The 57,671-nt window shown below is 55.0% G+C and carries 54 protein-coding genes (2 of these 54 cut by a window edge); 23 read left to right on the top strand and 31 right to left on the bottom strand.

Annotation, left to right across the window (positions count from 1 at the left end; genetic code table 11):
• Positions 1-608: the 5' portion of a response regulator transcription factor gene (locus tag Q4501_RS12445; protein ID WP_303596565.1), read on the bottom strand. It extends 64 nt beyond the left edge of the window; 608 of the gene's 672 nt are visible here — the first part of the coding sequence; the start codon lies at positions 606-608; the stop codon falls past the left edge of the window.
• Positions 605-973, bottom strand: coding sequence for a PepSY domain-containing protein (locus Q4501_RS12450; RefSeq protein WP_303596566.1), 369 nt, complete (start codon positions 971-973; stop codon positions 605-607). Before Q4501_RS12450 ends, Q4501_RS12445 begins: the two co-directional genes overlap by 4 nt.
• A gap of 192 nt (positions 974-1,165) precedes the next feature.
• Between Q4501_RS12450 and Q4501_RS12455 the strand changes: the two genes are divergently transcribed.
• Positions 1,166-1,642, top strand: a complete 477-nt coding sequence (locus Q4501_RS12455) for a hypothetical protein (RefSeq protein ID WP_303596567.1) — start codon at positions 1,166-1,168, stop codon at positions 1,640-1,642.
• A 57-nt stretch (positions 1,643-1,699) separates the two neighbouring features.
• On the opposite strand, the gene Q4501_RS12460 is transcribed toward Q4501_RS12455, so the two are convergent.
• From Q4501_RS12460 to Q4501_RS12470, 3 genes are read right to left on the bottom strand one after another with little or no spacing between them, the layout of a single operon-like run.
• Positions 1,700-2,431: an LrgB family protein gene (locus tag Q4501_RS12460; protein WP_303596568.1), complete on the bottom strand. Its 732-nt coding sequence runs from the start codon at positions 2,429-2,431 to the stop codon at positions 1,700-1,702.
• Positions 2,424-2,804, bottom strand: coding sequence for a CidA/LrgA family protein (locus Q4501_RS12465; RefSeq protein ID WP_303596569.1), 381 nt, complete (start codon positions 2,802-2,804; stop codon positions 2,424-2,426). The genes Q4501_RS12460 and Q4501_RS12465 overlap by 8 nt, the downstream gene beginning before the upstream one ends.
• A 15-nt stretch (positions 2,805-2,819) precedes the next feature.
• Positions 2,820-3,704: a bile acid:sodium symporter family protein gene (locus Q4501_RS12470; protein WP_303596570.1), complete on the bottom strand. Its 885-nt coding sequence runs from the start codon at positions 3,702-3,704 to the stop codon at positions 2,820-2,822.
• Between the two features lie 227 nt (positions 3,705-3,931).
• Between Q4501_RS12470 and Q4501_RS12475 the strand changes: the two genes are divergently transcribed.
• On the top strand, positions 3,932-5,368 hold the full coding sequence (locus Q4501_RS12475; protein WP_303596571.1) for a wax ester/triacylglycerol synthase family O-acyltransferase: 1,437 nt from the start codon (positions 3,932-3,934) through the stop codon (positions 5,366-5,368).
• A gap of 53 nt (positions 5,369-5,421) precedes the next feature.
• On the opposite strand, the gene Q4501_RS12480 is transcribed toward Q4501_RS12475, so the two are convergent.
• Positions 5,422-5,859, bottom strand: a complete 438-nt coding sequence (locus tag Q4501_RS12480) for an Rrf2 family transcriptional regulator (protein WP_303596572.1) — start codon at positions 5,857-5,859, stop codon at positions 5,422-5,424.
• Between the two features lie 29 nt (positions 5,860-5,888).
• Entirely contained in the window at positions 5,889-6,257 is a 369-nt protein-coding gene (locus Q4501_RS12485) for a YbaN family protein (RefSeq protein ID WP_303596573.1), read from the bottom strand.
• A 189-nt stretch (positions 6,258-6,446) separates the two neighbouring features.
• Here Q4501_RS12485 and moaA point away from each other — a divergent pair, with 189 nt between their 5' ends.
• Positions 6,447-7,439, top strand: a complete 993-nt coding sequence (gene moaA / locus Q4501_RS12490) for a GTP 3',8-cyclase MoaA (protein WP_303596574.1) — start codon at positions 6,447-6,449, stop codon at positions 7,437-7,439.
• Between the two features lie 32 nt (positions 7,440-7,471).
• Here moaA and Q4501_RS12495 read toward each other — a convergent pair whose 3' ends face one another.
• From Q4501_RS12495 to Q4501_RS12565, 15 genes are all read right to left on the bottom strand, one after another.
• Positions 7,472-8,062 carry a nitrous oxide reductase accessory protein NosL gene (locus Q4501_RS12495; protein ID WP_303596575.1) on the bottom strand — a complete coding sequence of 197 codons (591 nt, stop codon included), beginning with the start codon at positions 8,060-8,062 and terminating at the stop codon, positions 7,472-7,474.
• Between the two features lie 17 nt (positions 8,063-8,079).
• On the bottom strand, positions 8,080-8,910 hold the full coding sequence (locus tag Q4501_RS12500; RefSeq protein ID WP_303596577.1) for an ABC transporter permease: 831 nt from the start codon (positions 8,908-8,910) through the stop codon (positions 8,080-8,082).
• Entirely contained in the window at positions 8,907-9,839 is a 933-nt protein-coding gene (locus Q4501_RS12505; RefSeq protein ID WP_303596578.1) for an ABC transporter ATP-binding protein, read from the bottom strand. Before Q4501_RS12505 ends, Q4501_RS12500 begins: the two co-directional genes overlap by 4 nt.
• On the bottom strand, positions 9,839-11,104 hold the full coding sequence (locus Q4501_RS12510; RefSeq protein ID WP_303596579.1) for a nitrous oxide reductase family maturation protein NosD: 1,266 nt from the start codon (positions 11,102-11,104) through the stop codon (positions 9,839-9,841). The genes Q4501_RS12505 and Q4501_RS12510 overlap by 1 nt, the downstream gene beginning before the upstream one ends.
• A 220-nt stretch (positions 11,105-11,324) precedes the next feature.
• Complete coding sequence (gene nosZ, locus Q4501_RS12515) at positions 11,325-13,220, bottom strand: TAT-dependent nitrous-oxide reductase (RefSeq protein ID WP_303596580.1); 1,896 nt, start codon at positions 13,218-13,220, stop codon at positions 11,325-11,327.
• Positions 13,221-13,298: 78 nt separating this feature from the next.
• Positions 13,299-15,404 (bottom strand): transcriptional regulator NosR, encoded by a 2,106-nt coding sequence (gene nosR, locus Q4501_RS12520; RefSeq protein WP_303596831.1) that lies wholly within the window; start codon positions 15,402-15,404, stop codon positions 13,299-13,301.
• A gap of 169 nt (positions 15,405-15,573) precedes the next feature.
• A complete protein-coding gene (locus Q4501_RS12525; RefSeq protein WP_303596581.1) occupies positions 15,574-15,975 on the bottom strand; it encodes a ribonucleotide reductase subunit alpha in 402 nt (133 codons plus the stop codon).
• A gap of 37 nt (positions 15,976-16,012) precedes the next feature.
• Positions 16,013-16,399 (bottom strand): putative zinc-binding protein, encoded by a 387-nt coding sequence (locus Q4501_RS12530; RefSeq protein ID WP_303596582.1) that lies wholly within the window; start codon positions 16,397-16,399, stop codon positions 16,013-16,015.
• Between the two features lie 59 nt (positions 16,400-16,458).
• Complete coding sequence (locus Q4501_RS12535) at positions 16,459-17,208, bottom strand: Crp/Fnr family transcriptional regulator (protein ID WP_303596832.1); 750 nt, start codon at positions 17,206-17,208, stop codon at positions 16,459-16,461.
• A 182-nt stretch (positions 17,209-17,390) separates the two neighbouring features.
• Positions 17,391-18,197 carry a peptidylprolyl isomerase gene (locus tag Q4501_RS12540; RefSeq protein WP_303596583.1) on the bottom strand — a complete coding sequence of 269 codons (807 nt, stop codon included), beginning with the start codon at positions 18,195-18,197 and terminating at the stop codon, positions 17,391-17,393.
• Positions 18,198-18,263: 66 nt separating this feature from the next.
• Positions 18,264-18,941, bottom strand: coding sequence for a respiratory nitrate reductase subunit gamma (gene narI / locus Q4501_RS12545; RefSeq protein ID WP_303596833.1), 678 nt, complete (start codon positions 18,939-18,941; stop codon positions 18,264-18,266).
• A 23-nt stretch (positions 18,942-18,964) separates the two neighbouring features.
• Positions 18,965-19,717 (bottom strand): nitrate reductase molybdenum cofactor assembly chaperone, encoded by a 753-nt coding sequence (gene narJ, locus Q4501_RS12550; RefSeq protein ID WP_303596584.1) that lies wholly within the window; start codon positions 19,715-19,717, stop codon positions 18,965-18,967.
• Between the two features lie 10 nt (positions 19,718-19,727).
• Positions 19,728-21,296 carry a nitrate reductase subunit beta gene (narH, locus tag Q4501_RS12555; protein ID WP_303596585.1) on the bottom strand — a complete coding sequence of 523 codons (1,569 nt, stop codon included), beginning with the start codon at positions 21,294-21,296 and terminating at the stop codon, positions 19,728-19,730.
• Positions 21,293-25,036, bottom strand: a complete 3,744-nt coding sequence (locus Q4501_RS12560) for a nitrate reductase subunit alpha (protein WP_303596586.1) — start codon at positions 25,034-25,036, stop codon at positions 21,293-21,295. Before Q4501_RS12560 ends, narH begins: the two co-directional genes overlap by 4 nt.
• A 129-nt stretch (positions 25,037-25,165) precedes the next feature.
• On the bottom strand, positions 25,166-26,434 hold the full coding sequence (locus Q4501_RS12565; protein WP_303596587.1) for a nitrate/nitrite transporter: 1,269 nt from the start codon (positions 26,432-26,434) through the stop codon (positions 25,166-25,168).
• A gap of 155 nt (positions 26,435-26,589) precedes the next feature.
• Between Q4501_RS12565 and Q4501_RS12570 the strand changes: the two genes are divergently transcribed.
• The 4 genes from Q4501_RS12570 (at position 26,590) to Q4501_RS12585 (ending at position 30,461) form a co-directional block, all read left to right on the top strand.
• Positions 26,590-28,449 (top strand): histidine kinase, encoded by a 1,860-nt coding sequence (locus tag Q4501_RS12570; RefSeq protein ID WP_303596588.1) that lies wholly within the window; start codon positions 26,590-26,592, stop codon positions 28,447-28,449.
• Positions 28,450-28,468: 19 nt separating this feature from the next.
• Positions 28,469-29,140 carry a two-component system response regulator NarL gene (gene narL / locus Q4501_RS12575; RefSeq protein ID WP_303596589.1) on the top strand — a complete coding sequence of 224 codons (672 nt, stop codon included), beginning with the start codon at positions 28,469-28,471 and terminating at the stop codon, positions 29,138-29,140.
• A gap of 70 nt (positions 29,141-29,210) precedes the next feature.
• Positions 29,211-29,705 carry an SCP2 domain-containing protein gene (locus Q4501_RS12580; RefSeq protein ID WP_303596590.1) on the top strand — a complete coding sequence of 165 codons (495 nt, stop codon included), beginning with the start codon at positions 29,211-29,213 and terminating at the stop codon, positions 29,703-29,705.
• A gap of 36 nt (positions 29,706-29,741) precedes the next feature.
• A complete protein-coding gene (locus Q4501_RS12585; RefSeq protein ID WP_303596591.1) occupies positions 29,742-30,461 on the top strand; it encodes an MOSC domain-containing protein in 720 nt (239 codons plus the stop codon).
• Here the strand turns inward: Q4501_RS12585 and Q4501_RS12590 are convergent.
• On the bottom strand, positions 30,371-31,312 hold the full coding sequence (locus tag Q4501_RS12590) for a U32 family peptidase (protein ID WP_303596593.1): 942 nt from the start codon (positions 31,310-31,312) through the stop codon (positions 30,371-30,373). The genes Q4501_RS12585 and Q4501_RS12590 overlap by 91 nt on opposite strands.
• 13 nt (positions 31,313-31,325) lie before the next feature.
• The gene (locus tag Q4501_RS12595; RefSeq protein WP_303596594.1) at positions 31,326-32,321 is read right to left on the bottom strand and encodes a peptidase U32 family protein; all 996 of its coding nucleotides are present in this window, start codon (positions 32,319-32,321) and stop codon (positions 31,326-31,328) included.
• A gap of 226 nt (positions 32,322-32,547) precedes the next feature.
• Between Q4501_RS12595 and Q4501_RS12600 the strand changes: the two genes are divergently transcribed.
• Positions 32,548-34,575: a methyl-accepting chemotaxis protein gene (locus Q4501_RS12600; protein WP_303596595.1), complete on the top strand. Its 2,028-nt coding sequence runs from the start codon at positions 32,548-32,550 to the stop codon at positions 34,573-34,575.
• 71 nt (positions 34,576-34,646) lie between these two features.
• Here Q4501_RS12600 and Q4501_RS12605 read toward each other — a convergent pair whose 3' ends face one another.
• The 3 genes from Q4501_RS12605 to hemN form a co-directional block, all read right to left on the bottom strand.
• Positions 34,647-34,778 (bottom strand): putative transporter small subunit, encoded by a 132-nt coding sequence (locus Q4501_RS12605; RefSeq protein WP_303596596.1) that lies wholly within the window; start codon positions 34,776-34,778, stop codon positions 34,647-34,649.
• Entirely contained in the window at positions 34,775-36,454 is a 1,680-nt protein-coding gene (locus Q4501_RS12610; protein ID WP_303596597.1) for a sodium:solute symporter family protein, read from the bottom strand. Before Q4501_RS12610 ends, Q4501_RS12605 begins: the two co-directional genes overlap by 4 nt.
• A gap of 468 nt (positions 36,455-36,922) precedes the next feature.
• On the bottom strand, positions 36,923-38,341 hold the full coding sequence (hemN, locus tag Q4501_RS12615) for an oxygen-independent coproporphyrinogen III oxidase (protein WP_303596598.1): 1,419 nt from the start codon (positions 38,339-38,341) through the stop codon (positions 36,923-36,925).
• Between the two features lie 240 nt (positions 38,342-38,581).
• Here hemN and Q4501_RS12620 point away from each other — a divergent pair, with 240 nt between their 5' ends.
• Positions 38,582-40,114: a cryptochrome/photolyase family protein gene (locus tag Q4501_RS12620; protein ID WP_303596599.1), complete on the top strand. Its 1,533-nt coding sequence runs from the start codon at positions 38,582-38,584 to the stop codon at positions 40,112-40,114.
• 8 nt (positions 40,115-40,122) lie between these two features.
• Here the strand turns inward: Q4501_RS12620 and Q4501_RS12625 are convergent, their stop codons facing one another.
• Positions 40,123-41,811: an HAD family hydrolase gene (locus Q4501_RS12625; protein ID WP_303596600.1), complete on the bottom strand. Its 1,689-nt coding sequence runs from the start codon at positions 41,809-41,811 to the stop codon at positions 40,123-40,125.
• A gap of 69 nt (positions 41,812-41,880) precedes the next feature.
• On the opposite strand from Q4501_RS12625, the gene Q4501_RS12630 reads away from it, so the two are divergent.
• The 14 genes from Q4501_RS12630 (at position 41,881) to apbC (ending at position 54,578) form a co-directional block, all read left to right on the top strand.
• A complete protein-coding gene (locus tag Q4501_RS12630) occupies positions 41,881-42,024 on the top strand; it encodes a DUF2256 domain-containing protein (RefSeq protein ID WP_303596602.1) in 144 nt (47 codons plus the stop codon).
• Positions 42,021-43,568, top strand: a complete 1,548-nt coding sequence (locus Q4501_RS12635) for an FAD-binding domain-containing protein (RefSeq protein ID WP_303596603.1) — start codon at positions 42,021-42,023, stop codon at positions 43,566-43,568. The genes Q4501_RS12630 and Q4501_RS12635 overlap by 4 nt, the downstream gene beginning before the upstream one ends.
• A gap of 366 nt (positions 43,569-43,934) precedes the next feature.
• Entirely contained in the window at positions 43,935-45,296 is a 1,362-nt protein-coding gene (locus tag Q4501_RS12640) for an ABC transporter substrate-binding protein (protein WP_303596605.1), read from the top strand.
• Positions 45,297-45,508: 212 nt separating this feature from the next.
• Complete coding sequence (locus Q4501_RS12645; RefSeq protein WP_303596834.1) at positions 45,509-46,288, top strand: ABC transporter permease; 780 nt, start codon at positions 45,509-45,511, stop codon at positions 46,286-46,288.
• Entirely contained in the window at positions 46,285-47,163 is an 879-nt protein-coding gene (locus Q4501_RS12650) for an ABC transporter ATP-binding protein (protein WP_303596606.1), read from the top strand. Before Q4501_RS12645 ends, Q4501_RS12650 begins: the two co-directional genes overlap by 4 nt.
• Before the next feature lie 71 nt (positions 47,164-47,234).
• Positions 47,235-47,978, top strand: a complete 744-nt coding sequence (locus Q4501_RS12655) for a GntR family transcriptional regulator (RefSeq protein WP_303596607.1) — start codon at positions 47,235-47,237, stop codon at positions 47,976-47,978.
• A gap of 9 nt (positions 47,979-47,987) precedes the next feature.
• A complete protein-coding gene (locus Q4501_RS12660) occupies positions 47,988-49,721 on the top strand; it encodes a fumarate reductase/succinate dehydrogenase flavoprotein subunit (protein ID WP_303596609.1) in 1,734 nt (577 codons plus the stop codon).
• Between the two features lie 70 nt (positions 49,722-49,791).
• On the top strand, positions 49,792-50,025 hold the full coding sequence (locus Q4501_RS12665) for a ferredoxin family protein (RefSeq protein ID WP_023012262.1): 234 nt from the start codon (positions 49,792-49,794) through the stop codon (positions 50,023-50,025).
• An 8-nt stretch (positions 50,026-50,033) separates the two neighbouring features.
• Positions 50,034-50,993, top strand: a complete 960-nt coding sequence (locus tag Q4501_RS12670; RefSeq protein WP_303596611.1) for a HEAT repeat domain-containing protein — start codon at positions 50,034-50,036, stop codon at positions 50,991-50,993.
• 66 nt (positions 50,994-51,059) lie between these two features.
• Positions 51,060-51,383: a ferredoxin FdxA gene (fdxA, locus tag Q4501_RS12675; protein ID WP_303596612.1), complete on the top strand. Its 324-nt coding sequence runs from the start codon at positions 51,060-51,062 to the stop codon at positions 51,381-51,383.
• 172 nt (positions 51,384-51,555) lie between these two features.
• Positions 51,556-51,867, top strand: coding sequence for a DUF971 domain-containing protein (locus tag Q4501_RS12680; protein WP_303596613.1), 312 nt, complete (start codon positions 51,556-51,558; stop codon positions 51,865-51,867).
• Entirely contained in the window at positions 51,864-52,871 is a 1,008-nt protein-coding gene (locus tag Q4501_RS12685; protein WP_303596614.1) for a YeiH family protein, read from the top strand. The genes Q4501_RS12680 and Q4501_RS12685 overlap by 4 nt, the downstream gene beginning before the upstream one ends.
• Positions 52,872-52,905: 34 nt before the next feature.
• Positions 52,906-53,682 carry a ferredoxin--NADP reductase gene (locus Q4501_RS12690; RefSeq protein ID WP_303596615.1) on the top strand — a complete coding sequence of 259 codons (777 nt, stop codon included), beginning with the start codon at positions 52,906-52,908 and terminating at the stop codon, positions 53,680-53,682.
• Between the two features lie 14 nt (positions 53,683-53,696).
• Positions 53,697-54,578: an iron-sulfur cluster carrier protein ApbC gene (gene apbC, locus Q4501_RS12695; RefSeq protein WP_303596616.1), complete on the top strand. Its 882-nt coding sequence runs from the start codon at positions 53,697-53,699 to the stop codon at positions 54,576-54,578.
• A gap of 47 nt (positions 54,579-54,625) precedes the next feature.
• On the opposite strand, the gene Q4501_RS12700 is transcribed toward apbC, so the two are convergent.
• The 3 genes in view from Q4501_RS12700 to Q4501_RS12710 are tightly spaced (each overlapping or abutting the next) and all read right to left on the bottom strand, a layout consistent with a single transcriptional unit that may run on beyond the window.
• Complete coding sequence (locus Q4501_RS12700) at positions 54,626-56,125, bottom strand: complex I subunit 5 family protein (RefSeq protein ID WP_303596617.1); 1,500 nt, start codon at positions 56,123-56,125, stop codon at positions 54,626-54,628.
• On the bottom strand, positions 56,122-57,618 hold the full coding sequence (locus Q4501_RS12705) for a complex I subunit 5 family protein (RefSeq protein ID WP_303596618.1): 1,497 nt from the start codon (positions 57,616-57,618) through the stop codon (positions 56,122-56,124). The genes Q4501_RS12700 and Q4501_RS12705 overlap by 4 nt, the downstream gene beginning before the upstream one ends.
• On the bottom strand, positions 57,615-57,671 hold the 3' portion of the coding sequence (locus Q4501_RS12710) for a complex I subunit 5 family protein (RefSeq protein WP_303596619.1). 1,413 nt of this gene lie beyond the right edge of the window; the window shows 57 of its 1,470 coding nt (coding positions 1,414-1,470); the start codon falls outside the window, past its right edge — the gene reads right to left on this strand; its stop codon occupies positions 57,615-57,617. The genes Q4501_RS12705 and Q4501_RS12710 overlap by 4 nt, the downstream gene beginning before the upstream one ends.

Below are 57,671 nucleotides of genomic sequence, written 5' to 3' on the forward strand. Positions count from 1 at the left end.
CTACCGAGTTTCCGCCGCAAGCGGCTCACCTGAACATCAATCACATTGGAATCCGGCTCTGTATCACCGTCATAAACGTGCTCTGCTAACTCGGTGCGGCTAACCACCCGGGGCGCGGCATGAACAAGGTGGGAAAGCAGCCGGAATTCCTGGGCCGTCAGAGATACTGGCATGCCTGCCCGGCTTACCTGGGCACTGTGCGTATCCAGGGAAATATCCCCGACCCGAATAACCGGGTGGGCATGACCGTGAGCTCTGCGCACCAACGCTCTTAAACGAAACAGAATTTCAGCAGTTTCGAAAGGCTTGGTAACGTAATCGTCGGCACCAGCGGAAAAGCCCGCGGCTTTATCAGACCAGCGCTCTCTTGCGGTCAGAATCAGAACCGGTAATTCGATGCCCTGCTCACGCCACTGGGACAACCACTGAGCACCATTACCATCGGGCAGCCCAAGATCCAGAATAACCGCATCGTAGCACTCGGTACTGACCAGGAAATCTGCAGTGCGGCCATCGCCTGCGATTTCCACCAGAAGGCCCGCATCTTCAAGCGAAGCTGCAAGCCCCCTGGCCAGCGGCTGATCATCCTCTACCAGCAAGATTTTCATTGGCGCTTCATTCCGTTGATGTTGGTGCCCTCAATGCCGATAAGCTCCCCGGTTACCGCATCCACTTCGAACTCGACCACTTGGCCTTCAGGGCCCAGAAGTTCGATTTCATATAGCTTTTTACCATCCTCCTGCTCAAACTCCACATCAATTACCTGCCCGTTCCAGTCGCGCAACAGGGTATCCAGAATTTCACCAAGAGATTTTATTTTGCCCGCCTGCACGTCTTCATGCAGCTTGCGCCAATCCTCATCGGCAGAGACCGGCGCTGGTCCGGCCAGGAACAATAAAACGGCAAACGCCGCAGCAATGAGCGCCGTGGTGGGGATGATCAGTTTCAGCATGTAGAAGGGCAAATGTTTCATGATTTCATTTTGTCAGAGTCAACATGAATGAACCATGAACAAAATACTCACTCTCCTGCAAGCAGCCTTTACCTAAGATACCCCCAACGTTCAGGAAGACCTCCCTCAGGAGGCGCTACCAGAACACATTCAGATAAACACTGTATGCACTATTAACAGATACATTGTGACCAACGAGTCAGGAGAAACAGCATGAAGACACTGATCGCAACCGCACTCGCCGCCAGCCTTGTTGCAGCACCCCAGGCTTTCGCATCCGGAACCATTGATGATGCCAAGCGAGCTGTCCAGATCGGCTCAGACTATGGCATTTCGCACTTCCACAGCATTGAACTGGAAGATGACCGCGACGACGATGGCAGCATGGAAATCGAAGGCTGGGTTGATAACGAATGGTTCGTAGAGATTGATGTAAACAATGACGGCTCGATCAAAAAAGAAGAGCGCCGCAAGCGCGCGGATGGTCCCTGGGGCTTATCCGCTGCCGAAGTTGCAGACTACATTGATGCCAGCGTAAAACAGGGCATGAGCCGGATTGAGGAAATCCAAATCAATTCCCGAGGCGAAATTGAAGTGGAAGGTGATAACGCCGACGGGCAGGAGCTGGAAATTGATTACCGCAGCGGGAACATGGAACCTACCCGAGTGGGTAGAGACGACCGCTCTTAAGCACGAACGGCTACCGGCAAAGGACTGCCGGAGTGCCCGGCTACATGGCCAGCTGGTTTAGAACAAACCCTGAATCCAGTCCACCATCCAGGGCACCAAAATCGCCGTGGCGAAAGCAGATAGCGCCATTGCCAACCCTGAAAACGCCCCCATTCGACTACTCACCTGGAACGCCCTTGCAGTCCCGATACCATGGGCCGCAACGCCCATGGCAATGCCTTTTGCCGTATCATCTTTTACGCCAATCCACTCGAACAGCTTGGTGCCTAATACGGCCCCGATAATGCCGGTAATCACCACCAAGACCGCTGTCAGTGAAGGCAATCCCCCGATGTTCTCGGATATACCCATCGCCACAGGGGCGGTAGCGGATTTGGGCGCAAGAGACATCTGGACTTCCAGCGATCCGCCCAGAAGCCGTGCCAGCAAAACAGAGCTACCCGCCGCTATTCCAACGCCGCAGATCAGCGATATGAGTACCGGCAACCACAGTTGGCGCAACCTCGAAAACTGCTGATAAAGCGGCACAGCCAAAGCTACTGTGGCGGGCCCCAACAGAAAGTGCACAAACTGTCCGCCGGCAAAATAATCGTTGTAGGAGATGCCCGAAACAAGCAACAAAGTAATCAGCATGGCCACCGACGTAACCACCGGATTCGCCAGCGGACTACCATTGGTTTTCAGATAAAACCGGTATGCCAGCCCATAGGCCACAAGAGTGACCGTCAGCCCCAACAAAGGAGTCGCGGAAAGATAAACCCAGATATCCGACAGCCCGGGATTATTCATCGTTCTGCCCTTGCATCTGCCCCGTTTTTGTAAACCAGCGACTGGTCTGTTGCATGATCAACGCCGTGGCTACCATGGTGATAACCGTGCTAAGAAGCAAAGCGAGCGTAATTGGCAACCATTCATCTGCAATCCGGCCAAAGTGCGTGATCATGCCTACGCCTGCAGGAACAAACAGCAATGAAAGATGACTGAGTAGTCCGGTAGAAGCCTGCTCAACGGACTCGGGCGCCCGCCCACGGATCATCATGGTGACGAACAGCATGACCATACCGAGAACAGGCCCCGGAATCGACACGCCGAGCAGACGCACGATTATTTCTCCTGCCAGCTGATAGACCAGCAGTAATGTAATACCATTGAGGAACTGCACGACCTTGCCCTCCGATTACCTAACAACACCCGAACTGACTTTAGGAATAATACTCCGGCCATATACAGCGAGCAGAAACCCGATCGGAAACATCAACACTCCATATACTGCAGCCGGTATGGACATCGCGCTGGATTCCAGCAGCGTGAGTGTGACCATCAGGGCAATGGTTCCGTTTTTGACGCCCAGTTCGACGGCCACCGCCAGGGATTCTCTCTGGGTCAACCCGGTGACACGGCCGGCGAGCAGGCCGATAAAAATACCCACCACATTCAACAGAATCGTTGCTGGCCCTGCCTGCTTAAGCAGCTCCCAGATCTGGTCTCGCACTCCGTAAACGAGCACCACAATCAACAAGGCGAGCACAACACCGCCGAACACGCTTACAATGCTCTCCGCTTTACGCGCAACATCAGGCTTACGGGCCCGCACCAGCATGCCAATGGCTACAGGAAAGAGCACGATGCCAACCAGCATGCCGATGGTTTTCCATACCGGCAGTACAATATTTTCTTCCGTGCCCATGTAGAACTGGAGCGCCACATTGGCAAACAACGGCAGTGTGAGGATGGTGATCAAACTGGCACTGACCGTCAGCACAATGGATAGTGCAATATTACCCCGCGCGAGCAGAACGAAAAGGTTTGAGGTTGTTCCACCGGGACACGCCGCTATTATCACCAGGCCAACCGCAATAGCCGGAGGTACTGCCAGCGCAGATGCCAAAGCAAAAGCCACGAGAGGCATCAACAGAATCTGGGCGACAGTGCCTACTATTATACCTTTTGGATAAACCGCGACCTGCCGGAAATCCTGAAAGGTCAGTGTCATGCCTATACCAATCATGATGATGAACAGCGCGATTGGCAGTCCTGCCGAGATAAGTGGGCTTGATTCCACAGTGCCTCCGGATGTCGTTGTTTTTATTAATTCATTGTTTAGAAAGTAACACAACTCATCAGATTTCGGGAGCTTGCCAATAGCAGCTCACGAAACCGCCGGTATCTGCAGTGCTGACACTTTTTTTCACCTCGGAGATCGTCTCCAAAGACACTAACCCGTATACTCATAATCAACAATTATAAAGACCCACTTTCACGCCCGAACAGGGCAGAGGTGCACAAGGAATGAAACGTCTGGGAACTCTTGATGCTTCATGGCTGGCTGTAGAATCAGAAGACACGCCAATGCATGTGGGTAACATGCAGATTTTTTCATTGCCGGAAGGCGCGACCGATACTTTCCTGCGTGACATGGTCACCAGCATGAAAGAAACGGGGGATATCGCCCCGCCGTGGAGCTACAAACTCGCATGGTCCGGTTTTCTGGGCCGGCTGCTGGCACCATCCTGGAAAGTCGATAAAGATATCGATCTGGATTACCACGTGCGTCACTCCGCACTTCCGAAGCCCGGTGGTGAACGGGAGCTCGGCATCCTGGTCTCGCGCCTGCATTCCAACCCGCTGGATTTTGCTCGCCCGCTCTGGGAATGCCACGTTATTGAGGGGCTGGAGAACAACCGCTTCGCCCTATATACCAAGATGCACCACTCGATGATTGATGGCATCAGTGGCGTGCGCCTGTTGCAACGGGTCCTTAGTACCAACCCGAAAGAGCGGGATATGTTGCCGCCCTGGTCGGTGAAGCCAGAGCGCCGACGGGGCAATAAGAGCGATTCAGAAGCAAGCATTCCTGCGGCATTTTCTCAGGCCCTGGACGCTCTAAAGCTGCAGGCCGATATGGCGCCGACACTCTGGCGGGCGGGCACCAGACTCGTGCACTCAGCGCGACACCCCGAAGACGGTCTGACTCCACCATTCAAAGGACCGGTTTCAAAGATTAATCACCGCGTAACCGGGCAGCGTCGATTTGCCACGCAGCATTACCAGCTTGATCGCATCAAAAAACTCGCCCACTCATCTGGCTCTTCACTGAATGATATTGTGCTTTACCTTTGTGGTACGGCACTGCGGCGTTTCCTGCTCGAGCAGGATGACCTTCCGGATACCCCGCTGACCGCTGGCATCCCGGTAAATATCCGACCGGCGGATGACCAGGGCACGGGCACCCAGATCAGCTTCATGATTGCTTCGCTTGCCACCAACGAGGCGGATCCACTTACACGTTTACAGAACATCAAATCATCCAGTCGCCGGGCCAAAGAACACTTGCAGAAACTCCCGAAAAGCGCACTGAATCAGTACACCATGCTGCTGATGTCGCCGTATATCCTGCAATTAATGTCAGGCCTCGGCGGGCGCATGCGCCCTGTTTTCAACGTGACCATCTCAAATGTTCCTGGCCCACAGGAAAGTCTGTACTACGAAGGCGCAAAACTCGAAGCCATGTACCCGGTTTCGCTGATTGCCCATGGCGGCGCTTTGAACATTACCTGCCTGAGCTATGCCGGGTCACTGAATTTCGGATTTACCGGCTGCCGTGACACCTTGCCAAGTATGCAAAAGCTGGCAGTGTTTACCGGAGAAGCGCTGGACGATCTGGAAAAGCTGATTCTTCCGCCCAAGCCCAAAAGAGCGCGGGTGAATAAAGACGGGAAGGCCTGAACCTGCCTGGCGCCCCGGTTTCAGGGGCGCCAGGCTCACCGCACAATCGAAGATCAGGCGATCTGCAGCAGCCTTAGCAATTGCGGTTTGTAGTGATCCTTCATAACGTCTTTAAGGGTGTACTTATCAAGTACTGAGAGAAACGCCTGCAAGGCTTCACCAAACATGGGCTTCAGACCACAAGCCGGCGTGATTTTGCAGGCATTCTTGGAGGAGTAACATTCAACAACACTGAGATCGTGCTCGGTTTCGCGCACCAGCACACCCACATTAATATCTTCTGGCGCCATATGAAGCCTCATACCGCCCTTTTTCCCCCTGACCGTCTCTATATACCCTTTCCTGTTGAGCTGATGCACCACCTTCATCAAGTGGTTCTTGGATATATCGTAGCTATCTGCGATTTCCTGAATTGTAGTAAGGCGATCACCCTGTGCAGCCAGGTAAATCAGCACTCGCAGTGAGTAGTCAGTGTAGCGGGTAATGTGCATTCAACACTCCGGTTGTTCGGTGAAGGCTGTCAATAAGAAGGCCTGGTCAGTAAATAACTTGCTACGCCGGCCATAAAAATTCCCGAGATCGCAAGTATTGTCCCGGCGGCTCCCATGAAAACAAGTGAACCCCAGCTCAACAGCATCATGCTGCATGCCAACACCTTCGCCTTTAACGGTATGACCCGGTTTCTGCGCCAGTCGCTGATGGCAGGCCCGAACGAAGGGTGTTCCTCAATCCAGCTGGCAAAGGCCGGAGAGCCCTTGCTGGCGAAAAATGCCGCAAGCAACACAAACGGTGTGGTAGGTAGTAGGGGCAAAACAACACCGATAGCGGCAAACGCTACCGATATATACGCAAGAATTCTAAAACTGGTTTTACCGGATCGCGCTGCCATGGCCGACACCTCTGAACTTTTCAATCCTCTATTCAGTATACATCTAATCAATAATCAGGTCTCCCTGGACGATTAAAAACGCCAACCGACTTACCCCGCGAGGGGTATCGGATTCCCATAATGATTCTGCGATACTTGGTCTATACTCAATTCAAAAACGTGCGACCAGCAGTTACAGGAAAGAAACAGATGTCCCAGAGCAAGCTGAGAGACCGTTTTGGCAGGACCGTTAATTATGTGCGCCTGTCCGTTACCGACCGCTGCGATTTCCGTTGCGTATATTGCATGGCGGAAGAGATGACTTTTCTGCCCCGGCAACAGGTTCTGACGCTTGAAGAAATCGCCCGAGTGGCAAGAACGTTTGTTTCCCTGGGCACGGAAAAAATCCGCCTTACTGGCGGTGAGCCCCTGGTTCGCAAGGATATCCTCGAACTTGTTCGCGAGATTGGCACCTACGGCTTGCGCGACTTTGCCATGACCACCAATGGCAGCCAATTACCCACAATGGCGGAGCCTCTTCGTAAGGCGGGCCTTGCGCGGCTAAACATTAGCCTGGATTCGCTCGATCCCGAAAAATTCGCGAGCATTACCCGTACCGGAAAGCTGTCACGGGTACTCGATGGCATAGACGCCGCCAAAGAAGCCCAGTTCAAAGGCATCAAACTGAACACGGTGGTAATGAAAGGCGGGAATGATCACGAGGTTCCGGACCTGATCGAGTTTGCCCGAAAGAAGAATGTCGACATTACCTTCATTGAAGAAATGCCTCTGGGCGATATTTCCGAGCACGATCGCGGACAAGCTCTGTGTACAAGTGATGAAGTACGCGACATTGTCCGCCAGCATCATGATCTGATTCCCACACCGGAGGACTCCGGTGGGCCAGCCCGTTACTACCGTATGTCGGACAGCCCCATCAAGGTTGGCTTTATTTCGCCCCACTCCCACAACTTCTGTTCCACCTGCAATCGCGTCAGGGTAACGGTTGAGGGCAGATTACTACTCTGCTTGGGGAACGAACATTCGGTTGACCTGCGCCGGGTTCTTCGCGGTCATCCGGTAACCAATGACAAACTCCGGCAAACCATTATCGACTCCATGGATCTCAAGCCGGAGCGCCACCATTTCTCCGCCAATGGTGACGTCCAGATTCTGCGCTTCATGAATATGACAGGGGGCTGAGGCAACTCGGCCCCCTCAAGAAAACACCGGCCTTAGTGTTCGTGGCCGTGCTGCATGCCTGAGTGCATTTCTCCATGTTGCTCTCCAGACATATCTTCATGCATACCACCCATGGGCATCCCGGTATTCAGGTGATCCAGAGTGATTGCGTCATAGGTCACTACTTCACCGCCGTACTCCATCATAAAATCATGGGCAGCCGATTCTGTGGCGAATGACGCCAGGGTTGGCCCCATGGCGCCTTCGCGCCCGGAGCCTGCCACGTAAAAGGCTTCACGGGCATCGATCAGTGCGGTGTCGTTCGGGTTATCCCATTCTTCCTGGCTCATGTCGTGCACATAGAGGGTGTGCTTGCGGTTCACGTTCTCTGGCTGCAACACCCAGGCAAACATGTCCTTGGTGGAGCAGAATTTATGAACGGCTTGCTCTTTTTCGGTAATTACTTCGCCTTTGGGGCCGGGGAATCGGGTGATGGCCATACCGCAAACGTGACACTCGTCGCCGTCTTCCATATGGACCGGTGCCGGTTTTTCAGCAATTTTTTCGGCGTCACCGGAACAGCCGACCAGGAATACCCCTGACATCAGCAATGCGAACAGCAATTTCAAACGAACAGATTTCATCGGTAAATATCTCCAGATCAGATACGACGGCTACGAAACAGTGCCAGGGCACCGGCCAGGGGAACAACAAACCAGAGCACCAGTGCCAGCCATAGCCCGCCAGGGCCAATGGGCAGATCTGCACCAAGGCTGAGAACGCCGCTGAGCTGCGCACCATCGCTGAACGTAACAATGTTCAGCAAGCGGTATATATCTGTGGGGTTAAGCAACAGGAGCCAGGGCAGCAAGTCCGGATTGAACTCACCCTGGCTGGCAACCAGTGTGCCCAGCAACATCAAATCAAAAATCAGAACGAAAAAGAACCAGATGGCCAGGGCCAGACCTGCGGCGACCGGCTTCTCACTCACCCGCACACTCACCACATAAGCCAGAGCAATAAACCCCCAGCCGAGTAGCGTGGTTGAAACAATAAAGCGCAACATGGCGAGGGCCAATGCGCCAACCGCAACATCCTGAACCAGCACTGCAATCGCCACGCCGGCCACGCCAAAACCAATCAGTGTCGCCAGTGCCAACGTGAGCCCGTGACCTAAAAACTTGCCAAACAACAGCTGCCCTCGGCTCAACGGATAGGTCATCAGCAGCAACAATGTGCCACCCTCTTCCTCGCCCACAATGGCGTCATAAGCCAACAACAACGCAATAAGCGGTATCAGGAAAATGCCCAAACTGGCGAGACTGGCGATGGTCGCCGGGGTAGACGCATAACCAACCTGCCCGGACGCGGCGGCGCCAAACCAGGCAATGCCCAGAGCCAGAGTGGCGAAAACGAGAGCAATAGCGATCAGCCAGCGGTTACGCAGACTGTCGCTGAGCTCCTTGCGGGCGATGGTCCAGATACTGTTCATTGGGAACCTCCGCGATGGGAAAGGCCGCCGGAACCAATAAAGTGCACATACACATCCTCCAGCGTCGGCTGATAGATGCCCAGGTCACGAACTTCACCAGACGCCATCAGGGTCTTGACCAGGGCCATTTTTTCCGAAGAACGGACATCCACATGCAAGTGCCCGTTATCGCGCCTTACCATCAGCCCTGCAGACGCCTGCGCGCCATTGATGACAGCTTCCAGTTCTGCCACACCGTTCTCCGGTTCAAGGGAAAGGGTTACCGGCATGTTGGCTTGCCGACGCAGTGAACCGAGATCACCAACAGCCTTCAGGGACCCATCAGTCAGAATCGCCGCCCGGTCTATGTAAGGCTCCACACCAGGAAGCACATGGGAGCAAAGAACAATGCCAGTGCCTTCATCGCGCAGCTTGCGAAGCAAACGATAGAGGTCAGCCGTGGCTACCGGGTCCAGCCCCACGGTGGGCTCATCCAGCATCAACAAGCGCGGTTTTCCAAGCAAAGCCTGAGCAAGCCCCAGACGCTGCCGCATGCCTTTGGAGTAGGTCTTAACGCGAGCATCCATGGCATCTTCCAACCCCACCTGCCCCAGTAGTTCCGGCACCTGTCGCAGGTTCGCGCCTTTCAGACGGGCAAAGTGGGCAAGGATTTCACGGCCGGTTAGCTGCGGGTAAAACATCACGTTTTCCGGCAAATAGCCGATATACTGGCTTACTCGGGGGTCCCCCGCCTCGCCATCCAGCACTGAGACCTTGCCCTGAGAGGCTGTCATAAGGCCAAGAATCAGTTTAATACTGGTGGTTTTGCCGGCGCCGTTGTGGCCAAACAACCCGAGGATTTCTCCCGGCTCAAGGCGCAAGTCAACACCATTTAACACAAGCGCCTTATCGTACCGGTAGCTCACATTCTCAAGACGAAAACAGCTCATCAGGACTCCGGTTGTAACATTTTGGGAGGGCTCATCAGCGGGTGTGAATCGCTGACACCCGCGGCCTTGACCACTGGAAAAGCTTCCTGAACCCAGCGCAGAGTATCCACCGCCGGGCTGAACATCAGGATTTTGGCCTCGGGGTAGGTCCATAGCAGGCGATCAACATTATCGTTAGGCTCGTAAGGCACATCGCCGATACCATCCTGATTGCGATCCCAGCCCAAGTAATCACTCCAGAAATTGCCCTCACTGCCCTTCGACCACTCCTGGGTGCGGATTGCCACATACTTCACCTGGCGCTGATTATTGATAAACGCATTGTGGAATACCTCGTTATCTTCCGAGCCGGCAGTCAGATGAATGCCTACGCCGCTATCCCGGAACACATTGTTCTCAAATGTGTTGTATAGAGAGTTGTAGATAAACACGGCCTTGCCTTCCGCGCCGGAAACCGACACACCCGCGGTCTGGCCTTGCGACACCCCGGAAACTACATTTCCCCGAAGCACCGACTGGGTAATAAAGTTCATCAGAATGCCGTAATTCTCATCATTCTCAGACCGGTTATTGAGCACCTTGAGCCGCTTGCTCTGCATCAACGCATAACCGGTGCGAGTTCCCCGGGTCACATTGCCTTCCAGAAGGTTATCCATGGAGTACATATAGTGAATGCCATACCTGAGATCCGTCATCGTGTTATTGATAATCTCGTTACCGTTAGCGGTCTCGATATAAATCGCATCCCGGGTCTCGCGGATATCATTCCCCTCGATCAAGGCCCCGGTCGTGTTGAACAGATGAATACCATTCCCTCGATCATTCGAACGCACCGAAGCATCGCCCCGAATGACATTGTTCCTGACCGTCACATCCGGCGTCGCATCCAGCCAGATACCAAACGCCGAGCCTTGCAGGTCGTTATTCTCCACCGTCGCATTGCTGGCCTCCCGGTTAACAAAAACCCCGGCATCCAGCTCATTCAGATCCGTACCCCAATTCCGGATACGACAACCAGAAAGCGTTACACCCTCCGCCTGAATCTCAACAGCATTCCCTGAACCACCGCCATCTATAAGGGTTTCCGAAGCACAAGCCACAGTCACCCCTGGCACCCTGATAGCAAACGGCGAAAGGTTTTCAGAGGGAAGCTCAAACATAGCGCCTGGCTCAAGGTCATCCAGCTGCTGCTGAATATCCGCCTGTGCGGTCAGTGATAGCAAAGCGACTGTCAGGGCCGCCCCTAAACGCAAAATGGGGTGCATTACCGATCACTCAATAGATTCAAAACTTGCTGGAAACTCTGGCAAATCAAGGGAAGAGGGTCTTTCAAAACTGTGCGGAGCCATGGATGGCGGAGCCCAAGCGCCACATGGATGTGCCGCAAGGAGCGTGTTTTGAAAGACCCTCTTCCCTTGATTTGCTTCTCCAAAGTACGACTAAAAAACCGGAGCCCAACAAAGGACCCCGGCCATATCTACTAAATCAGGCCTTCTCTACCAACATCCGACCCGTCATCTCCATGTGCAGAGCGTGACAGAACCAGTTGCAGTAATACCAATGAACGCCCGGCTTATCCGCAACGAAGGTAACCGAAGACGTCTGCTGCGGGCTGATCTCCATACTCACGCCATGGTTCACCATAGAGAAACCATGAGTCACATCTTCGATGGTATCCTGGTTGGTAACATACACAGTCACCTCATCACCCTGCTTCACCTTGAACTCAGTCATGCCATACATGGGTGCAACCGACGTCATGTATACGCGAACCTTGTTACCGTCACGAATCACCTTGTTATCGGCTTCCAGAGTAATACCGTCCTTCTCCGCCTGAGCACGGGCGCTGGCGAAGTAAGGGTCGTCACGCTTGTAAACCTTCTGAGTCTTGATCTGATCACGGCGAACCATAATACAGTCATGCGGCTCGGCGAACGCAGGGCCATCGTGAACCAGCTTCATCTCGTCCCCGGAAATATCGATCAGCTGATCGTTCTCCGGGTGTAGCGGGCCAACTGGCAGAAACCGGTCTTTCGAGAATTTCGACAATACGACCAGCCACTTGCCATCGGCATCCCGGGATTCGGTCAAAGACGCATGGTTATGGCCTGGCTGGTAATGCACATCCAGCTTCTGGCGCAGGTAGTTAACGTCTTCACCGTTGTAGTGCTTGATGGCATCAGCGATGTTCCACTTGGCTACCTGGCTGTCAATAAACAGCGTGGTATAGGCATTACCACGGCCATCGTAAGTGGTGTGCAGAGGCCCAAGACCCAGCTCCGGCTCAGCAACAACGACATCACGAAGTTCAATTTTGTCATCAAACACATCGTCCAGCTTATCGATCGCGATCACCGTACAAGTGGGCGACAGCTTACCCGCGGCAATGAAGTACTTGCCGTCAGGTGAGGTGTTCACACCGTGCGGGTTCTTGGGCACAGGAATGTACCGAGTGAGCCTGGATTTACCACGACCATCGACGACAGGAACCTTGGAATCGCCCAACGTTTTGAAATCCCCATTCTTCACAGCTTCTTCGATGCGCTCAACGTTGAATACAACCACCCAGTCGCGGTCGTTGCGCATAGTGCCGGCCAAGTCGGCTGCTTTCTCGGAGTTGTAGCAGGTAGACGCCGCGTATTTACCAGTGTAGTCGGCGTCGGTGTTATCCAGGTTGCCGTCAACAATAACCTGCCAGGCTACTTCCATGGTTTCCGCATCCAGTGCGTTAAACATGGTGTAGCTGTTCTCCATCGAGAAGTCGCTACCATCGTTGGGGTGCGGAATCACATATTCCGCGTTACAGAATACATATTTGGTGTGCGGCACCTTCTGCAAACGCAAGCCGTGAATGGCCTGCACGTTCGGAATGTGGGTAATCTTGTCGCACTTCATGATATCCAGACGGATACGGGCTACGCGAGTGTTGGCTTTATCGTTGATGAACAAGTACTTGCCATCATAACGACCATCGGTCATGGAAACGTGCGGATGGTGACAGTCGCCATTCAGGAACTTGTTGTCGTGACCAAGAACGTCCTTACTTTCGTTGGTAATACCCCAGCCCGTCGCTGAATCAACGTTAAAGACCGGAATCCGCATCAACTCACGCATCGACGGCACGCCAAGAACACGCACTTCGCCCTGATGGCCACCACTCCAGAAACCGTAGTACTCGTCCAGCTCACCTGGCCCTACATGGATCTTGTTCTGGGCTTCCTTCGCGGCCGCGGCGAAAGATTCACGAGTCATTACCGCACTGCCGAGGCCAGCGGCACCAACTGCACCAGCCAGCGCCGTGGCGCCCAGGAAACGGCGGCGGCTCAGGCCGCTTTCACCACTTTCCGGCATGTCCTTTTCGAACTCATCTGTCTTTTTCATAACATCCAACTCCGTTATTGGTAATGGCGGTTCTATTTCTATTTTTTTGGTTTTTTTCGTTTTTGGTTTTTTGCTTTGCTAAGTCACCTGAACCACTGGAATCTCTTCCGGGTGGCCCGGTGCATTGTGACCACGACGTTTACCCCGGCGCTTGACGATCAGCGGTGGGCATTTGTGGTCATCGAAATAGGTCATCTGACAATCCAGGCAATAATGGCATTCCTGGTAGTTGATGGTGCCGTCGGGATGGATGGCCTGAACTTCACACTCTTTATCGCAAAGGCGGCAAGGATTACCGCACTCCTTGCGGCGCTTCAGCCAGTCGAAAACACGCAGTTTGGTGGGTAATGCCAATGCAGCACCCAATGGGCACATATAACGGCAGAACACTTTACGGGTGAAAACATTCACCACGAGCAGCACCACCGCGTAGGTCACAAACGGCCAGCTGCGATCAAAATGCAGGGTGATCGCGGTTTTGAAGGGCTCGACTTCCGCCATCTTCTCGGCGGTCGCCAGGGAGTCCAGCGATACCCCGAACAACACCAACAAAATGATGTATTTCAAGGCCCACAGACGTTCGTGAATAGGCCAGGGCACGGTGAACTGGGGCACCTTGAACTTGCGTGCAATCTCGTTGATCAGTTCCTGCAAGGCTCCAAACGGACACAGCCAGCCACAGTAGACAGCCCTGCCCCAAAGTAAGACGATGCCGGCCACAGCTGCCCAGAGCACAAAGATAATCGGATCAATCAGGAAGGTTTCCCAGGTGAAGCCACTGACCAGGCTGTGCACAAAGGCCAGAACGTTGACGATCGACAATTGGCCCAACGCATACCAACCAATGAAGAACAGTGTGTAGGTAAGGAACGCATGACGGATCCAGCGCGTAATCTTCGGCTTTTTCACCAGCCAGTCCTGGAAGAACAGAATCAGTAGCAGCACACCAATACCGATACCCAGCACGACCACCTGGAACTGACGCTGATACCAGACCTGCACCCATAAAGGCTGTGCTTCAAGCCACTCTTCTTCAGTCAGCACCGGCTCTGCGCGGGTGTAATACTGATCCGGCAACTGATACTCCAGGGGAAATACCTGAAACTCGCTGTCCAAAGGACCAGTCTGGCGCTTTACAGTTAATTCAAGAGTCCAGGGTGTACCTGGATCAAAGTTGTGCTGCTGCCGGACGATAAAAATCGCCATTTCCTTGAAATCAGGCATACCCTCAGCGTAAACATCGCTGAGCCGGTAAAAATCCAGATCGCGGAAATTGAATGTATCCCCGTACTGGCGGATCTGGACCCGGTCAAAAATACCGCCGCGCACATAGCCCGAGCCTTTAAAGGAATATTCACCGCTGGCCATAACGGCGATCGCCTGCTCTCCTTCCTTCAGTTCGGACATTAACCACTCGTACTGGCTTTCACCGAGCAGGTTACGGCCAATCGTCGGTGTATCCAGATAAGCCGTGTACAGATCGATCAGCGGATCATTTCTTTCATCAGGCGCAGCCGTTTCGACACCTTCGGCCTCGGTACCCTTGAACGAATCATCAACCTGACCCTTGGTAAGGAGCATGCGACGAATCGAGCCATCACCGGTCAGCTCTTCCCAGGTACGGGGCTGAAAACCGTCCTTGACCACCTCAGCCTTTGGCGGGCGCTTGGTGCCACTGCCTTCCACCAGGCCCAGCTCAACACCCACCCGGTGGGCGGTGCGCATGATCACTTCACTAACCACCATCACAGTTACCGTTGCACCGGAGAGGCCATCAACCGCAACCTTGCGCTCGGTTGACGTGCCGCCTACGGTTACTCTCTGATCGGCCTTCAGGCCAGCATACTGGTCGGTAAAAGCGTGTAGCTTACTCTCAGGGATGCCCACCAGAAGTATGGGCTCGTCGTGGTGGATCACTTTGGTAAAGCGAATAGTGCCTTCAGTATCCAACACAACCATGGCGTTTAGTGGCTTACCGGAATAGGCGGGGGTCTGAACAAAATCGAGGGATTGATAAGCGTAGCCTTTCAGCTCGTCACCGGCATATAACTCCTGAATGGCCCGGTTATTTTCCCGGGGCTCATACCGGGTCACTTCCGGGAACGCCTTCTGAATAACCTGACGCCCGGCAACCGGCTCGTACTGAGCAACTGGCTCGGCTTGAGCCAGAGGCACAGTTGCCAGCAGCAAGATAAATCCGCAAAACACAGTTCGAAAAAGAACGTTCAAAACCAGCCCCCGACTGAAACATCGAAACACCCAAACCTGAATTAATCAGCCTAGGCGCTTTAGAAACAAATCAAATACCTCTATATGGATACACCCTCCCCCAGAATCGGGGGAACAGGTCGATTCAGCCGAGGTTGACTGCGTTTCCGTCAGTATCCAGAGGCAAGTAGTTGCTGATATGTCCCATGCGGATTGACTCCACCATCATGGTCATTGGCTGCTGAGCTTCATCTGAAGACGGTGGGGTACCGCCCCTGCCGGACATGGCGGCAACAAAAACCACATCCCATGACTGGCCCGTGGTTCGGGATTCTTCGACCAGAGCGGAAAACTGCGAGGCTTCTTGTGGTGCCTTATCGACACAAATAACCGGCGTAAGGGCACCGCCCTCACCACGCTCAAATGCCGCCTTTTCTTCCGCGGAAGCATCATCCGGCAGTTCTGCACGGCAAAAAACGAACAACAGGCGCTGGGGTTCTTGCTCGCTTTCGGTTGCTTTGATCAGATCACTGTAACTACTAATCATGAACACAATATCCTTGGTTGAAACATTCAGGCACTGATTAAGCCTGACGGGTAATCAAAATTTGAGCGTCTCTGCGCCGCAGAACTTCCTCGCAGACCTCGTCGACGGCCTCGTCGCCATAACTCTGGCCATAGTGCTTTTTAAAGCCGAACTCGTAGAGGCGCACATGGTCATCTGCCTCTACACCGATGTTTTCCAGGCATGCCCTTGCACAATGCAGAGGGCAACCATCAATCACCGTAATGGGGCGCCCGGATTGAGCCGTTTTTACGAGGGCGGGCACCTTGCCACCCACGCCGGAAATGCAGGACATTTCGAATTCACCGGCGTGATCCAGCTTTACCGCCGTGTTGTTCGCAAGTTGCGCCACGTCGGAGCAACCGGAACAGGAATAGATCAATGGGCGCTGCTTTCTTGCTTTCACAATTCCTCCTCTGCATAGCCTGGAGGCTTGAATGCTGACTGAACCGAAAGTCGGCCAGATTACTGGCTGATTTCGATCAATCGCTTGGGGTCAGAGATAAACAGTTTGCTGCGGTTGACCCGAACCAACCCGTTGGATTTAAGATCTGCCAGAATCCGCGAAAAGGTTTCAGGCTGCATTGCCAGGCGGGATGCGACCAGGCATTTCGGCAGTGGCAACTCGACCTCGCCACCCTCAGCCGCGCCGTTCGGCAGCAGGTCTATCAGGTAACGGATCAGACGGTCACGGGCATTCTGAACCGTCATGATTTCCAGATCATGGAATCTGGATACCGCTCGTTTGGCGTAGTGACGTAGGGCCGCGTTGGCATATTCCGGTTTCCGTTCCAGCATTTCCTGGTAGGCCTTGACCGGAATCATCAGAACTTCGCTGGATTTCAGCGCTTCGGCGTAGCAGGCATAGTGGGCAGGATCTGCATAGATCATAACCTCCGCAAAACAGTCTCCAGGGGCAATGCTGTCGAGCGTGCGGTCAACCCCGGATGAGTCCAGCCGGTATAACCTCAGCCGCCCTGATATAACAAAGAAGAAATGGTGGGCCGGCATATCCTGCCGATAAAGCAACTGATGATGCCCAAGGCGAAGGCGACGGGATTGCAGAATAAGGCTCTGCAGATCCCCGTCTGAGAACGTATTGAAAAGGGCATGGCTGCGCAGTGGCTCCAGCCCGTTTTCATCGTCAGCCAGAGTATTGATAGCCACCAGAACCGGCTTGGCGTAGCGGGTTTCCGCAGATTGCATCGCCACCATTGTCTTATCCTCTTTCATATCATGCATTCAAAATGATGTTTTATGATAATAGAAGGATACGCCCGAAAAATCGCTCCCCCCATAGGGGTAGAATGGCGTTTAATTTTGACAAACTGATCTATATCAATAGTTTTCATTGCTATCAATACTCCCACCATCTGGCTCGGATCAGCGCAAGACACTTACTGCATCAACGGAGAGTCGGGGATCTCAAGATCGACACCCTTCACGCCCGTCTCAGCCGCCAGAACCTGCAGGTACTGCCGGAAAGCCCGCCGGGTTACGCTCTCGCTCAGGTATTGCCGGATTTGCGGCTTCACGTGCTCGTAGGGCAGTTGCTCGCCATCAATACGCTGATCTACGCGCACTATATGCCAGCCATAGCGGCTTTCAATCAGTTCGGGGTTAAGCCCTTCTTTGAGCGAAAGAACCGGCCGTTCAAACTCTTCAACAGTCTGGCCTTTGCTGATCTGACCCAAACCACCGCCCTGATGACGCGATTCGCAGGCAGAGTATTGCTTCGCCAGCGGCGCAAACTGGGCACGACCTTCAAGCAGGGAGGACAGCAACTGTCGCCCAACCTCCTCCTGGCGCATGCGCTCCTGCACATCGTCCGGTGCAGCAGCCAGCAAAATGTGGCTGACAGCCATCAGCGTCGGGCTGCGAAAACGGCCAGGATTCGCAGCGTGAAAACGCTCGCAATCCTCCTCGCTTGGCTCCGGCACATCAAGTTCCAACTCCAGTACCCGAGCGATGGCCGATTCCTCATCCAGATCTTCTGGCAGCTTCAGTATCCTGGCCTGTTGTAACAGAAGCTCACGGATAACGAGACTCTTTGCGGCGTCGTGCCAGGCCTCGACGACTTCTTCGGCAGGATGGTGTTGCAGTTCACGGGCGATATCCTCTTCGGATATCAGAGTTTCACCCACATAAACGGGTGGAAACTGATTTCTGGGTTTTTCGGCTTCACCGGTGGGGATGAGTTGCATGGTAGGTCTCCGTAGATACGTTCATTGCCCCCGCCTCCTGTGTTGAAAGCGGGGGCATTTTTACCTTTACGCCCGCTTGCGAACCACCTGATACTTCCGCCCGAAATACTCCAGCGGCACACTCAGCATGTGAACCAACCGGGTGAACGGGAAGAGAACAAAGATGGTCAGGCCCAGGAAGATATGGAGCTTGTAGATCCAGCCTACGCCAACCATGTATTCGGCTGCTCCGCCCTGGAAGGTGAAGATGCTTTGAGCCCAACCCGCCAGCAACAGCATGGTGCTGCCATCAAGGTGACCGAGTGTTGGCAGAATGGTCAACAGCCCCAACGCTACCTGAACCACCAGCACGATGATGATCATGTTATCGGCGAAGGTGCTGCTAGCCTGGACTCTGGGGTCCGTCAACCGGCGATAGGCCAGCATGGCACCCCCTATCAGGCACATGACTCCGGCAATGCCACCCACCACAATAGCCAGCACCTGTTTGGTTCCCGCGCTCATGAACGGCTCGTAAACAAAGTGCGGCGTCAGCAGGCCAACCAGGTGGCCGAAAAAGATCACCAGGATGCCCACGTGGAACAACACGCTGGCCAGAACCATATTTTTCTTGCGCAGTATCTGGCTGGACTGAGCTCTCCAGGTGAACTGCGACTGGTCATATCGCGCCCAGGTGCCGAGAACCAGCACTAGCAGGGCGATGTACGGATAAATCCCGAAAATCAGTGTGTTCAGATAAGACATCATCTTGGTCTCCTCCTGCGCCGTCAGGCGTCTCTCGCGGCGGCACGCGCCTGAGCGGGCGTTACATCCGTCATCAGATGATCACTGAGGTGAATGGTCTGGGTCTGTTCCAGTTCACGGCGACGCTGTCCAACAACTCCGCCGGTATTGCAGGAACTGCCCTGGTCATCCACAAACTTCACCATTTCCTCTTCCCAGACCTTGTCCAGAGCCTCAGGCGTATCGTCGCGCTCCTCCGAGGCTACGATCTGCGCCAGTTCCTGACGATCCGTCGCACGGCCCGACAGCTCCAGCAGTGAGTCCATAGCTACGTGGTAAATACTTTCGCGCTGGTACAGCCGTTCTCCCAGAAGGCCAAGAATATGGTGAATGTCTTCCAACCAGTTCTGGATCTCTTCCCAAGGGCGTGTCGAAAGGTATTCGAGAAACAACGGCAGGTAATCCGGCAGCTCTTTGGCATCGATTTCCAGACCGTTGGCGCGATACTGCTCCATCAGGTCAACCATCGCCTGACCTCGATCCCGAGACTCTCCATGCACATGCTCAAACAACAACAGTGATGTAGCGCGACCCTTGTCGAAGGTACCCGTGTAAGCCTCTTCAAGATCCAGCAGATCCCCATCACACAGACGGTCGATACACTGGAGCAGTTGCTCCTTGTTTTTCCGTGGCAGCCGGCTGTCCTCAAGGACAGCCGCAACCAGGGCGTCTTTGGAGGCCTGAAGTTCCGCTGTGGGATACTCCAGGATTCTTGCCAATACTTTTAATAGCTTCATCGTGGCCTCCTTATTCCTGCAGCTGTTTTGGGTCGACTTGCTTAACCGTCGTCAGCTTCTGCACCATGGTGGTGGTCTGCTTACGGCCACCAAACATGTTGAATTCACTGTCGCCGTTACAGCCGTCACCAAAGCTGAAACCACAACCACCGCGCTCACCATGTGCGTCCGGGAAGGCCTCCTTCGCCAACTCACGATGGCTGGTAGGAATCACGAAGCGGTCTTCGTAGTCGGCAATGGCCAGATAACGATACATTTCATCCGCCTGGGCCTGAGTCAGACCGACCTCCTCCAGTGCTCGCAGGTCTTCAACGCCTTCAACGGTTTCTGCACGCTTGTACAGGCGCATCGCCATGATGCGTTTAAGCGCACGAACGATGGGCTTTTCGTCCCCTGCGGTAAGAAGGTTGGCCAGGTACTTCACCGGAATGCGCAGGCTTTCGATCTTCGGCAACACGCCGTCGAACTCAACCTTGCCAGCTTCTGCGGCAGACTGGATCGGGCTCAGAGGCGGCACGTACCAGACCATGGGCAGAGTGCGGTATTCTGGGTGCAGTGGCAGAGCCAGCTTCCAGTCTACGGCCATCTTGTAAACCGGGCTGCGCTGAGCGGCTTCGATCACATTCATGGGCACGCCGTCTTTTCTGGCTTGCTCGATAACTTTCGGATCGTTGGGATCAAGGAAGATTTCCAGCTGCTTTTCATACAGCTCGTGCTCGCCCGGAGTGCTGGCCACTTCTTCAATGCGGTCAGCATCGTAAAGCAACACCCCGAGGTAGCGGATTCGGCCTACACAGGTCTCGGAGCACACGGTCGGCATACCAGCTTCAATACGCGGGTAGCAGAAGATGCACTTTTCAGACTTGCCGGTTTTCCAGTTGAAGTAGATCTTCTTGTACGGGCACCCGGAGACACACATCCGCCAGCCACGGCACTTGTCCTGATCGATCAGTACGATGCCGTCTTCTTCCCGCTTGTAGATAGCGCCACTTGGGCAGCTGGCCACACACGTCGGGTTGAGGCAGTGCTCGCACAGGCGCGGCAGATACATCATGAACGTACTTTCGAACTGACCGTAGATATCGGCCTGAATCTGGTCGAAGTTCTTGTCCTTGCGACGCTTGGCAAACTCGGTGCCCAGGATTTCTTCCCAGTTCGGGCCCCACTCGATTTTTTGCATACGCTTGCCGGAGATCAGCGAGCGTGGCCGTGCAACCGGCTGGTGCTTGCTGTCGCCCGCGGTGTGCAGGTGTTGATAGTCGAAATCAAACGGCTCGTAATAGTCGTCAATTTCCGGCAGGTCGGGGTTGGCAAAAATATTCGCCAAAACCCGGAAGCGACCGCCGATGCGGGGGCGGATCTTGCCACTGGCATCGCGCATCCAGCCGCCTTTCCACTTGTCCTGGTTCTCCCACTCTTTCGGGTAGCCAATACCGGGCTTGGTTTCGACGTTGTTGAACCAGGCGTACTCCATGCCTTCACGGCTGGTCCACACGTTTTTACAGGTCACTGAACAGGTATGGCAACCGATGCACTTGTCCAGGTTCAGCACCATGCCTACTTGGGAACGGATTTTCATTTTACAGCCTCCTGAACAGTGTCGTTGCCTTCGCCATCAAGCCAGTCAACGTTCTTCATTTTGCGCACCACAACAAACTCGTCACGGTTAGAGCCTACGGTTCCGTAGTAGTTAAAGCCGTAGGAGAACTGCGCGTAACCACCAATCATGTGAGTGGGCTTCGGGCATACCCGGGTTACCGAGTTGTGAATGCCACCGCGGCTGCCGGTAATTTCCGAGCCGGGAATGTTCACAATCCGCTCCTGGGCGTGGTACATCATCATCATGCCCGGCATAACCCGCTGGCTGACCACCGCCCGGGCTGAAATAGACCCGTTGGCGTTGAACACTTCTACCCAGTCGTTATCTTCCACACCCACATCACGGGCATCGTCTTCACTCAGCCACACAATGGGACCGCCGCGAGACAGAGTCAGCATCAGCAGGTTGTCGCTGTAGGTGCTGTGGATACCCCACTTCTGGTGCGGCGTCAGGAAGTTCAGCGCCTTCTCCGGATTGCCATTGGGCTTGGCATTCAGCAGCGGTGCTGCCGCCTTGGTGTTGATGGGCGGGCGATACACCAGCAGGCTTTCGCCGAAGGCTCGCATCCACTCGTGATCCAGATAGAACTGCTGACGACCTGTCAGCGTGCGCCAGGGAATCAGTTCGTGCACGTTGGTGTAGCCGGCGTTGTAGGACACATGCTCGTCTTCCAGGCCAGACCAGGTCGGGCTGGAGATGATCTTGCGCGGCTGCGCCACTATGTCCCGGAAACGGATTTTCTCGTCTTCCTTGTTCAGTGCCAGGTGGGAGTGATCCAGCCCGGTAAATTCAGACAATGCCTTCCAGGCTTTCACAGCCACTTGACCGTTGGTTTCCGGCGCCAGGGTCAGAATCACTTCTGCCGCATCTATGGCGCTCTCAATCTTCGGCCGTCCGGCATTTGCGCCTTCGATATGCTTGTAGTTCAGATCACCCAGGAACGAGACTTCTTTCTCGGTGTTCCAGTTGATGCCTTTGCCACCGTTACCCAACTTGTCCATCAATGGCCCAAGCGAGGTGAAGCGGGCATAGGTATTCGGGTAATCCCGCTCAACGGTAATGAAGCTAGGCGCAGTTTTGCCGGGAACCAGGTCGCACTCGCCCCGTTTCCAGTCTTTTACATCAAACGGCTGGCCCAGTTCCGCGGGTGCATCGTGCATCAGCGGCAGGGTTACAACGTCTTTCTCGACACCCAGATGGCCTTCCGATGCTTTCGAGAAGGACTTGGCAATGCCTTTGTAGATTTCCCAGTCACTGCGGGCTTCCCACGCAGGATCGGTAGCCGCCGTCAGCGGGTGAATGAACGGGTGCATGTCAGAAGTGTTCAGGTCGTTCTTCTCGTACCAGGTCGCGGTCGGCAGAACGATATCTGAGTACAGGCATGTAGTGGACATGCGGAAGTCGAGCGTAACCAGCAGGTCGAGCTTGCCTTCCGGCGCCTCATCGTGCCACTTCACTTCCTGCGGCTTGAGACCTCCGTCATGGCCCAGATCCTTGCCCTGCAGCCCGCTGGTGGTGCCCAACAGGTATTTCAACATGTATTCGTGGCCCTTACCGGACGAGCCCAGCAGGTTGGAGCGCCAGATAAACATGTTGCGCGGGTGGTTCTCCGGAGCTTCCGGATCTTCCGAGGCAAATGCCAGTGAGCCGTCCTTCATGGACTGGGTCACGTACGCAGGAACCTCCATGCCGGCCTTTTCAGCTTCGGCAGCAATGCCCAGCGGGTTGCGGTTAAGCTGCGGTGCAGATGGCAACCAGCCCATGCGCTCGGCGCGCACGTTATAGTCAATCAGGCTGCCACCAAATTTGGACTTGTCCGCCAATGGCGACAGAATTTCGTCAACACCCAGCTTCTCGTAGCGCCACTGACCAGAGTGTGCATAAAAGAAGGAGGAACCGTTCATCTGACGCGGCGGACGCTGCCAGTCCAGACCAAAGGCCAGCGGTTGCCAGCCGGTCTGCGGGCGCAGCTTTTCCTGGCCAACATAGTGGGACCAGCCACCACCGCTTTGGCCAATACAGCCACACATGATCAACATATTGATCAACGCACGGTAGTTCATATCCATGTGGTACCAGTGGTTCATACCGGCACCCACGATGATCATGGAACGGCCCTTGGTCTTATGGGCGTTATCACCAAACTCACGGGCAATGCGAATCACTTTCTCGGCGGGAACGCCGGTGATTTTCTCCTGCCAGGCCGGGGTATAAGGCTTGACCTGATCGTAGGAGGTTGCACAGTCGTCTTCACCCAGACCACGGCTGATGCCGTAGTTGGCCATCATCAGGTCGTAAACGGTAACCACGTGGGACTCGCCGCCTTCGGCCAGTTCAACCTTGCGGCTGCCCAGCTTGTGCGTGAGCGTGTCGCTGATTTCAACCGACTTGAAGTGATCGTGCTTGATACCACCGAAGTATGGGAAAGCAACGTCGACCACTTCGTCGTGCTTTTCGACCATAGACAACTGCAGGCTCACGTCTTCTGACTTGGCAGTCTGCTTGAGGTTCCACTTGCCCTTCTCGCCCCAGCGGTAGCCGATAGAGCCGTTAGGTGCGGTCAGCTCATTGGTGGCTTCATCAATAGCAATGGTTTTCCATTCCGGGTTGTTTTCTTCTCCCAGACCACCCACCAGATCACTGGCACGCAAGAACCGGCCAGGTACATAACGGCCATCTTCCATTTTGTCGAGTTTTACCAGATACGGCATGTCGGTGTACCGACGTACGTAATCGGTGAAGTACTCGCTGGGGTTATCAATGTGGAATTCTTTCAGGATGACATGGCCCATGGCCATGCCCAGAGCGGCGTCGGTACCCTGCTTGGGGTTCAGCCACTCATCTGACAGCTTGGAGACCTCGGCGTAGTCCGGGGTAATGGCAACAGTCTTGGTGCCTTTGTAACGCACTTCGGTAAAGAAGTGGGCGTCCGGAGTACGGGTCTGGGGTACGTTGGAACCCCAGGCAATGATGTAGCCGGAGTTGTACCAGTCTGCCGATTCAGGAACATCGGTCTGCTCACCCCAGGTTTGCGGGGAGGCCGGTGGCAAATCGCAATACCAGTCGTAGAAGCTCAGGCACACGCCGCCAATCAGCGACAGGTAACGGCTGCCCGCAGCGTAGGACACCATGGACATGGCCGGAATCGGCGAGAAGCCGATGATACGGTCCGGGCCGTGCTTTTTAGCTGTATAAACGTTCGCCGCACCGATCAGCTCGTTGACTTCGTTCCAGTCTGAGCGCACGAAACCACCCATACCGCGACGGGGCTTGTACTCTGCGGTTTTCTTCGGGTCTTCCACGATGGAAGCCCAGGCCTCAACCGGGTCGTTGAACTGCATGCGAGCAGCTCGCCAAAGCTTCATCAGATGCTTGCGCATCAGCGGGTATTTAAGGCGGTTGGCGCTGTACATGTACCAGGAATAGCTGGCACCACGAGGGCAGCCACGGGGCTCATGGTTCGGGAGATCCGGGCGGGTACGAGGGTAGTCGGTCTGCTGGGTCTCCCAGGTGACCAGACCATTCTTGACGTAAATCTTCCAGCTGCAGGAGCCGGTACAGTTTACACCGTGAGTAGAACGCACAATTTTATCGTGCTGCCAGCGTCGACGGTAACTGTCTTCCCAGTCACGATTTACGTCGTGGGTTTCGCCGTGGCCGTTCGCGAAGGATTCGCGCTTTTTGCTGAAGTAACTCAGCTTGTCGATTAAATGACTCATGGTCTCACTCTCCATCTACCCGTATACCGGATCGTTTTCCGATTTGAGACCATTGTGTGGGAGAACAACCCCAAAATCTGCGTGGTTACTACCACATAACCCGCCCCTACCACTCAAGGGGTAGAGGGCCTATAACCCCGGTTGGAGGAAAGCATGCCGCTCCTGGCGGCGACTGAAGCGGGAATACAAAAACTGACAGAGGCCCAGCAGCAAAAACAGAATCATGAACACGGCACTGCGAACACCCAGCCAGTGATTTGCGGCACCAAAAATAACGGGCAACAAAAAAGCCACGGAACAGGCACTGACCAACAGCAACCCAGCCACAAACGCAGCGTTCTGGCGACTTTCTATAATCACAATTCTCTGCAGGCTACCCATGGCACACCCAAGCGCCACCCCGAGTACCACCACAAAGATGCTTTCAACGATCATGGGTAACGCGAATTCGACCTCGATCGTTGCATCCACCCCCCGGATAAACAACGTCATAGGCGGGTAGGACAATACCAACAGCGCCGCCAGGCCGACGAGAAGTGACCGGCCGATAACTCGGTGGCTGCCGTGGAGATCGGACAGGCCTCCGCCCAGAATCTGGGCCAACGCCCCAGGAAGAATGAACCATTGCGCAAGCCCTGCACCGGACCCAATCTGCAGCTCGAATTGCGAAGAAAGATAGTCTGGAAGCCACAGCGCCAGGGCGAAAAAACTTCCTGCAATGACACCGAAGTATGCGCCATGCTGCCAGACCCCCTGACGCCTGAAGCGTTGGAACAGCACCCGGATGGAGGTTTCGGTTTCCGGGTCTGCAATCGCATCTTCCGGATCTGAAAGCAGTATCAGAAGTGCAAGTACAAGCAGAAGAACAATCAGATAGGCAAGCGGAACACCTTGCCAGGAGAAAGCTTCGTGAAATAACGGGACAAGATAATAGGTAAACCCTGCGCCGGTAACGCCTGAGCCAAAAATACCAAGAACAAGTCCGAGTTGATGACTCTGGCATTTACTGATTACAAACTGTAAGCCGGCACTATAAAACCCGCCAGCCAACCCAAGCCCCCCAGCCGCCAGGAGGTAACCGGGGAAGGTGTCCGTTGTCAGCAGTATGACCATGCAAACGGCAAGTCCGGTGAGACAACTGAGCATAACGCGGCGCGCACCAAACTTTCGGGCTGCCAGTCCGGCGGGAACCGCCAATACGGCGCTGACCGCCATGGGCATAGCAAGCAGTAGCCCGAATTGCAGATCAGTGAGACTTAATTCGGCGCGCAGGTGGATCCCGGCTACCGCAAATAGCGTCCAACAGCCTGCTGCGATAACAAACCCCGTCACCGCAAGCGGCAGAATCACGGCAAGTGACGCCAGCCGTTCATCCTCCTGATCCGCCTCAGACCTCATTTGCCAACGCCTTTGTGAATATTCTTTTACGTTGCCTTTCAGTTTCTGATTTTGCCCTGATGCAGGTCAAAGACTATGATGGGTTACCGACCATTGGGGTAATTGACTATCCTCAAGGAGGTATTCCAGCCCGGCGACTGTAAAGACGAGATTCAATGAAATCCAGAAGCCCCCTTGTTAATCGCATAGCTGTCGTTGTTTGCGCCGTGGTGTTGACAGCGCTTGTCAGCATGACCACGACCCTTGCGGTTTCGAAGAGTATTGAAGGAAACGCCACCGCCATTAACCTTGCAGGCGCGCTGCGTATGGGCGCTTTCCGCTTGCTGGCTCATGCCGCAGGCCCGGTGGATAGCCTTACTTCAGCAAATAGCATCAAAAGCCTCGCCGCCGAATATGAAGACAATCTGACCGACAACCTGATTACCCGGGCAATTCCGGGGTCAGCAGACCACCCCTTGGCAAACCAATACCGCACCATCCAGGCCTATTGGAAACAGACTCTGCGCCCTAGCCTGGAAAATCATCCACATGGGCTGCCGGTCAGCGCCAACATGGTTGCGGCCACAGAAGCCTACGTGGATTCGGTAAACCAGCTGGTCAGCATGCTCGAGCGCCGGACAGAAGCCCGAATCGACCTGTTGCACCTGATCCAGATAATCAGCCTGGCTTTCTCTGTGTTGATCATCATTGCCCTGTTCGTTGATCTGAGAAACCGGGTTCTCAAGCCGCTGCGCAAGCTCGTCAGTATTGCTGTGGCGGTTGGTGAACAGGACTTTTCCCGTAAGGCAAACCTGAAGGGAACCGATGAACTTGCACAACTGGGCAGTGCGTTTGATCAGATGAGCAGCGAACTTGCTCTCACCTACTACGAGCTTGAGGAGCGAGCCCGCAGCAAAACCGAAGAGCTGGAAAAAAGCCATACCGCGCTTCAGTTACTTCATAACGCCAGCCGTAACCTTTTTGCTAATCACGACCTTTGCAGTGGCGCGGTTCCCATGCTGCAGGAACTTGAACAACTTCTGGGCATCGGCCCAATTCTGCTCTATCTCCGCGATAAAGAGTCAACAGAACCTGTGCAGGCGGTAACAACAGCGTCAGCGGATCGTCCCTTCTATTGTCGCGACCACCACTGCAACGCTTGCCTGGTGACATCGGAAATTTATGACGAACTCCCGATAGAAGAACACGACGGTCGCAGGCTGTTGCTACCTATCCGAACCCCGAGCGGGCTCCTTGGCACTCTGGAGGTGTGGTACCCTGCCGGCAAAGGCCTCTCTGAAACTGCTCGTCGCCTATTGGAGACGCTCAGTGACCAACTGGCTACCGCTATTTTCCTCGAACGACAGATAACCGAACAGCAGCAGATTACGCTGGCCGAAGAGCGCACCGTGATAGCGCGGGAACTCCACGACTCCCTGGCCCAATCGCTGTCTTATCTAAAAATGCAGGTGGCTCGTTTACGCCGCCTTAACATTGAGGGCAGCCAAAAACCCGCTCACGACGCGATACTGGAAGAATTGAGTACCGGTTTGAACAGTGCCTACCGCCAGCTCCGAGAGTTGTTGGCCACGTTCAGGCTGAAGCTGGACACACCGGACCTGGCAACGGCACTGCGCAAAACCATCGAGGAGTTCTCGGGCCGTTTAGAAAAACCCGTAAAGCTGACATACAACTTGCCGCCGCAGGCGTTATCACCCAATGAGGAGATTCACACCCTGCAGATCGTAAGGGAAGGCCTTGCCAATGCAGTTAAACATGCTGACGCCACTGAAATTTTTGTAGAGGTAGTGTTTGAATCTCCCCAGGTAAAAGCAAGAATAAAGGATAATGGTAAAGGTTTGCCCGAGAATGGGCAGCCAACCAATCATTATGGTTTGATTATCATGCAGGACCGCGCGCGCACACTGGGGGGCCAGGTTGCCGTGCGAAACCGTGAAGAAGGTGGTGTTGAAGTCAGTTTAACGTTCGTCCCCAAAAGCCGACACCTGATCCCGACCGAAACATCAAGTACCTAAATAAAGGAAGCGAAGTACCATGTCTGATAAACCGTCTGATACACCTGCAAGCATATTGCTGATCGACGACCACCCACTGCTGCGCCAAGGTATCAAGCAGCTCGTCGAGATGGAGGACGACATGGTTGTGGCTGGTGAAGCCAGCAACGCAACAGATGGGATTCGGCTGGCGACCGAACTGGAACCTGATCTCATACTGATGGATCTCAACATGCCAGAAATCAGCGGCATCGATGCCCTGAAAAAACTGCGGGAACTGAACGTAAGCTCGCGCATCGTCATGTTTACTGTTTCTGATCAGGAGGACGACGTAGTCGCTGCCCTGCGTGCCGGTGCCGACGGCTACCTTCTGAAAGACATGGAACCGGAAGATATGATCGCCCAGCTCCACCAGGCTGCAGTGGGCAAAATGGTGATCAGTGACCGGCTAACCACACTGCTTGCTGAGGCCTTGCGTTCCAACAAGCCACAACAGGCATCGCGACCTGATTTTGACAGCCTGACACCTCGGGAAAAAGACATACTCCGGCTTATCGCGGAAGGGCTGTCCAACAAGATGATCGGTCGGAAGCTGGACATCAGCGACGGCACGGTAAAAGTGCACGTAAAACACCTGCTTAAAAAGCTCAGCTTGCGCTCACGTGTAGAAGTCGCGGTATGGGCTGTCGAAGAGGGCCTGCACAAGGGCTGAGCTATATCAAATCAAGTACTGGCGGTTTTGGTTACTCTGGGCAGATCGAATTCACTGCCCGGAGTTGATTATGGCCCTGCCATCGCTTGCTGCCTTCCCACTGCGCACTAACCCTTTGATAAGCGACACCCTGGCGCTGCTCTCCGAGTATCTTCCCTCCCCCTCCCCTTTGCTCGGCGCTATCGACCGTGCAGTGCCCATGCCGGTAAAACAGCTTGTCGCGGAAGAGCCCCTGAACCGTATCTTCGCCACCGCCATTGCCGAGGGTGAATTTGACGATTTTGAAGGGCGCCGCATCCGGCTGGAAGTTAACGGTGGTCAGCCGGGCATCACCTTCGGTTTTTGGGCAGGGCGGCTCCGGGTGCTGGAAGGCGCAGGTGAAGCGACAATCCGGGGCTCTCTCTCCGCTTTCAAAACCCTGGCCGAACGGCGACAAGACCCAGACCAACTTTTTTTCCAGCGTCGCCTGGTGATTGAAGGGGACACCGAACTGGGGCTGGGCTTAAAGAACCTGCTGGACAGTCTTGATTGGAACCTTAATATCCGCCAACTGCTCTTCTTCTGACCGCAATCCCGCTTCGGGAGACTTTGGAGAATTCGAATGGCGAAAGTCGTTGTTATCAGGGAACTCAGGCTCGGCATACTTAAAACGTTTGCCGGCACCAACACTGATACCGGCATCTACAAACAGGAAGTGGACTCCGCATTCCTGAACACAAACGGCCTGAGCGGTGACCAGCAAGGTGACAATAATCACCATGGCGGGCCCGAAAAAGCCCTGCATCACTTCGCGTCAGACCATTACGCAAGATTGCGAAAAGAGCTTCCCGAGCCGGCCGCCAGCCATTGCAAGCCGGGTGCATTTGGTGAAAACCTGGTGACCGAGGGTTTTACCGAAACCGATGTCTGTGTTGGCGATGTTTTCAAGCTTGGCGAGGCAGTGATTCAAGTGTCCCAGCCTCGCCAGCCCTGCTGGCGCCTGAACCTGCGCTTTGGCATATCGGATATGTCCCAAAGACTGCAAAACAGCCTCAGAACAGGATGGTACTACCGGGTGATGCAGCCAGGGCTGGTTCGCCGGGGTGACACACTTACCCATGAACAGCGGCCGAACCCCAGCTGGCCTCTGAGCCGGTTATTGTCCCTGATGTACGATGCCACACTGGAGCATGCCGCCCTCATGGAGATGGCCAATCTACCTCAGCTATCCCCTAATCTGCGCGGCCTGGCTCAAAAGCGGCTGGAAACCGGCAAGGTTGAGGATTGGGAGAGACGGCTGTTCGATGGAACCAGATCCATACCTGGTTTGCCATACCAGTAACCGTTGCAGGGCGGCGCCTCCGCCAGCTGCAATGGATCCGTGTCCGGAGCCTCGCCGCGTCGCACCTGATCATAACGGCGAACCACGTCCGCCATACCCTGATGTTCCGGGCTCAGGCGCACGGTGGCCACGCCCATTTCTTCCATGTCCGGCATTTCCCGCATCAGGTCGTAGCGGGAACCCGACAGGGTCGAAATCCCGTTCAGACGAAACAGCTCCTGGGATTCCCGTGAACGCAGTTCCATACCATCAGGGTGCTGCAGGCAACGGAACTCGCAGTTATCTTTGGGCAGATTGTAATGGCGGGCAGTAAAACAGCGGGACGACCAGGCCAGTGGCAAGAAGCCCCAGGCAAATACTTCTGCCGGCAAATCCAGCCCTTCGGCTTTGAGCTCTGAAATCAATTGCCGCAGGGTTTCACGGCCCAGTTCCACTGGCAGGTTCCAACCTTTCAGCCCCTGTTTCGCCAGCAGCTTCAGGGTCGCGGTGTTATAGATATTCATCGATGGACCGGTCACAAACGGCAACTTGTTCTCTGTAGCCAACTGCAGCGCACTCTGGTCGTTGGCTTCAACGAGATACTCCTGCTGGCTGCATATTTTGCGCAGCGCCCGCAAATCCGCCTCGGACTCGATCAGGGTTTGCGTTGAAAGCACCACCTGTTTGCCGGCGTCTTTGAGAACGCCGGCAATGTCCAGCCAGTCCGCCAGCCTCAGTTCCCGGCGGCGGGAGCACACGGTTTCCCCGAGGTAGACAGTATCTACGGGCCATTCGGCTGCATTGGCGTAAAAATCAAATACGGTTTGCTTGGACCAGAACCAGAGAATCGGGCCCAGAGAAAGCTTCATCATGGGTTACTCCGCCTTATTTCCATTTGCGATGATAGGCGCCGATGGTGGTCAGGCCACCCTCCGACAAGCCCGACAGCGTGTTGTTCCAGGCAGGATCCACACGAAAACCGTCTGTACCGGCATCCAGCCTATCCAGTGCCTGGCGCCAGGTGCGGGCGACATCGGCAATATAGGACGGACTGCGTTGGCGACCTTCAATCTTCACCGCGCTGATACCCAGTTCTTTTAGCTCCGGCAGCAAGTCCAGCGTGTTCAGGCTGACCGGCTCTTCGATGGCGTGATACACACTACCCTCGACCTCAAAGCGGCCTTTGCACAGGGTTGGGTAACCGGCAGACTCGCCTTTGCCGTATCGGTCAATGAGCACATCGTTAAGGCGGGATTCCAGCCCGCTGGGGGTTTCCTGCCAACGCACCGCCTTGGCTGGAGAGCATGCACCGCGGGTATTCGGGGATTCATCGGTCAAATAGGAAGACAGGTAGCACCGCCCTTCTGCCATGATGCAGAGACTGCCAAAGGCAAATACCTCCAGCTCTACCGGGCTGTGTTTCGCGACACCGCGTACTTGGTCTATAGACAACACCCGGGGCAACACAGCCCGGCGTATACCAAAGTTGTCTTTGTAGAAACGAAGGGCCTCGTAGCTCGTGGCAGAGCCCTGCACAGAAAGGTGCCGGTGAACCTGTGGGTATTTGTTGGCTGCGTACTCCAGCAGCCCCATATCGGCCAGGATAATGGCATCCACCCCCAAAGACGCTGCGCGATCAACAGCTGACTTCCAGGTTTCCCAGCCATCTGGCTGCGGATAAGTGTTGATGGCACAAAACACCCGGGCGCCTTTGCTATGCGCATACTCAATGCCTTCGCCTGCGCGCTTGTCATTAAAATTGAGCCCGGCGAACTGACGCGCATTGGTGCTGTCCTTGAACCCCAGATACACGGCGTCTGCTCCGTTATCCACCGCTGTTTTCAGAGCCGGCAAGCTACCGGCCGGGCAAACAAGTTCCATGGGCTCTCTCCGCATCAAAGTTCGCAAAACCATACTCTGGAGTTCCGTGGACGGCATTGACCTTTGTCAGCGTGCGGAGAGTTGTTGCATATAAAACATGCAGTTAACACTTGATGACAAATTTACACAGCAAAATGCTCGTTACTACAGATATCCAATCAATATGCATGGAGCTAACTGCTACACTTCTTCACAATAATTCCAATTAACAATAAGAGAATCCGGGATGAAAAATGTCATCAACAACCTCTCCATGCGTGGCAAACTCATAACGCTTGTCGCGCCGGCATTGCTAGTTATCATCTACTTTGCGATTGAGAGCATCACCCGAAACTCCGGAGAACTCGACGACATGCGCCAGCTGCAGGCGCTGGTTCAGCTTGCGGACAGTGGTGATCCGCTGATTGAAGCTTTACAGCTGGAACGGGGCCGCTCCGCCGTAGTGCTTTCAAGGGGCGTAGACCGAGAAGCCGCACAGCAGGCAGAGCAGGCACTGCTCAACCAACGCAAAAATACGGATACACGACTGGATGAGTACCAATCTCAGACAACCCGCCTTCAACAAGAGGTCAGCTTCGGTCGTGCCATCACACACAGTATTGAGGCGGTTCGGGACAGCCTTAATGCTCTCGGAGAACTCCGTAGCCAGGCCGACAAACGTTCGATTGACAGCCTTGAAGCAGAGGCTCGCTATACCCAGTTGATCACCGGCTTGATCAATCGGATCCCTATGGTCATTTCCAGCTCTACCGACTCCCAACTAACCCGGGATCTCAATGCATACTATGCTTTGGCAGAGGCGGCTGAGGCAGCCGGGCGTGAGAGTGCCGCAGGGGCAGCACTGATAAACCGGGGCAGCTTTGACCTTCCTGCGGCTCAGAGGATAGCTGCGTTCGGGGGGCGCCAGGAAGCCTTTATCCATGAAGCCGGCGCCATGCTGGCAGATGAATCTGAGTTACTTTTGACGCTTAAAACGCTGCCTGAGACAGATGAAAGTCTCGACCTGCAAGAAAAGCGCAATACTTTATTCCGCAGCCCTTCAGGCTTGTATGGACTCGATGCAACAGAATGGTTTGTCAGCACCACAGAGCAACTGGGCAGACTGAACAGTTTGCGAAAAACCCTGATCGATGTTGCCTCATCTTCTGCATCTCACGGCGTAGCTGATGCACGCCAGCGCCTGATCATCTCATCCGGGATCGCTGCAGTTGCCATCGTAGTGGCAATTGTCCTGATGATGCTTATGGTCAGTGCTATCAACCGACAGATCAACGGTTTGCTCGATAGCGTCCGGTTTGCGACCGACAATAAAGACCTTACACAACAGATTCACATATCCAGCAAAGACGAGGTCGGCACCATCGGACGAGCACTCAACGAACTGTTCGGCCGTTTTGGCCACGCTCTTCAACAAATTGACAGAGGCTGCGTGCAACTTGCAACCGCAACCGAGGAGACCAGCGCCACCGCTGGAGAAAATGCGACTCAGGCCCAAAACCAGCAGGAACAAATAGAACAAATAAGCGCGGCCACCGAGGAAATGACCTCCACGTCTGAACAGATTTCCCAGAATACCCAGCAAGTCGCAGACGCCGCCAGTAACGTCATGGAAAGAAGCCGGGCGGGTGAAGAGGTGCTGCAAGGCAGCGTAAACCGCATCCGCTCTCTGGCTGACTCGGTGAAAGACGTAAACGACGTTATTGAAGAACTGGAGAAACGCAGCGGCAGCATCGTGGAAGTGATGGATGTTATCCGCAAAGTGGCTGATCAGACCAATCTGCTGGCGCTGAATGCAGCTATAGAAGCGGCGCGGGCCGGTGAACATGGCCGGGGGTTCGCCGTGGTCGCCGACGAGGTTCGTACTCTGGCCCGGCAGACGCACGAATCCACAACACAGATTGAGGATATTATTAATGGCTTTCAGGTGATTACTGAGAATGCGAGCCGCTCTATCATCGCCAGCCATAAACTTGCCAAGGAAACCAGTGAGCAATCTTCAGAGCTTGAACAGACGTTTGCCGACATACTCGGAGATGTTAACAGCATCTCCGACATGGCCACACAGATCGCCGCTGCCTCTGAACAACAGGTAGCGGTAACCCGGGAGCTGGCCGTAAACATGGAAGCCGTCAGTGGAGTGGCCATGCTGACGCTAACAGGCTCCCAGGAAATTTCCCATGTAACCAGTGAGCAAGCCAGGCTTGCCCGGCAGCTTCAGGATCTTGCCAACGAGTTCAAGGTTTCAGCAGCCTGAACTCATAGCATTCCCTATAAAACGGGAGCAAAAGGCTCCCGTTTTATAGTCAGGCTTTCTGCGCAGAGGGGTCAGACCACATCGCTATCCGACTTGCGCGCCTGAATGGCGTCTTTAATCACCGCGCCACAGATAACCACCAATACACCGAGGGTCAAAGCCGGCCAAGCCAGAATATAAGTACCGTATGCCAGTTCACTCATGAGCGTGCTCCTTCAGGGATCATCGTGGATTCATCTTCATCTGTCGCCTTGTCATAATCGCCAACGCGCTGCTTGATCAGATCAAAATCGAACCTTTCTTTATTAAACAAAGCCATTGCAGTGCAAACGATGGTGCTGGCGCCGTAGGCTGTCAGAGACGCGGTAAGCACCATGTAGTCACGCAGGAAACCTGTGGCGTAAACCACCATGATCGCCCCAGAAATCGCACCTACAATCAGGCCAACCGTGCGACCGAAGAAACCGAACGCCATCAGCCCGAACACGACAGCAGCGCCAACCGATGCCAGCACTTCAAAGAACAGCACAGTTGCCCCTGTCATCTCCAGAAGCTCGAAACGAGCAATGCAGAACAGTGCCATGGCTACGACGACAGACCACGTAAAGGCGGCATTGGTAACTCTGTCCCAATAGCAACTAACAATAACCGGGAACACAATGGCGCCCCAAAGTGCACCCACGAAGACCAGCATCACCAATATATCCAGAGAGAAGCTCGCGAAGATCAAGCCCGCCGCGGTTGCGACAATCATAGTGATGCGGCCTACCAGCAACATAACCTTAGGATTAGGGTTTTCTCTGGCAATATTCTTGCCGTAGATATCGGCCATAACAATCGTCGACAAGGCGGACAAATCAGAGTCTGCAGTCGAAGACAAAGCGCCAATCACCAGCACGAAAAACAGGGCCACAAAGGCAGGCGGCAGGTACTCGGAAACCATCTGGGGAATCAGGTTATTCATATTTCCATTAACCGGCTCCATACCCACGGTCAGTGCCATCAACCCAATCATCCCAAGGCCGATAACAATCGCGCCGTACCCTAGAGTGGCAGTAACAAATGTGCGTTTGATGTGTTTTTCTCGCACCGCAAACAGGCGCTGGGATATGGTCTGATTGCCAATGGCGTAGGCAAGTACCGCCACAAAAAAAGGCGCGCCTTGATTCATGATGGCGTCTACCGAGAAAAAATCCGCCTGCTGGCTGGTCAGATTCTGCAGGCCGTCAACCATCACAGACGGCCCGCCAATCGAAAATAGCACCGCCGGAATAATAACGACGGCGATCGCCATCAGCGCAACAAGCTGGGCAAAGTCGGTGAACACAGAGGCACGGAAACCCGAGGTGAGCGTGTAGCTAAGCACGCCGACGCCCGCAATAATTACACCCGTCTGGAATGACAAAGGTGACAGCACTGAAACCAGTGCTCCGGCTGCGGTGAAGTTCACCATCAGGCTGATCACACTACCAAGAATATTGGAGCCGGCCAGAATCAACTGGCTGGACGACCCGTGGCGGGCGTGAATCAACTCACCAAGGGTGTGGCCATTAGGAGCGAGCTCCCGAAATCGACGGCCAAACGGGTAGATGAATAGAATCATCAAAGCACCCCAAAGACCATAATGGACGGGGCCAGACACACCGTAAGTGTATCCGGAGGTAGCGGCAGCATAAAAAGACGCAGCCCATATCCAGGTTGCGGTCATACTTGCCGCGCCCATGCCGAAACCCACGTTATGGCCAGCAACCATAAAGCCGGAGGTGTCTTCTTCTTTTTTGCGAATCAGCAAAGTGAGCAGGTAGGTGCCGCCATAGAAGGCGATCAACAACATCATGATCGTCAGTACGGAAAACTGAGCAAAGCCATTCTCGTTCAAATCAGTACCTCTTTTTTTACAGCGGTGGCCGGCAGAACAGCGTCCATCCGGAAAAATCGACAGCCGGAGACACAAGCAGCTAATAAAGCTCGCAGTGCGCGGAGAATAGAAACGTGAAGAACACCGAAAGGTGTCGGCGGTAGCAAAGGTGCTAGTGCGCCAAAGCGTCAGGGTCGCTATGGAAAGCGGAAGCGGATATACAACCTGGAGATTTGCTTAGTAGTCATTGCATTTACAGCCTCTTCAGCCCTGAACCAGATTGGCAAGGCCCACTTTTCTCTTGCAGAAAAGCAGTCCGTAAAAAGCACGCAAGCAGCGCAAGGCCATAATTCAGGGGCGATTAATCTGAAATTCCCGTGAGGAAGCGCAGGAAGTTACGCGAAAAGCGGGCACGAGTCCAGTATTTAGAGGTCATAATAATTTTCCGGGGCACAGAGGGCCCCGGATTAAGATCTGGATGAAATACAATCAGATAATGCGTGAAAACCGCTGGCTGGCGCCTTCTTTGCGATAAAAATCGAAAATCTGACAGATTGCCCGAATCAGCAGTCGACCTGCTGGCTCGACCTGCAGCACACGCCCATCATCACCAATCAGCTCATCGGCCATCATGGGCCTCAGACGGGTAAGTTCATCCGCAAAGTAGCGGTCAAAATCTTCCTGCCATTCAGCCGAAAATTGCTGGCGATCGAGACGGAACTGGCAGATAAGCTGGCCAATCACCCAGCGGCGAATGCGATCATCCCGCGTAAGGTTGACGCCTTTGGTGATCGCCAATTGTCCAGCGTCTATGGATGCTTCCCAGGCGGGCAGATCATGGTTGTTCTGGAAGTAGGCATCGTCGGTCTGGCCGATAGCCGACACACCCAGAGATACCAGGTCGCAGTCCGAGTGGGTGGTGTAGCCCTGGAAGTTCCTGTGCAGCCGCCCGGCACGTTGAGCCACGGCCAGGCTATCATCCGGCTTGGCAAAGTGGTCCATGCCGATGTATTCGTAACCCGCCTCAAGCAGGCGGTTGATCGTGTTATGCAAAATGCTCAGCTTCTGTTGCGGCGACGGCAGCGTGTCGTTCTTGATTCGGGTTTGCGGATAAAAACGATCCGGCAGGTGCGCATAACTGAACACAGACAGCCTGTCTGGTGACATATCAATCACTGACTCCAGAGTGTCCGCAAAGCTTTCTGGCGTCTGGTGTGGCAAGCCATAAATCAGGTCAAGGTTGATGGACCCGAAGCCTAGTTGCCGGGCTTCGCGTAACACAGCTTCGGTCATTTCCCGGGGCTGGATACGGTTGACGGCTTTCTGAACTTCCGGGTTCACATCCTGCACACCCAGGCTGATGCGGTTGAAGCCGAGTTTCCAGAGTGTGGACAAGGTATCCTGATCTACTTCACGCGGATCAATCTCCACACTGTAATCGTGCTCATCACCACTTTGCAGGTTAAACAGCTCGGCATAGCCTGCCATCAGCTCCTGCATCACATCGTTCGGCAAAAAGGTGGGTGTACCACCACCCCAGTGCAACTGCTTTACCGGACGATCCGCACCAAACAGCTTCGACTGCATGGCCGCCTCTTTCAGAAGCCGCTCAACATAGGGCATCGCCTTGTCACGCTTCTTGGTAATCACCTTGTTGCAGGCACAGTAGTAGCAAAGGTGCGCACAGAACGGCAGGTGGGTATAAAGGGAGAGCGGTCGACCGCTGGCCTTGCTGCGAGCCGCAGCCTCCATCATCTGCTCCACCGGATAGTTCTGATCAAACTCCACGGCGGTCGGATAAGAGGTATAGCGCGGCCCGCTGAGATCGTAACGTTTGATCAGTGCATCATCCCAGATGAATTCCGGAAGCGTCGTTTCAGCAGTCTGCGGTGCGGAGTTGGAAGCCATAATAAAAACTCTGAGCGATTGATTTGTGGGGCCAGCCGAGGTGCGATGCATTGTAGTCGAGGCAGGCTGAGCGCATCTTGATACGAGTCATTTTGACGAATAACGGAATTTTATCAGCTTGCCGCCTGAACTACCCTTGTGCCTATTGCGTATTCTGGCTACCTACTATGGGTTAAGCGCCCGGGCGATTCCCAGGGCAAACAGACCAAAAACACGCCAGAAACCGGAGCCTAACCTCACATGCCCAACCTGATTCTGATTCTTGGTGATCAACTGACAACCGATATAAGCGCTCTGGATGGCGCCGACCCAGCGCACGACCGGATCCTTTTGGCGGAGGTACATGAAGAGGCCAGCTACACCAACCACCACAAGAAAAAGCTGGTTCTTCTGTTCAGTGCCATGCGCCATTTGGCCCGGCGGCTGGAGAACGACGGCTGGCAGGTTCATTACCAGCACTATCACCCGGAAAACAGCGAACAAAGCCTGGAAGGCGTCATTTCAGGCGTTCTGTCAGACTTCCATCCAGACAGTATCATTACGACTGAATGCGGTGAGTGGCGACTGCACAACCAGATCAGCCAGTGGCAGAAGCGCCTTGGTGTGCGGGTTGAAATCCGCACCGACACCCGATTTATTGCCAGCAAGGGTGAGTTCGCCAATTGGGCCAAAGGCCGCAAGCAGCTCCGCATGGAGTACTTCTACCGGGAAATGCGGCGCAAAACCGGCTTGTTAATGACACCCGAAGACAAACCGGAGGGCGGCAGCTGGAATTTCGATGCCGATAACCGGAGTAAATGGAGTGGCAAGCCCCCCGCACCTGCACCCTTCAGGGTAGAGCCAGATGCCATAACTCGTGATGTTATTGATCTGGTTGAACAACACTTCCCCGACCACTTTGGCACCACCGAGGACTTTCACTTCGCAGTTACGCCAGAGGATGCGCAAGAAGCCCTGGACTACTTTATCGAATTTGCCCTGCCCTGCTTCGGCGACTACCAGGACGCCATGTCTGATAGCGAAGACTGGTTGTTCCACTCAATTCTTTCGCCCTACATCAATTGCGGCCTGCTGGATCCACTCTCCGTGTGTGAAGCGGCTGTAAGAGCCTGGTACGGCGGCCAGGCCCCCATCAATGCGGTGGAAGGTTTTATTCGCCAGATCCTCGGCTGGCGCGAGTTCGTGCGGGGCATCTACTGGCTACTCATGCCTGGCTACGCCAAAGAAAACCGCCTGGGCAACAGCCGCGCCCTGCCCTGGTTTTACTGGACCGGTGACACGAAAATGCGCTGCATGCACAAAGCCATCGATGCCACCCGGCGCAATGCCTACGCCCATCACATTCAAAGGCTGATGGTCACCGGCAACTTCGCGCTGCTGGCAGGCGTCAAGCCGGAGGAGATCTGCGACTGGTATCTGGCCGTTTATGCTGATGCCTACGACTGGGTTGAGCTGCCCAATGTGCTGGGCATGGTTATGCACGCAGATGGCGGCTACCTGGGTTCAAAGCCTTATGCCGCCAGCGGCAAGTACATTCAGCGGATGTCTGACCACTGCACCAATTGCCATTACAAGGTCAGCAAGAGCACCGAGCCAGATGCCTGCCCATTCAACTCTCTCTACTGGCACTTCATTGACCGGCATCGAACAGATTTCGAGCGCAACCCTCGCATGACGATGATGTATCGCAACTGGGACAAACAGAAACCTGAAAAACGCGAGGCATTACTGCAAAGAGCGAGCTATCTGCTGGAGCACCTGGACGAACTCTGAGCAGGATGTCAGGGCGGCCCTATCTCGCAAGCCAACACCAGCGCCCAGAACTCAGAGAAGTCATTCACCACCACATCCGGTTTATCCGGGTGCTTATGGGTACCCGGAAATATGCGGTTCAACCAGGGCAAATCCCATTGCGCACCGTTAAAGAAGACAGACGTCATACCCGCTCGCTTTGCAGCAATCACATCCGTGGTACTGTCACCGACGTACCAGACACTGGGGTCAGGTGGGTAATCAAGCTTCTGCACCGCCAGCAAAAGCTGATCCGGGTGCGGCTTGCGCAAGGGCGTGTCATCGCCGCAGACATCCACATCAAACAACTCGACCCAACCTGTGTCTTCTACGGCAGCCAGTTCATGCTCGAAAAACTCCCGGTCGCGATTGGTGATGACACCCACCTGGATGTTGAGCCGCCGCAGCCCCTCGAGTACCTCCCGGACCTTTGCCTCAAAAGCTTTTACTGTGCCGTAGTGATTGCGGTAATGATGATTGAACGCTTTGTGGGCAACCTGCTTGGCCTCCTGATCATCACCGAAGAGCACTTCAAAAATGTCCGTGCGTGAAATCTTCCGGTCAGCTTTCACCCTGGGGTGAAGCTTGGCAAACTCGCGCACATAAGCAACGAGCCTGGCATCTTCCGGTGTTTTACTGTCTTCAGGCGCAACCATCCGCTCCATCAGACCGAGTTTGTGAAAATCCGGGAACATATCATCCACCGCGTGGTACATCGCATCCAGCGTGTCTACAAGCGTTGCATGCCAGTCGAACAGTACGACTTCAGGGCGGATAAGCCGGACCACGGCAGGGTGCCAATCAGGCTCTATGCGAGGTTCAGGGCGAGCAGGCGACGGAAACGGGGAGGGGCGAACCTCTGCAGGAGCGCGCATGAACTTCTCCGGCTCATCGCGCTCAATCAACGCAAGCAGGTCCATCAACTCTTCAAAGCTGTCGAGCACTGCCAGAGGCGCATCACGTTTGGAGAACCAGCTGCGAATGCGGTCTGCATCCCACTGGGCGCCATTGTAGAAAACGCCGGAAATTCCTCCACGACTTGCCGTAAGCATGTCGACATAACTGTCACCGATGTACCAGGCGTTCGCATCTGCCGGCAGATGAAGCTGCTCAAGAACCCTGCTGATAACCTGCGGGTCCGGCTTGTATTCCGTAACATCATCGGCGCATACAATGGCCTCAAACAGGTTTTGCCAGCGCCCTTCATCCACGGTTTTAAGTTCTTTCTCGAGAAACTCACGGTTCCTGTTGGTGACCACAGCCAGGCGGATACCCATGGCCTTGAGCGCAGAAAGGTAGTCGTAGGCTCCTGGCTGAAACGGACGGACTTGCCCGAAATAGCGCCGATAGGCCTCATTGTAGGCCTGATGGGCAACCAGCTTTGCGGCTGTGTTGTCGCCGAAAACCGCGTTAAAGATATCCGTTCGTGACACTCGCCGCTCTGCGAGAATGCGCGGGTGCAAGCGCCGGAAAATACGAATGTAACGAACCAGCCTCACATCATCTGCAGTACGACATTTTTCTTCTGGCAGCAACTGCTCCACCAAACCAAGCTCTTCCAGTTGCGGCAGCATATCCTCCATCGCACTGAACATGGCATCGTGGGTATCGACCAGCGTTCCATGCCAATCAAATATCAGCACCGAAGGTGCAGACAGGCGCTCACTCAAGCGATCCATAAACAATCCTTTGGCGTTCCAGAAACGTATCTATAAACCCTATTCACCAGTTAAAACCATATTGGCCCAATGCACAAAAAACCACACCTGCCTGAGAAAACATGCCCGGTTTGCCAGCGTCCCTTCAGCTGGCGCAAGAAATGGGCTAAAGACTGGAACAGTGTGCGCTACTGCAGCGAACGCTGTCGTCGTAACGGGGCGTCAAAACTGTGAGCACGGTGGTCTGGTTCAAACGCGATCTTCGGGTTCAGGATCACCCGCCACTGCACTATGCGGCAGAGCTGGGCGAAGCCGTAATTCCCCTCTACGTTATAGAGCCGGAGTATTGGCAACTGCCCGACACATCCCGGCGGCAATGGCTTTTTATCGAAGAGTCACTCGCGGAGCTGAACCGAGAACTGCTAAAACGGGGCAGCCGGCTGCTGATTTGGCACGGCAGGATTACCGATGCGCTTTCGGCTCTACGTAAGCACTTCAATATAAATCGGGTTGTCTGCCACCAGGAAACCGGAGGGCAGTGGACCTATAAACGTGACGAAGCCACGATTGGCTGGTGCCAGGAACAGGGTATCGAGTTCCGGGAATGGCGGCAGTTCGGCGTTGTCAGGAGGCTCAAGAACCGGGATCTCTGGGATACCGAATGGAACCGGGTAATAAAATCCGATCAACTGTCGGCACCTGGATCTATTCATTCGCCAGAGGGCTTTGAAGGTTTTGAGACCTCTCAGCCTGCTCAGACGACCAAACACGCACCCGAATTCAGCCACACCCGCCCCTGCCCTGGCCGGCAAATCGGTGGCCGACAGCAGGGCGAAAAACTGCTGGCATCCTTTCTGGAAAGGCGTTGTGCCGGTTATCAATACAATATATCCAGCCCCAACACGGCTCCCCGTGCCTGTTCGCGGCTAAGCCCCCACATTGCCTACGGCACCCTTAGTCTGCGCGAAATTTATCAAGGTGCCAAAGCCACGGGCCAGCACAGCAGCAGCCTGCCGCGTAAAAAGAAAAGCCTGACCAGCTTCCGTTCGCGCCTGCACTGGCACTGCCATTTCATCCAGAAACTGGAGGACGAACCGGAGCTCGAGTTCCGCGCCATGCATCGGGAAATGGAAAAGCTGAAATCCGGGCCGGATAACAGTGAAAGACTGCAGCGTTGGCAGGAGGGCCAAACAGGCTGGCCCTTGGTAGATGCCTGCATGCGCGCACTGCACCATTCCGGCTGGATCAATTTTCGCATGCGGGCCATGATCATGGCAGTCGCCAGCTATCAGCTCTGGCTACACTGGCGAGATCCGGGATTACATCTGGCGAGGCTGTTTACCGATTTCGAACCCGGCATCCATTACCCGCAGGTTCAGATGCAGTCGGGCCTCACTGGCATCAACGCTTTGCGGATTTACAACCCGGTGCTGCAAAGCCTCAAGCTGGATAAAGAAGGCGAATTTATCCGCCGCTGGATTCCGGAACTCGCCGGCCTTCCTGAAGTATGGATACACACCCCCTGGTTGATGACCAGAGCCCAGCAGCAACGTTTTGGCGGGAACACCTACATTTCACCGGTATGTGACCATGAACAGGCTGCACGCTCCGCGCGTAAGGCTATTGGGAGCTTTCGCCAGCAACAGGTCAGCCGGGAAGAAACAAGCCGGGTACTGCACACCCACGGCAGTCGCAAAGGGCCTGTTCAAAAACGGCCAGGGGCAAGCGGGAACAAAAAACCACCCGGTGATTACCAGCTGTCGCTGTTTGACGAATAGCCTGCAAGTTCTTTTAACTGATTCGCACACCTCGCAAACGCGAATTCATCAACTGGCGATCAGGTGGTCAAACATTCCGCTCTCATGTTGAACCCAAAATTCAGCCCCCAGCCTGACTTGCACTACTTGTTATAACACCACGCTATCCACCTGCGCTGTTCTGGAACCGCCTAAAGTCCGTCGCACCAGACACGGGCGCTATTTCGTATTTGGTTTCCTCGCGAGTGCCTCTCCTGAAAATTTCAAACCCTAATAAAAACAAACAGCTTGGTTACAAACGCTCACAACTGGCACAGCAGCTGCAACACCTATAGCAGGGGTCATGGCCTGTTAGTACAAGTGGACAACATTAGGAAGGTGATAACGATGAGAGAAACAAGCACCCTTGCAACACTCACACTCTGCGGGTCGCTGGCGATGTTCGCCGGTGCAGCCTCCGCAGAGACCATCCAGGTAGGTATCGGACACCAAAGCATGGTGACCAACACCGTTTCCGGCGGAATCGTGCTGGAAAAACTGGGCTTGCTAGAAAAACACCTACCCACCACAGGCAAATACGCAGACGTCGATTACGACATTGTGTTCCGGGATTACGATTCCGGGCCACCTATCACCAACCAGATGCTGGCAGGAAAACTGGAGTTCGGCGTTATGGGCGATTATCCGTTAATCGTCAACGGTGCCAAATTTCAGGAAACAGGAAAGCAGGAAACCCGTTTTATCGGCGTAACCGGTTACAACTTGCGTGGCACAGGTAACGGCATCGTCGTCCCTATTGAGTCCGACACCCAGAGTCTCGCAGACCTGGAAGGCAAAACGCTGTCCGTTCCCGTAGGCAGTGCTGCCTGGGGGATGACCCTCAAAGCTCTCAGCGAAGCGGGCCTGAGTGACAAGGTACGAATTGTTAACCAGAGCCCTGCCGTTGGCGCAGCGAATATTCAGGCAGGGCGCATCGACGCTCACGCTGACTTCTGCCCCTGGTCCGAGATCATGGAGTTCCGCGAAACCGGACGCAAGATCTATGACGGCAGTGAAGCTGGTGTTCCTACGTTCCACGGCATCGTGGTCCGTGAGAGCTATGCCGAACAGTACCCGGAAATTGTGGAAGGTGTACTGAAAGCCACGCTCGAAGCCCAGAAATGGATTCAGGAAAACCCCATGGAAGCGGCAATGAAGGTTTCCGAGTGGACCGGCGTGGAGAAAGAAGTCCTTTACCTCTACTTCAGCAACGGCGGAATCACCACTGCTGAAGCCAGCATCAAGACCCAATGGGTTGATGCCATGAAGTACGACCTGGATCTTCTCAAACGTGAAGTAGGGGTGCCCGATCTTGATTTCGACCGCTGGGTGGACGACTCCTACCTGCGCGCGGCTTACAAGGCCATGGATTTGGACTACGACACGCTGGTCACGTCTGTGGTTGACACCCAGCCCAACAATCCCGACCTGAAGCCCGCTGAAATCTGGTTCCAGGACAAAGGAATTGTTACCTACAACAGCGTCGCCGACATGCTTGCCGCCAAGGAAGCCGCGGAAAGCCCCATCAATGCAACCTTTGTCTACGACAACCTTACCGGCCTGAAACTGTTCGGCAAGGCCGCTTACATGGTGCGGGGCAACGACGGTGATGTGGTGGCGTTTCTCAAAAAAGCCGACTCCGAGAAATATATAGCTAACCACGGCGGCACCCCGGTCACACCGGAAAGTGCCGTTGCCATGGCGTACTGACTAACCGCCGTGCAGGCACTGAATGTCTGCACGGCAACAGTCTGAGGAGTGAACAGATGGATAACCACAGTAATGCAGCCCGACTGACTGAACCCATGGAGGAGACAGACGACAGTCCGGCGGTTGAAAAGATCATTCAAAAGGAAGCTACGATGGCTCCCCCCATGGCAGAAAAGCCAAGCGAAACGTCTCGTCTGCCTGCGCGCATCTGGATGAAGACCATTGGAGCAAGGTATCTGGTTAGGATCATGGCCTTAATTGTCGCTGTGGTGCTCTGGGAGCTCGCATCCAGAAACGGTTTTCACTTCTACATCAATTTCGACAACATCCCTGCGCCATCGGTTGTAGGTACAGCACTCGTGGCGGAACTGGCAGGACAGGAATTCTATTTGCACATCCTGCATAGCCTGGAGCGCGTTGCGATTGCTTATGTGCTTGCAGTGGTCGTGGGCATCATTCTGGGCGTAGCCATGGGGCGTTCCCGGTGGGCTGAAGACATCATTCTTCCCTACATTGAGCTGTTGCGACCTATCCCAGCGGTTGCCTGGATTCCCCTGGCGATCCTGATGCTGCCAACGGAACAATCCAGCATCATTTTCATCACCTTTCTGGGTGCTTTGTTCCCCGTCATCCTGAATACCGTTCACGGTGTGGAACAAACCAGCAGTGTTCTGGTTCGTGCAGCCCGGAGTCTGGGCGCCAGCCGCACAGCGATTCTCTGGCATGTCGTGCTGCCTGGCGCAATGCCATCCATCGTTGCGGGGCTTGCCATCGGTATGGGCGTTGCCTGGTTCTCTTTGCTTGCGGGGGAAATCATCAGCGGGCAGTACGGTATCGGTTACTACACCTGGAACTCCTACACCCTTATCCAATACCCGCAGATCATCATCGGGATGCTCACCATCGGCGGCCTTGGCACGCTGTGTACGCTGCTGGTTCGCAAAGGCTGCAACCCACTCCTCAAGTGGCAAGCTAAAGGAGGCCGGTCATGAACGAGGCACTACTGAACGACAATCGCCTGGCCGTACTGGACCATAGCCGGTTGAGAGCAAAAGCTGGCAAACCGGGAGTAGAGCGGGGCCGGATATCAGTCCGGGATGTGGACATCGTTTTCGATACACCCACGGGTTCTCACTCCGCAGTACAGAGCGCCAACCTGACTGTCCAACCAGGAGAGTTTGTCTGTCTTCTGGGTCCATCCGGGTGCGGAAAATCAACCTTGATGAACAGCATAGCCGGTTTCGTACCTCCGACACGCGGTGACGTTACCGTGGACAGTGAGGCCGTAACCGAGCCGGGGCCTGATCGCGGCATGGTGTTCCAACAACACTCGTTATTTCCCTGGAAAACGGTAAGGGAAAACGTCGCCTTCGGACCATTAATGGCAGGAGTAGGCCAGAACGAGGCTAACAGCGTTGCCCGTACGTTCCTCTCGCTGGTGGGGTTGGCAGCGTTCGAAAACGCCTATCCCAATACTTTGTCAGGAGGGATGCAGCAACGAGTCGGTATCGCTCGAGCCTTAGCAAACTATCCCAGTGTACTGCTGATGGACGAGCCTTTTGGCGCATTGGACGCCCAGACCCGAATCATGATGCAGGAAAACCTGCTGGAAATCTGGCGGGAGTTCCATAACACCGTCGTGTTCGTTACCCACGACATTGATGAAGCCGTGTTCCTGTCTGACCGGATCGTGGTGATGAGCGCCAGTCCCGGCCGAATCATCGCCGACATAAAGGTTGATCTACCCCGGCCCCGAGAGCAATCCCTACTGACAAGCCCCAGTTTCATGGCACTCAAACGCCAGTGTCTGGACCTGATTCGCAAGGAAACTCTCAATGCGTTCCAGCAACAGAACAAGGCGGGGTAAGTAATGACCTGTTTCTCCTTAACTTCGCCCAAACTCGCCATTACCTGTCATAACAACCAGGAGGATGAGCGATGAACAATGCGACTCAAATAATGGCTGGAAACTCACCCTTGCCCCTGTATGTCCAGATACGGGATAGCCTTCGACGTCAGATTCTGGATGGCACCTATGAGGTTCACGAACGCCTGCCATCCGAAAATGAAATGATGAATGTTTTTGGAGTGAGCCGGATCACCATTCGCCAAGCACTCCGCGACCTGCACAACGAAGGCCTGGTGTTCAGCGCCCAGGGCAAAGGGACTTTCGTCAGTAAGCCTAAAGCCGTTCAGAACGTTCAGCGCCTGGAAGGTTTCGGGGAAGCCATGGCGGCCCAGGGCTATGAAGCCTCAGCAAGGGTACTCAGCATCCAGCAAATGAAAGCACCGAAAGCCGTTGCCGCTTCTCTGGACCTGCAACAGGGCGACGAGGTCATCGAAGTCAAACGAGTGAGATACCTCAATCGTTCCCCGGTATGCATTGAGAACAGCTACTTCCCGATGTTCATAGGGCAGCGCATGTTCGGCCTGGACCTGTCCGGCGACATTTTCCCCATGCTGGAGAACCTTTTCGGCATCCCTCTCGGTGGTGCTGATATCAGCCTCGACTCGATCCTGGCCGACGACGAAGCCCAGCGATACCTCAACCTCAAGCCCGGCGAAGCCATTCTCCGGGTTGAACGCCTGACCCACAACAGGAACGGCCAACCCATCGATTTCGAGTATCTCTGCTACCGCGGTGATTCATTCAAATACCAGTTCCGGATTGACCGGAAATAGGAGTGCACGATGAAAATTAACGACATCCCTGTAATCGACACCGACGTTCTGGTCATTGGCGGCGGCACAGCAGGCCCCATGGCGGCAGTCACTGCCAAAGAGCAAGACCCAAGCCTCAGAGTCATACTGCTGGAAAAAGCCAACGTTAAACGGTCCGGAGCCATATCCATGGGAATGGATGGCCTGAATAACGCCGTAGTGCCGGGCCATGCAACTCCAGAGCAGTACGTCAAAGAAATCACCATCGCCAACGATGGCGTCGTGCACCAGCCAGCACTCATGGCCTATGCCACTCGCTCGTTCCCGATGATCGAGAAGCTGGACTCCTGGGGAGTTCACTTCCAGAAAGACGAAACCGGCGATTACGACATGAAAAAGGTTCACCACCTGGGCACCTACGTACTGCCCATGCCGGAGGGCCACAACGTCAAGAAGATCCTTTACCGTCGCCTGCGCCGCAACCGTGTCGAAATCGAAAATCGCTTCACTGCTACACGCCTGCTGAAAGATCCGGACGGCAACATTGCTGGCATGATCGGCGTAAACACCCGTACGGCCGAACCGATCATCATTCGTGCCAAAGCCGTGATCATGGCCACTGGAGCAGCGGGGCGCATCGGATTGCCTACCTCGGGTTACCTGTTCGGCACCTATGAGAACCCGGCCAATAACGGAGACGGCCATGCAATGGCCTATCACGCAGGGGCGGATCTGGCGAACCTCGAGTGTTTTCAGGTTAACCCACTACTCAAAGACTACAACGGCCCTGCTTGCGCATATGTAACTGGCCCACTCGGCGGCTTTACTGCCAACGCCTTCGGCGAACGGTTTATCGAATGCGACTACTGGTCCGGCCAGATGATGCTGGAGTTCTTCAAGGAGCTGGAATCCGGTACTGGCCCTGTGTTTCTCAAGCTGGACCATCTGGCCGAAGAAACTATCCAGGAAATTGAAACCGTGCTCCACACCAACGAGCGCCCCACCCGGGGTCGCTTCCATGATGGCAGAGATGTGAACTACCGCGAACGCATGGTGGAAATGCACATTTCCGAGATCGGCTTCTGTTCAGGGCATTCCGCCTCAGGCGTATGGACCGATGAAACCGGCGCAACAACTGTGCCCGGGCTTTACTGCGCCGGAGACATGGCGAGCGTGGCTCACAACTACATGCTGGGAGCGTTCGTGTACGGGCAGATCTGTGGTGAGAGCGCCGTTGAGTTTGCGAAGTCGCGGTCAGAACCCAAGCTCGACGAAGACTTCATCATCAAGGAGCTCAAGCGTATTCAGGCTCCGATGAACCGAGCCGACGGCATTCCTCCGGAGCAAATGGAATATAAGGTTCGCCGCCTGGTGAATGATTACCTGCAGCCTCCGAAAGTGACCAAAAAAATGGAGATCGGCCTGGAGCGCATCCTGGCCGTACGGGAAGACGTGCCACTGCTGTGTGCCCGGGATCCCCACGAACTGCTGAGAGCGATGGAAGTGCAGTCCATTATCGATTGCGCCGAAATGGCCGCCAGGGCGTCCCTGTACCGCACCGAGTCCCGCTGGGGGCTTTATCACTACCGCGTGGATTATCCGGATCAAGACGACAGCGAATGGTTCTACCACAGCCGCTTGTTCATGAATGAGAAAGGCGAGATGGACCACGGCAAGCGCCCGATTGCGGATTACCTGGTGCCTCTGGGCGATGAAAAAGACGCCTATCAGAAAATGCGGGTACAGAAAGCCGCTAACGCCTGACCAGACAAGACTGTGGCGCTGAAAGCGCCACAGTAAATAACGGATTCCAATACGAGAGAGGAACACCACAATGCCTATCGCCAATCACCACTCAAGCGTTCCCGTCATCGTAGACGAGGACAAATGCATTGCCGACAAGGGCTGCACCGTGTGCATCGACGTTTGCCCACTGGATGTGCTCTGGATTAACGAAGAAACCGGCAAGGCGCATATGAAATACGACGAGTGCTGGTACTGCATGCCCTGTGAGGCGGACTGCCCAACCGACGCCGTTACCGTAAACATTCCCTACCTGCTGCGCTGAGGTAAGCCATGAAAACCTATGATGATCCCGAACTTCAGGCCATTGCCATAAAGCTTACATCTGACGACCCTGGTATCCGGCGTGTTGCGGTCATGGACCTGGTGGATTCCGGCGAACCAGAAGCCGTCGAACTGGTCATTCAAGCGCTCCAGGATCCGGACACCAACGTCCGACAGGAAGCGGCAAAAGTAGTGGACGAATTCGAAGCTGAAGATATGGCAGACGCCCTGATTTCGGCTCTGAACGACAGCGATGAAGTCGTACGCAACAGCGCAGCCCACGCCTTGGCCGATCTAAAAGATCCCGCTGCCGCTGAGCCACTCCTGAAAGCCCTTGAAAACAGCACCGACAGCTTTGTGGTTTCCGGCATCCTGCGTGCACTCAAGCCCCTGCGCAACCCTGGTTCTCAGAGCCCGGCACTACTACGACTGGACGACCCAGATCCACAGGTCCGCCGTGAAGCAGTGGGCGTGATTGGTTGGCTAAAGCAGCCTGAAAACCTGCCGGCGCTGGTAAAAACAGCAAAGCATGACATAGATCCGGATGTGCGCCGTGCCGCCACCGGCGCCCTCGTATATGCCAATCCACAGCAGGTGGGCCAGCCTTTGGTCAGTCTTCTTAAAGACGAGCATTGGCAAGTGCGCTGTGAAGCTGCCAACAGTATCAGCAAGCTGGATCATCAGGCAGCTGCCCCCGCCCTGATGGAAGCCACCAAAGACGACCTTTGGCAAGTACGTGAAAAAGCGGTGGATGCGCTAGGAAAGCTGGGTGTGGTGGAGGCCATTCCGGTCTTGGGCGAGTGCTCGAAAGACTCCATGAGCAACCTGCGCAAAGCCGCCATAGGCGCCCTGGGCACGATCGCACATAACGATGGTCGCCCCTATGTGGTGACCGCTCTGGACGATCCCGACCCCGACGTACGCAAACTGGCCCGCTGGGCCATCTCTAAACTGGACGCGGCAGCCTGACCAAGCGGCCAGCCTGCCCCACAACGGGCTGGCCCTTACCCGCGAACCTTATACCAGGAGACTGCCATGACCTTTGTCGTTACCGAAAACTGTATCCGCTGCAAGTACACCGATTGCGTCGATGTATGCCCTACCGACTGTTTCCATGAAGGACCGAATTTTCTGGCAATCAACCCGGAGGCCTGCATCGATTGCAGCCTTTGTGTTGCTGAGTGTCCGGCGGACGCAATCTTCGATGAGAAAGACCTACCGGAGGATCAACACCATTTCATCCAGCTTAATGCCGAGCTGTCGAAAATCTGGCCTGTCATTGATGCAACCTCAACACCCATGCCTGACGCAGAAGAGTGGGTCGATCGCCCTGACAAAATGCAATATCTGGAGCGTTGAAACATGCCCCAACTTGTCATAACGAGTTGTTTTCGGACGCTGTCTCTATTGCTGGTGGTTATGTCTGCCGCTGCTCTTGGGAGCGCGCGCCCGATGGAATTGCCTGATCGCCATGTTCCGCCACCTGAAACTCCGGAATTGGTAATCACATCCTTGATGGGAGGAGGCCTCCGTGGCACGACACACCCCTATTGAACCACCCAGAGAAGTGCGCCTGAAGCGCAAACTCAACACGCTGGAGCTGAGCTGGCCAGACGGGCTGACTACCCAATTGAGTTGTTTGTTGCTGCGCAAATCCTGCGCTTGCTCCCAGTGCACCCAGGCCAAACGCACAGGTCGTTTAAGCCTGATCGACGCCGATATTCACATGACCAGTGTCGAACTGTCTGGTGTCAGTGGACTGCAGTTTCACTTCAGCGACGGCCACTACCGGGGCCTGTACCCCTGGGCGTTCCTGCGAGAACTTAGCGAGCAAGTAGCATGAATCAGACCCTTCGTTCCATGGACACCATCTGGTGGGCGCCAGTCCGGCTGCGATACCCCGGAACGGCTCTTTGCGTTGTTCTCGCACTGGCTGGTAGCTTTCTCGCAAGCCAGTATGGAGCGCCGGCATTAATGCTGGTACTGCTGCTGGGATTTGGCTTTGCCAGCCAGACCTCTGATTCCAAACTGCAACCCGGAGTGGAGTTCTGCAGCCGCCAGGTATTGCGTGCCGGCATTGCCTTACTGGGCGCAAGGATTGGTGTAGAGCAATTGATGACTGTTGGAAGCCTGCCCTTGCTGGTGGTAGTAACCTGCGTGCCGGTTACCATCGGCGCTGCACTTCTGCTGGGGCGCTGGCTGGGGCTGCCTTCTATGCAAAGCCTCGTGGCTGGGGTTGCTGTCGCCATCTGCGGCGTTTCCGCAGCTATAGCAGTTGCCGCAGTTATCCCCCAAGGAAAACTGGAAGACCGGCGGCTGTTAGGCGTGCTTGTGGGTGTGACCGCACTAGGCACACTATGCATGCTGGTATTGCCACCACTGTTCTCCATGCTGGGCTACAGTGACCCGCAAACTGGCCTGTTGTTAGGCGCCAGTATTCACGACGTCGCCCAGGCCGCGGGCGCGGGATATCTGGTATCCGACACCGCCGGCGATATCGCCACGCTGACCAAGCTCCTACGCGTGGCCTTGCTGGCCCCATTGGTTTTGCTGCTGGGCGCACTGTTAAACCGCAACAGCTCCGGCAATGCGGAATACCCCTGGTTTCTGCTTGGTTTCGTTATTTTGTTCGGCATGAACAGCCTTGGCTGGCTGTCTGAAGGCTTGCGTCATGCACTGACCAGCACGTCTCAAGCCTGCCTTCTGGTAACCATGGCCGCTCTGGGCATGCGTACCAGTCTGTCATCCCTGATCAAGCAGGGCTGGCGACCGTTTGCGTTGCTGGCCCTGCTCAGCACTCTGCTCGTTATTACGGCCATGACATCCCTGGCCACTTACTCACTTTGACATCACCTGAAACTCGCCAATACGGAGAAGTATCATGGCTGCACTTGGAACCGAAAACGTCATCAGCGTCCACCATTGGAACGACACTCTATTCAGCTTCAGAACAACCCGCGACCAGAGCCTTCGCTTTGAAAACGGTCACTTTGTAATGATTGGTTTACCGGTAAACGGCAAACCTCTGCTCCGTGCATACAGCATTGTCAGCGCCAACCATGAAGAATACCTGGAGTTCCTTAGCATCAAGGTGCCGGATGGTCCGCTTACGTCGAAGCTTCAGCACCTTCAGGAAGGCGACTCATTATTCGTAAGCCGCAAGCCAGTAGGCACACTGGTTATGCACGACCTGACGCCTGGCAAAAACCTGTATCTCTTTGGCACGGGGACTGGCCTGGCGCCGTTTATGAGCATTATCCGTGACCCAGAAACCTACGACCGTTTTGACAAGGTGGTTCTGGTGCATTGCGTTCGCGAAGTGAGCGAACTGGCCTATCATGATTACCTCACCAGCGAACTTCCAGGCCACGAATTCCTCGCTGAGATAATCGGCGACAAGCTGATTTACTACCCAACAGTAACCCGGGAACCCTTTCGCAATCAGGGTCGGATTACCACCCTGATCGAATCCGGTCAGCTGGCTAAAGATACAGGCCTTCCTCAGCTCAACTCCGAAACCGATAGGGCAATGCTGTGCGGAAGCCCTGCAATGCTCAAGGATCTATGCTCCTTGCTGGACAGCCTCGGTTTCAAAGCCTCGCCTCAGCAGGGCGAGCCTGGCGACTATGTGATTGAACGCGCGTTCGTGGAACAATAATTGGAGATATCATCATGCCCAACCCTGTTTCCTACTTACCCGAGCAAAAACAGAAGCGCCAGCCTCCGGAACATAAAGCTGTTCCGGGAGTAAAGCACCTGATTGCCATCGCGTCTGGCAAAGGCGGCGTCGGCAAATCCACCACCACCACTAACCTTGCCCTTGCCCTTGCAAGCACCGGCGCCCGCGTTGGCATACTAGACGCAGATCTCTATGGGCCGAGCCAGCCACGCATGCTGGGCCTGAAGGGCATGCCAGACAGCCCCGATGGAAAAATACTGGAACCGATGATCGGCCATGGCATCCAGACCATGTCCATAGGTTTTCTCGTTGATGAAGAGGCTCCGATCATCTGGCGCGGCCCCATGATCACACAAGCTTTGACCCGCCTGATGTACGAAACGCGCTGGGACAATCTTGACTACCTGCTCGTGGACATGCCACCAGGCACCGGGGACATCCACCTGACCATGGCCCAGCGCATGCCTGTTTCCGGCGCCGTGATTGTAACGACACCACAGGACATCGCCCTACTGGACGCCCGAAAAGGGCTGCGTATGTTTGAGAAGGTGAATGTTCCCGTGCTTGGCATTATCGAGAATATGAGTATTCATATTTGCAGCGACTGTGGCCACCAGGAGCATATCTTTGGCCATGGCGGAGCCCAGCGCATGGCAACGGAGGCAGGTACGGTATTGCTTGGAGAGCTACCTCTGGACCTCCGGATTCGCACCGGATCGGACATTGGTGAGCCAATCATGGCCGCAGAACCAGGCGGTCAAATTGCAACGGCCTATAAAACAATCGCGTCCCAGTTAACACAAATACTTGCGGAATCTCCTTCCGCAGGGCGAGGGGTAAATGAACCAACGCTTCCTGCCATTGTAATGGACTGATGGTAAGTCCTGCCTGCCCGAGACGGCAGCTCCTCGTTGCGGGCAGGCTAAGAGCGGGCGCTGGAGCGTTTTTGATTTACAAGCAAAGCCAACCCCGCCAGAGCCAGCGAGATCAGCATTGGCCATACCAGCGCCCATACCTGGTAGGATGCCGGCAGCCAAACCGGCGCTTTAACCAGTCCGGCCACGTCCCACGGCATCCACCAGAAGGCAATCAGGCTCGCAGTGACCGCCGCCAGCCATCCCGCCAACAGCATCGGTGGGTTATGGCCTGTTTCGAGTTTTGCTGACAGAGTCCACAGGTAGCGCAACACCAGTAGCAAGGTAGCAATTGCTCCCGCCGTCATCAGGGGAGGCAGGTAACCGGCCAGCGCGAAGTCCAGTGAGTCTTCCGCCAGGCCAGCTTTCATGGCCAGTTTCGCAAGCGCACCACTGGTGAATGGCAGACCTGCCAAGGACAATCCGGGCAAAGCAATCAATATCCAGGTAACGACCTGCCCCATGCGGCCGGCCGGCAGTGACACGCCCGCTGACAGAAACAGACTGCCCTTCGCCAGGCCATGATGCAGAGCATACAAGCCAATCACAGAAAACAGGACCGGTGCTCGTTCCGGATCGGCTAGCGCAGCTCCTAACATCAGCACCATCAGCCCCATCTGGCTGATACTGGAATAGGCCAACACAGCCTTGGGACGATGCTGCAACACGCCGAGGATGGCGGCGCCAATAGCACCGACCGCACCAGCAATTACCATCGAGGCGCCCCAACCGCTCAAGGCTACCTCGCCAAACGGCAATGTCACCAACCAACCCAGCAACCCGGCCTTTATCATCGCGCCGCTGAGCACGGCACTGGCAGGGGTAGGCGCAACCGGGTGAGCCAGAGGTAACCAGAAATGCAATAGGGGCAGCCCCGCTTTGACGCCGAAGCCGGCAATCAGCAACGCCACGATCAGATCCCTTTGAGGTGCCCGGGCCAAGGCCGTAGGAAGGTCCGTAAGCAGCTGACTATCTGCGGCCGACGCTGCAAGCAACAGACCCGCGAGAATGGACATTTCACCCAACACCGCCATCGCCATATAAACCCGTCCGGCATAGTGGGCTTCTTTTGTCCCCTCGTGCACTATCAGGCCATAACCTGCGAAGGTCATGAGCGCAAAAAAGCTGTAAAAACTGCCAATATCCACGGCCATGGTAAGGCCCAGATTGCCCGCCAGAGTCAGCCCCCAGCACACACAGAAGCGCCGCATATGAGGTAACGCCAGGTAGCCCACCGCATAGACACCGGCCACCGTCCACAAGACCGCGGTCAGCAGCAGAAACAGACGTCGCAGGTCATCCATGGCCCACAATCCGCCATTCAGCAACCAGGGCAACTCCAGTTGCCAGCCAGAGTCGCTGCTTACCGCCAGAAAAAATGCGGGCAGTGGCAGCAGCGGCAGGGCAAAACACATTGCCCTGTGCCAGTTCGCTCGCAACGCCATCACGGGATATAACAGGGGCAAGCACACCGCCAGCACAGCGAGGCCCGGCTCAGCAACCATCATGGTGCATACTCCCGCAATACAATCAGTTCAGCCCAGGACAACGGGCTGAATGGGAGCGAAGCCAGTACACCTATCACCACGGTCACAACGGCCGTCAGCAATGGCGGCCAGAATAGCCACGGGCTGGTTTCCAGCCGCCCCCAGTGGCGTTCCTCTGGCCAGGCTCCCTTCACTTCCCGGAACCACAGCCGGTGAACAATAGGCAAAAAATATGCGGCGTTGAGCAAGCTGCTTCCCACCAGCACCAGAATGACCCAGTCCATATTCACGGCCAGGGCGCCGCTGCCCATGACCCACTTGGTAATGAAACCCGCCAGGGGCGGAGCTCCAATCATGCCGAACGCACCAATGGTAAAGGCCACGGAAGTCCCCGGCATGCGTTGCCCGGCACCGTCCATCTCATCAATTCGATGGATTCCCAGTGTTTCCGCGTAATTGCCGGCACAGAAAAACAGGGTAATTTTCATTATGCCCTGATGCAGCAAATGAACCAGTCCGCCAACGGCGGCTAAAGGCCCAGCCAGAGCAATGCCGAGGATAATGTAAGACACCTGGCTTATCGTCGAAAATGCCAGCCGTCGTTTCAGATCGACCTGCCATAACGCCCGGGTGGAAGCGTAGAGGATGGTGAACGCAGCCAACCAGGAAAGTGGCGCAAGCAGCCCCAGGGCAGACGAAGCCTCAACCCCGTATACATCGTAAACCACCCGCACGATTCCGAAAGCACCGGCTTTGACTACCGCCACAGCGTGCAGAAGCGCACTCACCGGGGCGGGAGCTACCATTGCCTGGGGCAACCAGCCATGCAGAGGGAAGAGTGCAGCCTTTACCCCCAGCCCTGCCACCAGCAATATGAAAATCAGAATCAAAGAGCGATGAATATCCGGGTCAGCATCAACGAAATGACCACCGTCACGAAACGACAGATCACCGGCCAAACTGTGCAGCCAGGCAATAGCGAACAGCAGAACGGCACCGCCAGTGAGCGTATAAATCAGGTAAGTCCGCCCTGCCCTCAGCGCCTTTTCGGTGCCGCGATGAACCACCAGGGGATAGGTAGACAGCGTCAGCATTTCGTAAAACAGAAAGAAAGTGAACAGGTTCCCCGCCAGCGCTATCCCCATGGTACTGGCGACACACAGGCTGAAAAAACCGAAGAACCGCCTGCGGTTCGGAGAGTCTTCAAGATACCCAACTGCGTAGATGGTGGTCAGCAGCCAGAGTACCGCCGAAAGGCCCGCAAACATCATTGAAAGCGCATCCGCCCTCAGCACAAAGGTCACGCCCGGCAGCATAGTGAAGCTAACGCCATAGTTCACGCCGTGAAACACACCCCAGACCATCACAATCACGACCACGAGCTTCAGCACGGCAGCGCCCAGGTTGACCGATGTGCGCCGAACATAACCCGTTTCCGGCAAGGCAAAGATCACCAGAGAGGCCGCGAGTGATATCATCAAGGCGAAAACCGGAAGCCACTGCTCAAGTGTCATGGCGCGCCCTCCTCTGCAAATGGCAACGCCATCACGGATAGCACCTGTTCTGA

Origin of the sequence: Marinobacter sp. 2_MG-2023 (assembly GCF_030546935.1) — a bacterium.
GTDB lineage: Bacteria > Pseudomonadota > Gammaproteobacteria > Pseudomonadales > Oleiphilaceae > Marinobacter.

Excerpts from the sequence above, each read along its gene's own strand:
- Q4501_RS12590 (WP_303596593.1), bottom strand. The coding sequence starts at position 31,312 with ATGATGAAGCTTTCTCTGGGCCCGATTCTCTGGTTCTGGTCCAAGCAA.
- Q4501_RS12705 (WP_303596618.1), bottom strand. The coding sequence starts at position 57,618 with ATGACACTTGAGCAGTGGCTTCCGGTTTTCGCCTTGATGATATCACTC.
- Q4501_RS12700 (WP_303596617.1), bottom strand. The coding sequence starts at position 56,125 with ATGATGGTTGCTGAGCCGGGCCTCGCTGTGCTGGCGGTGTGCTTGCCC.
- Q4501_RS12460 (WP_303596568.1), bottom strand. The coding sequence starts at position 2,431 with ATGAATAATCCCGGGCTGTCGGATATCTGGGTTTATCTTTCCGCGACT.
- Q4501_RS12660 (WP_303596609.1), top strand. The coding sequence starts at position 47,988 with ATGAAAATTAACGACATCCCTGTAATCGACACCGACGTTCTGGTCATT.
- hemN (WP_303596598.1), bottom strand. The coding sequence starts at position 38,341 with ATGGCTTCCAACTCCGCACCGCAGACTGCTGAAACGACGCTTCCGGAA.
- Q4501_RS12605 (WP_303596596.1), bottom strand. The coding sequence starts at position 34,778 with ATGAGTGAACTGGCATACGGTACTTATATTCTGGCTTGGCCGGCTTTG.
- Q4501_RS12495 (WP_303596575.1), bottom strand. The coding sequence starts at position 8,062 with ATGAAATCTGTTCGTTTGAAATTGCTGTTCGCATTGCTGATGTCAGGG.
- narJ (WP_303596584.1), bottom strand. The coding sequence starts at position 19,717 with ATGAAGCTATTAAAAGTATTGGCAAGAATCCTGGAGTATCCCACAGCG.
- Q4501_RS12585 (WP_303596591.1), top strand. The coding sequence starts at position 29,742 with ATGGCGAAAGTCGTTGTTATCAGGGAACTCAGGCTCGGCATACTTAAA.
- Q4501_RS12560 (WP_303596586.1), bottom strand. The coding sequence starts at position 25,036 with ATGAGTCATTTAATCGACAAGCTGAGTTACTTCAGCAAAAAGCGCGAA.
- apbC (WP_303596616.1), top strand. The coding sequence starts at position 53,697 with ATGCCCAACCCTGTTTCCTACTTACCCGAGCAAAAACAGAAGCGCCAG.
- Q4501_RS12665 (WP_023012262.1), top strand. The coding sequence starts at position 49,792 with ATGCCTATCGCCAATCACCACTCAAGCGTTCCCGTCATCGTAGACGAG.
- Q4501_RS12565 (WP_303596587.1), bottom strand. The coding sequence starts at position 26,434 with ATGAGGTCTGAGGCGGATCAGGAGGATGAACGGCTGGCGTCACTTGCC.
- nosZ (WP_303596580.1), bottom strand. The coding sequence starts at position 13,220 with ATGAAAAAGACAGATGAGTTCGAAAAGGACATGCCGGAAAGTGGTGAA.
- Q4501_RS12570 (WP_303596588.1), top strand. The coding sequence starts at position 26,590 with ATGAAATCCAGAAGCCCCCTTGTTAATCGCATAGCTGTCGTTGTTTGC.
- Q4501_RS12625 (WP_303596600.1), bottom strand. The coding sequence starts at position 41,811 with ATGGATCGCTTGAGTGAGCGCCTGTCTGCACCTTCGGTGCTGATATTT.
- Q4501_RS12690 (WP_303596615.1), top strand. The coding sequence starts at position 52,906 with ATGGCTGCACTTGGAACCGAAAACGTCATCAGCGTCCACCATTGGAAC.
- Q4501_RS12500 (WP_303596577.1), bottom strand. The coding sequence starts at position 8,910 with ATGAACAGTATCTGGACCATCGCCCGCAAGGAGCTCAGCGACAGTCTG.
- Q4501_RS12450 (WP_303596566.1), bottom strand. The coding sequence starts at position 973 with ATGAAACATTTGCCCTTCTACATGCTGAAACTGATCATCCCCACCACG.
- fdxA (WP_303596612.1), top strand. The coding sequence starts at position 51,060 with ATGACCTTTGTCGTTACCGAAAACTGTATCCGCTGCAAGTACACCGAT.
- Q4501_RS12620 (WP_303596599.1), top strand. The coding sequence starts at position 38,582 with ATGCCCAACCTGATTCTGATTCTTGGTGATCAACTGACAACCGATATA.
- Q4501_RS12580 (WP_303596590.1), top strand. The coding sequence starts at position 29,211 with ATGGCCCTGCCATCGCTTGCTGCCTTCCCACTGCGCACTAACCCTTTG.
- Q4501_RS12600 (WP_303596595.1), top strand. The coding sequence starts at position 32,548 with ATGAAAAATGTCATCAACAACCTCTCCATGCGTGGCAAACTCATAACG.
- Q4501_RS12505 (WP_303596578.1), bottom strand. The coding sequence starts at position 9,839 with ATGAGCTGTTTTCGTCTTGAGAATGTGAGCTACCGGTACGATAAGGCG.
- Q4501_RS12535 (WP_303596832.1), bottom strand. The coding sequence starts at position 17,208 with ATGGTGGCGATGCAATCTGCGGAAACCCGCTACGCCAAGCCGGTTCTG.
- Q4501_RS12480 (WP_303596572.1), bottom strand. The coding sequence starts at position 5,859 with ATGCACATTACCCGCTACACTGACTACTCACTGCGAGTGCTGATTTAC.
- Q4501_RS12670 (WP_303596611.1), top strand. The coding sequence starts at position 50,034 with ATGAAAACCTATGATGATCCCGAACTTCAGGCCATTGCCATAAAGCTT.
- Q4501_RS12685 (WP_303596614.1), top strand. The coding sequence starts at position 51,864 with ATGAATCAGACCCTTCGTTCCATGGACACCATCTGGTGGGCGCCAGTC.
- Q4501_RS12510 (WP_303596579.1), bottom strand. The coding sequence starts at position 11,104 with ATGCACCCCATTTTGCGTTTAGGGGCGGCCCTGACAGTCGCTTTGCTA.
- narI (WP_303596833.1), bottom strand. The coding sequence starts at position 18,941 with ATGTCTTATCTGAACACACTGATTTTCGGGATTTATCCGTACATCGCC.
- Q4501_RS12475 (WP_303596571.1), top strand. The coding sequence starts at position 3,932 with ATGAAACGTCTGGGAACTCTTGATGCTTCATGGCTGGCTGTAGAATCA.
- Q4501_RS12630 (WP_303596602.1), top strand. The coding sequence starts at position 41,881 with ATGCACAAAAAACCACACCTGCCTGAGAAAACATGCCCGGTTTGCCAG.
- Q4501_RS12540 (WP_303596583.1), bottom strand. The coding sequence starts at position 18,197 with ATGCAACTCATCCCCACCGGTGAAGCCGAAAAACCCAGAAATCAGTTT.
- narH (WP_303596585.1), bottom strand. The coding sequence starts at position 21,296 with ATGAAAATCCGTTCCCAAGTAGGCATGGTGCTGAACCTGGACAAGTGC.
- Q4501_RS12455 (WP_303596567.1), top strand. The coding sequence starts at position 1,166 with ATGAAGACACTGATCGCAACCGCACTCGCCGCCAGCCTTGTTGCAGCA.
- Q4501_RS12485 (WP_303596573.1), bottom strand. The coding sequence starts at position 6,257 with ATGGCAGCGCGATCCGGTAAAACCAGTTTTAGAATTCTTGCGTATATA.
- Q4501_RS12655 (WP_303596607.1), top strand. The coding sequence starts at position 47,235 with ATGAACAATGCGACTCAAATAATGGCTGGAAACTCACCCTTGCCCCTG.
- Q4501_RS12645 (WP_303596834.1), top strand. The coding sequence starts at position 45,509 with ATGAAGACCATTGGAGCAAGGTATCTGGTTAGGATCATGGCCTTAATT.
- Q4501_RS12650 (WP_303596606.1), top strand. The coding sequence starts at position 46,285 with ATGAACGAGGCACTACTGAACGACAATCGCCTGGCCGTACTGGACCAT.
- Q4501_RS12595 (WP_303596594.1), bottom strand. The coding sequence starts at position 32,321 with ATGGAACTTGTTTGCCCGGCCGGTAGCTTGCCGGCTCTGAAAACAGCG.
- moaA (WP_303596574.1), top strand. The coding sequence starts at position 6,447 with ATGTCCCAGAGCAAGCTGAGAGACCGTTTTGGCAGGACCGTTAATTAT.
- Q4501_RS12640 (WP_303596605.1), top strand. The coding sequence starts at position 43,935 with ATGAGAGAAACAAGCACCCTTGCAACACTCACACTCTGCGGGTCGCTG.
- Q4501_RS12525 (WP_303596581.1), bottom strand. The coding sequence starts at position 15,975 with ATGATTAGTAGTTACAGTGATCTGATCAAAGCAACCGAAAGCGAGCAA.
- narL (WP_303596589.1), top strand. The coding sequence starts at position 28,469 with ATGTCTGATAAACCGTCTGATACACCTGCAAGCATATTGCTGATCGAC.